We start from the raw sequence: 55,167 nt of genomic DNA, 5'->3' as shown, positions 1-55,167 counted from the left end.
CTGTTTCCACTGGGCGAGTCCACGGACCGCATATCGCCCGTTCGGGGATGGCTGTTTCGGGAGCCACATCTCAGTCTTCTTTACGACGCCCCAACTATCGCGAGAGATGACAGAGACATTCGCAGTGAATCGGACAAGGTCCCACAGGCTGGACGTCGAGGACTGAATGCCGATCTGAGCGAAATGGGTACGGTTCGGGATGCGAAATGTCCGCTCTGTCCCTGTCAACCCTTCGGCGCGAAGGGCGGGTGCGACGTCTTCACGAAGAAGAGCCCGAAGCTGCCCCTGTGATAACCGCGCAGGGGCAGCTTCGGGCTCTCGGAAAGTCGTTCAGCGTGCGTTGTACGCGTCCATCACGCTCTGGGGGATGCGACCGCGCGCGGGCACGTCGTGACCGTTCTTCGCGGCCCACTCACGGACGTCCTTGCTCTCGGTGTTCCGGCTACGAGCCGGCCGAGCGCCCTTCGTCTTCGGCTGCTTGCGTGCAGCTTCGATGAACGGGGCGAGAGCATCGTGAAGCTTGTTGACGTTGTGCGCTGCGAGGTCAATTTCGTAGCTGTCGCCGTCGAACGCGAACTCGATTGTCTTCGCGTCCTGGGTGCCGTCGATGTCGTCCACGGTAATGCTCTGCTTTGCCATGAGCCCAACTCTATTAGACGTGCCCAACATCCACGAATCGGCGTTTATCCCTGCGGCGAAGGATTAGTCGGAGTCGGGCTCGGCGTCATTCCCGGGGACTGCTCCTGCTCCGCATTGTCGCGGAGCGCGGCCTCGGCTTCTGCCTTTGCACGTTCAGCTTCCTCTTTCGCTTCGCGAGCAGCTTCCGCTTCCGCGCGAGCCTGCTCGACTGCATCCGCCGCGGCCTTACGTGCCTCTTCGAGCTCGACGAGCTCCTGAGCGCGGCGTTCGTCCTCAGCCTTCTTCGCGGCCTCTTCCGCCTTCTTGCGCTCCTCCTCGGCTTTCTCAGCCGCGACGACATCGTCGTGCGACTTCGCGAGCGCGGCGAGGGCCTTCTGGAACCCCCTGAACCGGGTGATGGCGTCGGCGCTCTTGTCCCCCAGGTCCTCGATAGCGTCGGCGTACTGCATCTTCACGAGCTGGTCGGCCTCGCCGTACCCGTTGATCGCGTCGGACAGCCCGTACTCTGCGGCGTCAGCGAGGACGGACTCTTTGAGGGACGCCGCAGTGCGCATGGACTGGTCGAGCTTTTCGGAGCGCTCTGTGATGAGGTCGGCGCCCGCTTCGTAGTCCTCAGCGACCGACTTGGACTTCGCGATCGCTGCATCCAACCCTCCCACCGTGGTCGGGTTCGTCCTCGCCGGCGTCCGCGGTGCGGGTGCGGTATCGAAGAGGGAGAGCCGGTTCACGCGCGGGTCACGCTGGTGGATGCCGGCATCCTCACGGATGGTGGTCCGCAGCTTCTTGAGCTTGTCGAGCGCGTCGGTGTCGATGAGGAGCTTCGGGTCGATGGCGGCGATGAACTCACCGATCGCGGCATCCCCATCGAAGGCCTCGCCTGCCAGCTTCTCGTACGCCTTCTGCTCCTCTGTCACGGCGCCGGAGGCTCCGTCGATGGCTCCGTACCGCTCGCCATGTTCGTTGAGGAGCGACTGGTAGCGGAGCGCGTCGAACACCGGGGGTGCAGCGAGAGCGCCAGCGATGACGATGACGGCGGTGACACCGGCGGCGGTCAGGCGGCGGTTGCGGGTGCGGGTCTTCCGGTGCTGTTCCAGCATGTCGGACACGGGCGAGCTCCTTGGGGCAGGTGATGAGCCACCCACCTCGGGGTAGCGCCTCGCCTATGCGCGCCGGTTAGAAGCCGCTGCTGCCGGACTGACCGAGGTCACCGACGGGTGCGGTCCGGGCGCGTTCGATCTCGTCGAGGAGCTGGCCTGCGGCTCCGGCGGAGCCTTCATCCCCCGCCTCGAGGTAGAGCGCCCGGGCGCCCTTTGCGAGACGGGTCGCCTCGGAGTACAGCCCCGCGGTCAGTGCCTCGCTGGCGCGAGCATGGAGCGCTACCGCATCGTTCGCGGCCTGCTCCCCCGGCTCCAGGGCCAGCGTGGGAGTCGGGGTGGGAGTCGCGGCTGCGGAGGGGGCGTCAGCGGTCAGCTTCGTAACGACGCCGACGGTCACCACCCCCAGCGCTCCTGCGAGGACGACGCAGGTGACGCTGAGGGCGATGACCCAAGCCCGGCGGGCGGTGGGGCGCATCAGTTGATCTTCACGTTCGGCGAGTACATCGGGCTGAAGTCGTGGCCGCCGATCTTCTCGCGGTCGGTGTCCGGGTTCACGCACTTGCGGACCTGGTACATCTTCGCCTTGGCGATGGTGAACCCCTTGTGCTGGCTGCCGTTGGTCCACGCAGATCCGGAGATCGGGTTCTGCCAGGTGCCCGGGTATCCCTTGAAGAAGGAGGTTCCCAGTCCCGGGTTCTTCTCGTTCGTCCAGTTGGAGATGATGGTCGAGTTGGAGTCGTTGCCGTTGTTCCACAGGTCACCGTCCAGGCGCAGCGCGCGAGGCACGGTGGTCGAGCCGGTGTAGAGCGAGAAGTCCGACCATGCGTCCTTCGCGACAGTGCCCGGTCCGCAGTTACCACCGGTGGGGTGGTCGATCTGGAAGCCGGTGCTGTTCTTGAGGTACCGCCACGAGAACGCGGTCGGTGCCTTCACGTTTCGCAGCGCCTTGATGGTCGAGCTGATGGCGGACAGCTCGCTGGTGTCGTGGACGGTCTTGCAGAGGTAGCGTGCCTGACCGGAGTATTCGTAGCCCTCCGAGGCGGTGTACTGAGTCCAGTCGCCGCTGGCGTACAGTCCGTTCCAGGCACGCCAGCCGGCGCCGTCATCCATGTGCCAGCGACGCTCGAAGCGGGGGTCCGTGTTCGCTGGGCACTTGTCAGCGATCGACCAGGTGGTCGTCTCCGCGGTGGCGCTCGGCTGAGTGATGGTGGGGGCCGCCGGGGTGGCGATCGGGAAGACGACCTTCGCTGCGGCTGTCAGTGCCGACAGCGTCCACGGGGAGTCCGTGTAGTAGCTGGTGCACCGGGCCTGCGACTGGAACTCATACAGCTTGCCCTGCTCACCGCCGTGGTCGCGGGTGCGGGTTGCCGAAGCAGTGTCCCATGCGGTGAACGTGGACGCGTCGATGGTCGCGTTGAACGTGCCGCGCAGGCGCGTCTGGTACTCAGCGGTCGTACCCGACGGGCAGGCCACGACGCTGGAGGTGCCCCGGACGTTCGGGCTGGACACGGTGGAGGAGACGGCCGGCGCCGCCGGAGCGTCGATGGGGACGACCTTCGCGGCCTCGTCGGACACCAGCCCCGAGGAGGCGGCGATGTCGGTAGCGCACCGTGCCTCGGCCTGCATGTTGAACTCGCGGCCCTGGCCGGCGGCATACGCGCGGCTGCGGGTCGTGTTGAACGCGTCCCACGCGCCGTAGCCGCCGACGGTGGCGGTGAGCTGGCTGCGGGCACGGATGCGGTACTCAGCGCGGGTGCCGGTCTCACAGGTGACGACGGTGGAGGTTCCCGTGATGTCGCCACCCGAGATGCTGAGGACAACCGACGGGGCCGCCGCCGGTGCGGCGATGGGTGCGATGACGTAGTCGGTCGCGGTGGCGGTGACCGGCGAGGTGGCGTACGGGGTCGAGCAGCGCGTCTGCGCCTGGTACTCGTACTTCACACCCGGGTTCGGCTCAGTGAAGTCGCGGGTGCGGACGCTGTCCCATGCGTCCCATCCGCTCCAGGTGCCGTCGACGTCGGTCTTGGTCTTCCGCGAGCGGAACGACCACTCGTTCGACAGCGGCGACGCGCAGGCGATGCCGGCGGTGGCGCGGACGTTGCCACTGCTCATCCCGACGACGAGGTTCGGGGCGTCGGGGGCAGCGATGGGGCTGATGGTGGAGTCTTCGTCGGAGGTGGTGACCGCACCGTCGACTCGGTACGTCGTGCAGCGGGCCTGCACCTGGCCACCCCAGCGGTGACCTTCGGCGACGCTTGAGACGAGCATGGCGCTGGTGGGAACCCAGCTGCCGTAGCTGCCCCATGTTCCGAGGTCGGAGGTCTTGGTGGAGCTCCGGTAGTGGAAGCGGTGCTGCAGGGTCTCACCCGGCTCGCAGGTGGCGCCGGTGGCAGCGGTGCGGAGGCTGGTGCCGGACATGGTGACGTTGGCCGTCAGCGCGCCGGGTGCCGCGATGGGAGTGTCGGTGGTCACCTCGTCGGAGCTGGCGATGTCGGAGGTCGTGGCGAACGTGGCGCACTGGGCGTACACGTTGCCGCCGTACAGCGCTCCGCGAGTGGCGGGGATCGTGGCCGTCCGGGTGGTCCCCCAGCTCTCCCAGGCGCCCCACGCACCTGCGGAGGAGGTCGTCGTGTAGCGGTAGCGGAAGCGGTACTGCGCGGTGGTGCCCGGCTCGCAGGTGATGGCTGTGGAGGTGATGATGATGTTGTCACCCGACGGGCGGATCGCCGCGGTCGGGGCGGTGGGCGTTGCGATCGGCACGAGGGCAGAGTCGGCGGCAGTGGTCGCCGTTGTCGACTCCGCGAACGGGGTGACGCACTTGATGCGCGCGTAGAAGCCGTACCGGACGCCGGCGGCCGCGCTGGTGACCTCGCGGTACGCGGTGGCGCTCCAGTCGTCCCACGCGCTCCACGCGCTGGTGCTGCCACCGGAGGTGTCGCGAGCGCGGAACGAGTACTGCTGGGTGGTCGGCGAAGCGCAAACCTTCGCGACGGTGGCGCGGACGGTCGTGCCCGTCTGCGACATCGTGAGGTCGGGGACGGACGGGTCGGAGATGGGGCTGATGACGACAGCTTCGGCGGAAGCTGCGCCCGGCGAGGAGGTGTGCGCGGTGGAGCACCGAGCTTCCGCGATGGAGCTGACGCGCGTTCCTTCCGTGACGCCGGTGAGGGTGTCCTGGGATGCGGTCCCCCAGCTGGTGAACGCACTCCACGTGCCCGGAACGGTCGACTTGAACGTCGAACGCCACTGGAAACGGTACTGGCGGGTCTCCCCCGGCTGGCAGGTGATGGCCGATGCCGTGGCGACCGCGTCCGAACCGTTCATCGCGATGGTGACGTCAGGGATCGTCGTGACGGGGATAGCGGTAACGGTCGTCGCTTCGGGGGTGGTGATGATGGGCGAGACGGTCAGTGCGTTGGAGCAGCGGATGTCGACAACCGCGCCGTAGCGTGCCCCGCGGGTGATGGGGGTCACCGTCCACGCGCGGCCGGATCCGAACGAGCCGGTGAGGTAGCTGCCCGAGCCGGAGGTCGCGAAGCGGTACCGCATGCGGTAGCTGGCGGTGGTGCCCGGGTCGCAGACGGTGGCTGCGGCGTTGATGCTGACCGTGGTGCTGTCTGCTGTGACCGTGGTGGTCGGAGTCGTCGGGGCGGCGATGCTCGTGAGGAACTCGGCCTCGTCGGAGGTGACCGTCTTCGACTTCTTCGTGCCGACCGCGCAGCGCGCTTCGACCTGGAACCCGTAGCGAGCGCCGGGGACGTGGTCGCTCTTGATGACGGCAGCTCCACTGGTCCACGCGCCGTACGCACCCCAGGTGGCGATGCTGGTAGTCGTGGAGTAGCGCTCACGGAAGCGGTACTCACCGAAGCCCATCTCGCACACGGCGTCGCTGCTGATAATGCGGAGCTCGTCACCGACTTCGGTGACCTCGAGGGTGGTGGGCCCGGCGATGGCAGGCGGGTTGCAGGTGGCGTCGGAGGCTTCGGCGGCGGTGTCGAACGCCTCGGTGGACTGGATCTTCGCTGACGCACCGAAGTACTTGCCGGTGGCACTCTTGACGGTCGCGCACCAGTTCGAGGAACCGATTTCCATGGAGACGAGCGAGACACCTCCGGAGAGCTGAACGTGAACGCCCCACACGTCGGAGTTGAGGTCCGCCATGTTGTCGGAGTAGCCGCCCTTGACGTCGAAGAGGACCGACTGGGCTTCACGGATCTTGGTGAGGTCACCGATGGCCTGAGCATCGTTGACGTTGTCGATCCACATGGGCACAGCGAAGACACTCGCGGCCGCGACGACGACGCCGGCCGCGATACCTCCCATCACAAGGATTGGATGAGCCATTCGCTGGTCCCCTATTCGAAATCGACACCCCACACCCTGCGGCGGAAGTGGTCCTGTTAGGGGCCATGTACGCGGGCAGTGAGGAAGACTCCCCGCCTATGCGTTCAGTTCGCCGCAGGTTGTTCCGAATCGTCACCGGGACCGTCGTCGAGAACTCGGCCTTCGGTGGACTTCTTCACGAGATCCAGAGCCTTCTGCTGCCGGTCGGGGTCCCCCGCTCGGACGTACGCGTCGTAGGCATTGCTGAACAGTTCCTCAGCGGCGAACAGGTCCCCGCCCTTGAGGGCGGCCTGCCCTTCCGCCAGGAGCCGGGCACCTGCCTGCTCGTCCGTCTCATCTGCTGCGGGCGCGCTGGATGTCGGGGTGGGCTTCGCGTTGCTGTCGGCGCCGGCGGTGGCCGAGCCTGCAAGGAACGCGGCGAGGGCGACGATCGCGAGAAGCAGCACAGCGTTCGTCGCGATGAGGGCGGTGAGCTTCTGGCGACGGGTGAGGTGGAGCGCTGGCATGCCCATCACCCTGCGGCATGCCCGCGTCGCAGGGTAGCGATCGCGAGCCCAGTAGGTTGGGAGGATCTGGGCCGTTCCGCCGTCTCACGGTGGGGTCGAAGGGAGATGGTCACGATTTCAAATCGGACCGCGCATGTAGGAGTTACAGAGGCTGAGGCCTCCCTTTGACGTACCCAGAAAACAAGGAGCACACCATGAACGCAACAGCCAAGAACATCGCCATCGCCATCTTCGTCGCTGGCACCATCGCCCTCGCTGGCTGCACGCCGGCGCAGGCCCCGACGGTCGAGCCGAGCAAGCCCGCCGCTGTCGAGACGGCAGCGCCGGTCGAGACCACGAAGCCGGCCGAGCCGGAGTCGGCAACGCCCGCTGGCGCCAAGACCGGCGATGTCGTCGATGACGCGACCGCCAAGGCCATCAACGGCACCTACATCGAGCCGATGCGCAAGGACCTCGCCGTCAAGCTCAGCTCCGGCGAGAATATCCTCGTCAAGGCGGCCGAGCCGCTGCCGGAGGTCGTCAAGGAGTCGATGGTCAAGGACATCAAGAAGTCGGTGCCCAGCATCTCGAACGCGGAGCCCAACGATCTCGCCGTCGCGACCTGGGGCCAGAAGCTGGCCATCGAGGAGTCGACGGGACGCCTCGTCGCGCCGGTCAGCTACATGCAGAGCTGGAACGACGCTACGGGTAGCTATGACAAGGGCTGGTTCGTCGGTGAGCCGGCGAGCGACATCCTGGGTGAGTACCCGTCGAAGGATGCCGCCGTCGCAGCGGTTCAGGAGTGGGTCGCCAAGAGCCCGGCGATGCGCGCGTACATCGTCCTTGCCGACTGACCGGCTGACTGACAGTCCATCAGCTAAGACAGATGGCCCCGGGTTTCCCCGGGGCCATCTGTTTTAGTTGATCCGCGAGCAGCCCATGACCTGACTGAGACCCTGTGTCACGGTGCGGGTTCCCGACCCATTCCGGGCGACCATCGTTGCCTGCGCGCGCACGCTCATCGCAGAGGGCCCGACATGGCTGATGCCACGGTCGAATCCGCTTACCGATCCGACGTTCTTCGAGGCGCGGCCTCCAGATGTAGTGGCCCAGGACAGGCTGAGCGTGTAGCTGTTCGCGTAGGAGGCAGCTGTCCACTTCACGCGACCGTTGAATCCCATGTTGTCGCAGATGCGATTGACCGAACCGCTGACGGAAAAGCTGTACGGGGCGGGGATGGGTCGGACGGAGGTGCGGTCGGTGGAGTACTTGCCGGTGCCGTTGTCGTAGTTGCTGCGGCAGAGGTAGTGAACCTGCACCTCGCCGCTGCTGTCGTAGGCGACGGTCCGGGCGTACTTGCTGCCGGCGCCGGAGTACCACGAGCCGGTGTTGGAGGTGCTGTGCGACCAAGCACCCCAGGAGCCGTAGCCCTGGCGGTCGTTGAAACGCCAGCGGAAGGTCGTGCCCGCCGGGCAGGAGCGGCTGCCGCCGATGTTCGCGTAGATGTCGCCGCCGTTGCGGGTGCCGATGGCGTACGCCGAGGGGACGGCCGTGATGGGCCGGATGGCGTAGCTGCTGTGCTTGACGTTCGTGACCGGTCCGTTGGTCCAGTGGGTGATGCAGCGGGCGTGGAAGGCCATGCGCCAGCGGGCACCCTGGTTGACGGTCTTCTTGCTGTCGAAGTACCGGCGGCCGGCGGCGGAGTTCGCCCACGCGTAGTCGGTCCACCCTTCACCGTTCAGCGTCTCGTGGGTCTGCATCCGGTAGGTCGTTCCGGCAGGGCATCCCGACAGGTCGACGCTTCCCTGGCCGCGGGAGCCGCTGATGACGGACTTCGCGTTGGCCAGCTTCGGGGTGGTCGTGATGGGGCGGGTCGCCGTCGCAGCGCCGGTCGGCGACCACCCGGTCTGGGTGTGCGCGGTGTAGCACTGCACGCGGCCCTGCATGTCGACGCGGTAGCCCTGGTTGATGCCACCCTCCACGCGGTAGCTCGCCTGCCACGCGCCCCAGTTGACTGCGGAGTTCGCGTTGCGGACGAGCAGCCGCTGCTGATAGCGGACGCTGACGCCGGAGACGCAGCTGTTACTGACGGTCGTGTAGCGGGTGCCGCCGGTGATGGTGGCCTTGGCGGTGGGTGCCTTCGGCGCGGTGAGGGCGATGACCCGGGTGGGGGCGTTCGTGGTGCCCCATGGGGAGTTTGCGAGCGGGGTGATGCAGCGGGCGCGTCCCTCAGCGCCGTACTTCGCGCCGGCGTTGGGGTTGGCGACGTCGAAGGTGAGGGCGGTGCGCACGGACGACCAGCCGGTCCACGTGCCGAGGGCGGTGCTGCGGGAGTTGCGGGTGCGGTACTGGACCTCGCGGGTGGTGCCGGCAGCGCAGGTGACGCCTGTCATTGTGGCGCGGAGGTTCGTGCCACTCATCGCGAGCGACAGGCTCGGGGTGGGGGCGGCGATCGCGCGGACGATGGCGGTGGTGTCCTTCCAACCGTCGTTCCCGCCGTTGCGATAGGCGGTGTAGCACTCGGCGCGGAACCCGCCCTGCCACGAGACGCCCTGGCCGACGGCGAGGGAGCCAGCGCGGCTGACGGACGGGTTGGTGCTGTCGGTCCATCCGCGCGATGTCCAGCTACCGGATCCGGTGCGCTCGTGGAACTCGTAGCGCTTCGTGGTCCCGGCGGGGCAGGCGGCGATGGTCGCTGTGGCAGTGCCCTTGTCGTTCGTGAGGGTGCGGCCAAGCCCGGTGATGGCGGGGCGAGTGGTGATGTCGCGGATGACGTTCGCGGATGCGGCCGCCGACCACGCGGTGGTGTTGAACTCGGTCGAGCAGCGGATCCGCCCCTGCACGTCGAGGCGAGCACCCTCGCCGAGTGGGCCGGTGGCGGTCTGACCGCCAGCCCACGGCCCGTAGGCGAGCGCGGTGGAGGTGGTGCGGATGTCGCGGCGCTGGCTCCACTCGGGAGTGGTGCCGGGGGCGCAGGTGTTGCTGACGGTGGTCGTGTAGACCCCACCGGTCTCGGTCGCCGTGACCGTCGGGCGGGCGGGCGGGGCGAGGGGAACGATGATGGTGCGCTCGGCGGAGGTGCCCACCGAGGACTGCCCGTGGGCGGTGATGCAGCGTGCGCGCACCTCGAACCCGTACCGCGCTCCCCACTCGGGCGGGGAGACGGTGAAGGTCTTGTCGGTGGCGAGTGCGCTCCATCCACTCCACGAGCCCGCGGTCTCAGTGGTGGTCGAACGGTAACGGAACCCGTAGCGCGCCGACGTCCCGGGGGCACAGGAGGCAGCTGCGGTGGCGGTCAGGTCGGTGCCGTCAAGGTCGAGCGTGATGGTCGGCGACGGCGCAGCGATGGGGGTCACCAGGGACGCTTCCATCGAGGGGGTCGCGCCCGACTCCTGTGCGCCGCGGGCACACATGGCTTCGGCGCGGAAACCGTACCGGGTGCCCTGGGCGGCTCCGGTGACATCCCGCTTGAGAGCGGTGGACCAGGAGGTGTAGTCACCCCACGATCCGTTTGCGGTGGTGCTCGAGCGGTACTGAATGCGGTACCGCACGGTGCCCCGCGCGCAGACGGCGGCGGTGCTGATGCTTCCCGTGACGGTGGTCCCGGACTGGGATGCGCTCACGCCCGGGATGGAAGGTGCGGGGAGGGCGACGGCGCCGGCGCAGACGATGCCCATGACCTCTCCGGAGGTGTCACCTCGGACGATGCGGCTGGCCTTGCTGGAGGTCCCGAAGAACCGGCCGGATTCGGACTTGACGGTTCCGCACCAGCCGGTGCTCGCCGCGTCGAGGTCGGCGAGCTTCACACCCTTGGAGAGGGTGACCTTCAGGCCCCACTTCCCGTCGGTGTCCAGGCCCGCGAGGGTGTTGTAGTAGGTGCCGTTGACGTCGTACGCGGCGGACTGGGCGGTCTTGATGCGCCCGAGGTCGCCGATGGCCTGCGCGTCCTGTGCGTCAGCGACCCACCCGGGGACGAGAACGAACCCGAAGAGCGCAGCGATACCCGCCGCAGCGATGCCGCCGAGCGTGAGATACGGATTCGCCACGGTGTCCCCTCAATCTGGTGTGTCCTTTGACTCACACCCTGCGGCGACTATGCGGCGGGTAGGGCGATTGCGAGCTGCTTGCGCGCCTCGATGACCAGGCCCTTCATGACCTCTCCCAGGTTCATGAGGTCACGGTCCATGTTCTGTCCGACTGCGACGGAGTTGGAGTCGTCACCGAGGATCACTTCGAGGGTCTCCCCCTTCTTGGCGAGAGTTCCCTGGATGTGCTCGTCGAGGGTGCCGAGGGCGAGGAGGATCTCCGCGTGGACGTCCTTGGTCTGCCCGATGCGGTGCTGACGGTCCATGGCCTGCAGCATGAGCGCGGGCGTCCAGTCGCTCTCGACGAAGATGGCGTTCGAGCCGCGGGTGAGGGTGATGCCGACGCCGGCGGCGGTGATGGAGCAGATGAGGACGGGGATGGTCCCGGCCTGGAAACCGTCCACGAGACGGTCGCGTTCGTTGGCGGAGATACCGCCTGCGATGACACCGGTGGCGACGTTCGCTTTGATGGCGGTCTCGTGTAGGGCAGCGATGACTTCCTTGTGGTGGGCCCAGACGAGCACGGGCTCATCGGGGTTGCCCTTGACCCATTCGGTGACCATCTCAATGGCGACGGGGACCTTCGTCATGCCCGCAGCGCTTCGCAGCTTGCTGGCGTAGCGGAGGTTGTCCTGCTCGAACTCCTCGATTTCCGCTTCGTTCGGCCAGCGTCCTTCCTGCTGGCGGAACGCCTGGAACCACTCGACGATCTCCTCCACGACCTCCCGGTGGGTGCGCCGGTAGTCCTTGAGGTCGACGTCGAGCTCGACGGAGGTGATGTGCTTCTCGGGGAGGAACGGGAGGACGTCCTTCTTCGTCCGCCGCATCCAGACGTGCTGGTTGAGCTTGCGGTGAAGGTCGGGGAGGGCTGCCTTCTTCGGGTGGAACGCTCCGAACCGGTCGCGGCGGCAGTACGTCTCGAGGAAGGGTCCAGCGCCGCCGAAGACGGGGCCGAGGTGGCCGGTGAACTCGAGGATGGGGACGAGCTCGTGGGGGCCAGCGAGAACGGGGGTGCCGGTGATGGCGATGCGGACCGCGTGTGGGGACAGCGCCACCATGTCGAGGACCGACTCGGAACGCTTTGACCCCATCGTCTTCGCGCGGTGCGCTTCGTCGTACGCGACGACGACGTTGGCTTTCGTGTTCATCCAGATCGCGAGGTGGTGGATCAGGTGGGGGCGGGCGGCGAGGGTGGAGTCGGCGATGATGACGACCTTCGCGTCCGTCAGGACCGGTTCCTTCCGGCCCGTCTTGAACGTCGCGATCTCATCCGCGCGGAAGATGCCGGACTTCTCGACCTCGCGCGCCCAGTTCGTCGTGACGACCGGCGGGCAGATGATGAGGAGCGCGTCGGAGCGGAGCGCCGCGGTGGCCGCGAGGCTCTGGAAGGTCTTGCCCACGCCGGGGCTGTCGGCGAGGAGGCGGTGTCCGCCGGCGACGCCGTACGCACCGACGATCTGGTACGGGAACAGGTCCACGCCGAACTTCCCGACGGGACCGCCGAGGTGGGCTTGGATGGCCTTGATGTGGGTGGCGACCGCTCGGGGTTCGAGCGCGTTGGCGAGGGCGGCGACGTGCGGGCCGAGCTCGGGTGAGAGCAGGGGACTGTTGGCGTGAACCTCGATGGAGCGTTCGATCGCTCGGGGGTCCCAGATGATGCCGGGGCGCGGCGAGGCGCCCTTCACGACATCGACGACCGACATCTTGAGGAGCTCGGTCTTCTTGTCCCAGACGCCGGCGTTGTCGATGAGCTTCTGGGTGCCCTCGTACCCGCAGAAGCGGGTGCGGATGAGGACGGTTCGCTCGTTCTTGGCGAGCAGGGTCATCGGGACGTACAGCTCTTCGAGACGCTGGATACCCGCGAGGTCGCCCTCGGTGGGGAGGATGAGCTCGAACCCGGCGGCGGCGAGCACCCGGTCGGGGTTCTGACCGAGGGAGGTGACCTCCCACGCGCTGACGTCAGGGTTCCACCGGCGGCCAGGGAGCCCCTTCGCCCAGGAGACGAGGTCCTGCCCGTTCTGGGCGTGCTTCATTCCGAAGCCGAACCGCATGATGAGTTTCGGCTGCCGGATGGTTCCGACGAGCTCGGCGGTGCCGACGTAGGTCATCAGGGCAGCAGTGGTCACCCTGTGTCTATGCGCGGTGGCCGCCCTGCGGCGTGACGCTAGTTGAGCTTGGCCCGCTTCCCGGCGCGCGCGGCGAACCGGTCGAGGGCTTCGAGGGTGTCGTCGGCTCGGTAGAGCGGTCCGGAGCCGAACCCGTGCTCGGCCTTCTTGCGGAGGACGCCGGCTTCGAGGAGTCGGTTCAGTGCGGGGTGGATGTTCGGGGGTTGGACACCGAGCTCGGCAGCGGCGGCAGAGGAGGTGAGAACGGGTCGGCGGGCGAGGACGTCCAGGAGTCGCCACACGTTGCTGTCGCTGCGCGCGGTGACCTTGCTCTTCCACCCGGCGACGACGTCGTCGATGTCCCGCACGAGGAGGCGGCTGTTGTCGACGGCGCGGATGGATGCTGTCGCGAACGTGCGAACGAGCGGGCTGAGCTCCCCCTGACGGTACGCGTCGAGGGCGCCGTGGTAGTCGTCGAGGTCGGCGAGGATCCCGGCGGAGACGGGGATGACGATGCCTCGGGTGATGCCGGCGTGCCGGAGCTGCGCCTGGGCGATCGCGCGGCCGGTGCGGCCGTTGCCGTCGGAGAACGGGTGGATGCTCTCGAACTGGCCGTGGGTGATCACCACCTGGGTGAAGGAGGGGACGTCTCGGCGGGCGGTGAAGCTGGTGAGGTCGCCCATCAGCTCCTGGATGCGGGAGTGGTGCGGTGCAACGTAGTGCGCCTCCACGGGTGTGCTCCCTCCGATCCACACGGGCTCGTCGCGATACACCCCCGGGGTGTGCTGCGGCTCGCCGGCCATGAGCACCGCGTGGAGCCTGAGGATGGTGTCCGAGCTGAGATCATCCGTATGGCGGAGTGCCTCGGTCATCGCGTTCGTGTTGGAGACGATCCGGGACGCGTTGCTCCCCTCGCGGCCAGCACCGAGCTCGGCGGTGAAGATGGCGCGTGCGCTTGCGGTGAGCCGTTCTACCTGCGAGGAGGAGGCTGACTCTGAGCGAAGGAAGACGGGAGCGAACTGTTCGACGCGCTCCCCCATCTCGGCGTCGAAGCGCGCGAGCTCCTGGGTTGCTTCCGCGGCGGCGGCCGCGGCGTCCGGCTCAACGGTGACGGCGAGGTCAGCGATCGCGGGTGGGACTGCGGCGTAGTAGGTCCCGCGGGGCGCCCGATCGCGGGTGGCCGCCGGGCCGTGGGTGGCGAGGATGGAGGTCCACGGGTGCGGTTCCCACTCGAAGGGTGGAAGCTCAGCGCTTCCAAGGGGGACCTCAGGGTCGCTGTTGCGGTAGGCGGCGTACGTGCCGTCGTCGTGCCGTGGCTGCCGCGTCGAACTCATAACCAGCTACCCCCTTCCTTATGGACTAAGACCGTAGCCCATAATCCGACGTGTGTCGTCCTATGGGCTACGGCCTATGCGGTCAGGTCACTTCGCGCGTGCCGCCCACTTTCCGTTCGCGACGAGGGTCGAGGCGATGCGGGTGAGGTCGTTGGCGTAGGTGGCGTAGCCGTTCCGGTGGATGGTGACGTGCCCGTGCTCGTTCCGGCCGCCGTTCTCGACGGTGGCGAACCGGTACAGGCCCTGCGGGATTTCTCGCGGGGTGGACCGGTCGTTCGGGTCGAAGTCGATGCCCTCGTCCTTGAACGCCTTGATGAGCAGGGCGTTCGCCTCGTTCACGGTGTCGTCGGAGAACTCCCGCTGGCAGAACACGTAGTCCGGTCCGTAGCTGACGCTGACGGGGACGCTGTCCTCGTCGAACTCGGCGGACGAGACGTAGCTCTTGAGGTCGATCATCCCGTCAAACGTCGCGCCGGCGTACGACTTTGCGATCGACTCAACCTGATCCAGCGGCGGGCCGTCCACGTAGTCGATGTGCGTGGATGCGCCGCCTGCGTACTTGTCGCCACGAACGGAGAACTTCTGCGTCCCGAAGTGCTCCTTGAAGTCCTTCCGGATGAGCGCGTTGGTCTCCTTCAGCGGGACGTGCTGGGTCCGGCGAAGCTTACGGATCTGCTGCGCGGCGCGCAGCCGGTCCTCTTCCTGCGCCTCAGCCCACACGTCGTCGGTGAGCTCTCCGAGGTGCGCGATCTGGCTTTCGCGATTTTCCCGCTCGCGCTCGTCGCGCTCGTCGCGTGAGCGCTTGACCTCGGCAGCGAGAGACTCATCGAGCGTGCCTGCCTTCTGCTCGTTCTTCACGTGGGCGAAGAGGTAGTCCAGGGACTCCTGGTGGTACATGAACGGCTCGTCGCCGCGTGCGGCGATGATGGCGCGGACAGCCTCGTCGGCTTCGAGGCCGGCGGCCGTCGTCACGACGGGGAAGACGGGTCCGGGCTCATCTTCGGGGAGCTGACGCGCCTTCCACTCTTCGTGAGTCCGACGCTCGATCTGCTTGCGCTCGATGCCGTCGTAGATCTCCCCCACGGTCTTTTCGGGGATGGTGTCCGCGTCGAGGCCCGCGCGGCGGATGAGGTCGTGGAAGGTGGCCTTCCGCTCCTCCGCGGCGCGCTCTTCGGGAGTGCCGGTGTAGGTGTCGGTCGTTTCAGCGGCGAGGGCGGTGACGGCGTCCTTCTCCTCCTGAGTGACCCCTTCCATCTCGTCCAGTTCGTCGACGATCTGGGCGATGGTGAGGGTCATCTCCGGCTCGGAGTGGACCTGCTCGCCGAACTCGCCGTTGGTGCGGCGGGCTTCCTCGCGGCGGGCGGCGAAGCGTGCGGTGGCGTCGATGAGTGCCATGTCAGGCCTCCTTCGTGGTGAGGGCGGCCTTGGCCTGCTTGCGGAGCTCGGCGGCGAGCTTGGTGGAGTCGATGCCGCTGACCTTCTCGACGCCGGCGGGAGCGGTGCTCTGGTGGAGCTCGAAGTAGTCGCGGCGGCCTTCGATGGCGGTGATGTTCAGGTCGTCGGTGTTGCGGATGTCGCTGGCGGCCTGGTCGATGCTGTCCCAGTCGATGTCCCGGTCCCACGCCTCCTCGTCGTCCAACTCGGTCCCGTCGGCGAGGATGACGGTCTCGGCGCTCAGGTAGTCCGGCCCGCCCTGGTCACCCCAGGTCAGGACGAGGCGAGAGCCTTCCGGGAGGAGGCGGCGGATGGCGGTGATGGCACCGGCCTGGGACTGGGCTGCGAGCTCACGTCGCTCGTCGACGAGGAGGTCGATGCCTGCGCGAGTGGTGGCCGCGGCTTCGTCTGCAGCCTCGGCGGTGGTCTCCTCGGTCCGGGTCCACTCGAAGGTGTCGCCGTCGGCGCCGGTGAGCACCTCGTGGATGCGTCGGTTGTCGTCGGGGTGCCCGAGGTAGCTGATGACGTCGTCGACGTCAGACCAGCGGTCGTAGTCCTCTTCGGTGTCGATCTCCGCACCGTCCGCGTCGAAGGCTCGGCTGACAGTGAGGTAGTCGCCCTGGTCGCTCGGCTCGAAAACGACCCGGTGGGCTCCGGCGGGCATCCCGTGCAGGAGGAAGTCGGCAACCTCCTCGTGGAGGCGCTCCGTGTTCTGCCAGTACGCCTCATTGGCGGTGTTCAGCTCGTCGCGGAAGTTGAGTTCCGCTTCGGGGGCGGTGTGGGCCTGAACGCCGAATCGTCCGGTCGTGGTCTCGCGGTGGGTCTCGCGTGCGGCTTCGGCCGCGGGGTTCATGTCCGTCATGCCAGCCATGTACGAGGCGCGCCCGCAGACTCAGCGGGTCGCGGGAGGGAGTTCCCAGAAGCCCCCGTAGCTGTCGGTTTCGACGAAGTCGGGGTGCTCGGATCCGCGGATGTTGGAGGCCGCGCATTCGATGGTCTCCCAGTCCACCCCGAGGTCTTCGGCATCGGCGGCGCCCACTCGGGTGCCGTCCTCGAAGCGCAGGCCGATGGGGTTCAGCCAGCGGCCGCCCTGGTCGGTCTCCTCGAACAGGACGGTCGTGCCCTGGATGGTGGTCGCGCGGAGGGTGGCCACGAGCTCGGTGGGGCTCTGGTCGTCGATGGACTTCACTGCGGGCGCGGCCGCTTCGGCCTGGCGTTCGACCCACGCGTCGACCTCGCCGTTGTCGTTGGAGTAGACGCCGTCGAGCGCGAGGTCGCGGTACGTCTTCGTGGTGCCCGCGACGATGATGTCCATGTCGGAGTTGTAGTCGCGGTGGCCGGGGTCGGTGATGAGCGCTTCGCGGTGCAGGCGTTCCGCGTTCGTCTCGGCCTTGACGGCGTAGGTGCCGGCGGCGATGCCTGCAGCGTTGACCTCGAGGTTCCACCGGCCGGGACCGTAGCCGACAGTCGTGCTCTTGTAGTCGGGGTGGCCGGGACCTTCAGCCTCACGCTGGACGATGACGGCGTACTCCTGGCCGTCGAGGGTGACGAGTGCACTCGCGCCGGGGCGGAGCTCGGACATGATCTGCCGCGCTTCGAGAAGTGTCGGGGGTCCTGACGGGGCGAGTGTGGCCTCAGGGGCGGTGTGGGTCTGCACTCCGAAACGGCCAGTCGCGCTCTCTCGGTGGTTCTCGCGGGCGGCCTCGGCCGCGGCGTTGATGTCGGTCATGCCTCGCATGTACGAGGCCTCACGCGAAGATGGCCCACCACGCCCGGCGGAAAATGCTCGGCTTCGGTCGACGCGTGGCGGCTTGCCCGCCGTCTTCGGGGTAGCCGTCGAGTCGGAAGGGATTCCACCGGCAGCGCGCCCAGGCGTCGCGGTGCCACTTCTGGTTGCTGACGACCCAGTTGTGCCGACGCTTGCGAATCCAGATGCTCAGGCGGGTGTACTCGCCGGGCGAGCAGCTGAACCCCTGGTCGCAGACCGCACAGCCACCGACACCGTAGTTCCTGTCGAGCGCGCGGTAGATGGCCGCGAGGATGAGACCCCCAACGACGAAGCTGACGGGAACGGCAACGACACCGAGCCAGAACGAACCCCATTCGACAGTCATGGTGCAGCTATGCGCGGGCGCATAGCCCCGGCATGACTGTCTACGTCGATGACGCCTTCATCTCCGCCTCCGTGCGCAACGGCGGCCGCGTGGTGACAAGCCGCTGGTGCCACATGGCCGCGGACACCCGCGAGGAGCTCGACGCGCTGGCCGCCCGCATCGGCCTGCGGCCCAGCTGGATTCAGCACGCGGGCACGTGGAAGGAGCACTATGACGTCACCGAACCTCGCCGTGTTGCCGCGATCGCCGCGGGTGCTCAGGCGATGGGCCGCTCGGAGATGGTCAGGTGGATGGCCGCCCGGGCGGGGATCGAGGACTGACCTTCGCGTCAGGCGTACCGGAGTGCCCGGTTCAGAATCTGACGTCCCCACAGGTAGGTCTTGTCGCGCTGGGTGAGCCGGGCCTCATCGGTGGATTCCTCCCAGTGCGTCTCGATGCCACTCGTGACCTCGTCGATGATTGCCGCCCCTTCCGCTGCGGAGAGGCCATAGTCCTCGGCGCGTTCAGCGAGGAGGACGTGCGAGGAGCGCTTCATCCCGTCTCGCCCGTAGGCGATGGACTGTGACGCGCTCTCCCCCTCTCGGCGCCCTGGCGCCAGGTCGTATGCAGGGGTGAGGGAGAGGTCCGTGCCGTCCCAGAAGGCTGCGTGGTTGCGTGCGTGGTCGTCGCTGTTGCTGATGGCCATGTTGAACGCGACCCGTCGGAACAGTCGCCGGCCGGCGGTGCGGTCACCGCTCTCCCGGAGGACGTCGTACAGGCCGGGGTAGGTGACGTAGTGCCCTGTCATTTCGTGTTCGCGCGCGAGGGTGAGTCCGCTCAGGACGTGTCGCCGCGTTCCGCCGCCGGGGCGGTCGAAGCGTTCGATGAGCAGGACGTCCTTGCCGTCGGCCGTTACGATCTTCCAGTCGGGGACGTCGATTCCGACGCGCCGCGCGAGGGCGAGCATCGCTGCCTCGGTGTTCACGTAGGCGAATAGACGGTCCGATGAGGAGGGGAACTTCGCCAGGTACTCCGTTCCGGACTCGTCGATGACCGTCGCCTTCGGGCGAGCACCACCGATGGACGAGCCGTGCACCAGTGCCGCTTCCAGTGCGGGAGTGAGGGTCTCCCCCGCTTCCAACGCTTCGGCGGCCCGGAGCAGGTCGGCCAGCGGGGCGTCATCCTGTCGCGGGGCGTAGACCCGGCGGTCTGCTTGGAAGTCGAGGGCGCCGAAGCGGTTGGAGCCGGAGCGCAGCATGTACTGGATGATGCTCAGGTCATCGTCCTCGCCCATACCCAGGCGGTGACGGATAACGCCCTGCCCCCACCCATCCGGGGCTCCGTCACGCAGCGCCCCGGCGACATCAAGCCCTGCATCCGGCTCCTGCAGCCCACGCCCCAGTGGGAGCTCCGGGCCCAGTGCGATCGCGTTGTCGCGCTCGAGGTAGCTCTGCGCGTACGCGAACCGGAGGGGTTTGCCGTCGCCTTCGACGTACCCCGCGACGACCGGGGTGGTCTTCCCCGGGAGCCAGGTCCACACGTACGCGCGCTCAGAAGTCATCGTCAACCTCCACGCGCGCGGGGTACACGCGGGAGGGAAGAAGGGCGAGCTTTTCCTCGCCGCGCCGACGCATGCGCGCCATTTCGGCCGCGTCCTCCACGCCGAACGGTGAGGTGCCCGTGAGTCGGAGCATCTCGAGAACGGTGGCGAAGGAGGTCCCGGGTGCTCCCTCTTCGACAGCGCGGACTGTTCGCGGTGACACGTCTGCGCGCGCGGCGAGTTCAGCGACTGTCCACTGGCGTTCGCGCCTGCCGGTTTCGACCAGCTGGCCGGTGACCCGGAGCGCGTCTGCCACCATCGGTGACGTGTTGGCGATGGTCTTCTTCACTGTTCCTCCATAAAGTGCATCTTGTGGGACGCTATGTGCACTTTATGCGCGGTACCAGACTTGGGCAAGACCGCGCATGGAGAGGTCATGAAGCACACGACCAGCCCGCTCGAGTACGCGCCGATGACCCTCGACGAGATCCAGGCACTCCCCGCCGGCACGATCCTTGCGATGACGTGGCCGCACAACGACGAGCCCGAACTGTTCCAGCGGGCAAGCTCCTGGCACTTCGCGGGCGAGAACTGGCTTGTCCTCACTGCCGCGCCGCGCGATTACGAGTACGAGCGCTGGACTGACGCCGCCGTCCACTCTGAGCACGCGCTGTACTCGGTCGTCTACCAGCCGGAGGCGACGTCGTGACCGAGCATGAGCAGACCCCCGAGGGCGCGATCGCGCGCGTCGGCGACCTGGCCGCGGCCGCTGCGGACCTCGCCGCCCAGCCCGGCACCGCTGTCGTCCCCTCCGGTACGGCGCAGGCCGAAGCCGTCAAGGCAGGCATGGTCGAGCAGCGTGCCGCACTCCTTCACCAGAAGCAGGCCGTGGAGGCCGCTGCCGCCGAGGCGAAAGCTCTCGTGGAGGCGAAGGTGAAGGAGATGCAGCGTCAGCTCCAGGATCAGCTCGCACTTCTCGAACCCGCGATGAAGCAGCTCGCCATCCTCAGCGACGGCGTCGACGCACTGAACATCTACCTCGGCCGAGACGAGGAGATCATCCCCCTCGTCGAGGGTGATCGCGCCCCCGAGGGGACCGTTATCACCGTCCGCCAGCTCGTCCTCGCCATGGACGAGGAGAGCCTGTTGATGACGGACCGTGACGGGATGGACTTCCATGACGTCGACAAGTTCGCCGACTGGATCTCTCGCGACCCCTCCCACCTTGACCAGCTCCTCCCTGAGCCCAAGGGGATCACCGCGGTCATCCCCCGCCGGGCCCGGAAGGACTACGGCGACCCGTGGACACAGCAGCAGGCCGACGCAGAAAATGGGCGCACCTTCTGGCTGATCAGGAACGGGCAGAACGCGTGGTTGACCACGACGCAGTTCACCGTCGGAAAGCACACGGTCCCGGAGCCGCGGGAGTTCACCGACCTGTTCATCGAGAAGGGCCGCTTCGGTGAGCCTGATCGCCCGCTCGTTCCCGGCTCCCCCGCCTGGGTGAAGGCTGAGGAGACCAGCGACCGACGCACCCGCCACTACATGAAGGTCGCCCTCCTCCTCCAGGGCCTCCTTGACCGGACCGCCATCCTCCACCCGCACGCGGGTGTCTCCTTCCTTGACCAGTCGCACTACGACCAGGGGCTCGTGAAGGTCATCCTCGACGGTGAGAACGCGCTCACCGACGGCCGGCTGCCGTTCCGCGAGTGGCGTCAGGAGCGCGTGAAAGCCATGCACGCCGGCATGCGCGTCATCGGGGCGTTTGCAACGAAGATGCGCCAGTTCTCCACCCGCGACGCTCCCGCCGACGTCCGCCCTCAGGGGGCAACGCCCGCCAACAACGTGCCCTACAACGTGCGCGCCAGCACCCGCGCGTACATCGACTGGGAGTTCGTTTTCGAGCGTCACGAGGAGATCTGGGACGAGGAGACCTGGACCCGTCGCCTGCCGAAGACGAAGGGCACCGGGTACCTCTCCAACAACGACAAGTGGTGGCTGCCGTTGGACACCATCACCGAGGACGAGATCCGCTACTACATGAACTCGCGGACCAACCGCCACGAGTACATCGACATGATTCCCGTCCTCCAGGTCGCCCTGGCCGTGAAGGTCGCCGAGCGCGAGGCCGAGGCACCCTTCCGCGCAGCACTCGTCGACGCACTCGGGCGCGAGGCCGGACTCGAGGGCACCGACGAGCTCGCCGGCGAACTCATCCACTGGTACAAGACCGCCAACCAGCACCACCGCGCGCTGACCGCTGACGACGCGAAGGCATCCCGCCTCATCCTGACCGAGGCTCGCCGTCGAGCACGGGGTGACTCGAAGGACGCCGACCAGGTCGCGAAGCTTCGCGGCCTGCACCCGGACGCCATGGTCATCGCGCGCCGTTCTGCTGACTTCGTCGTCGCTGTCCCTGAGCGCCGGGAGTACCCGGCGGAGGATGCGACCATCTTCGCTCGACTGCACTTCTACACCCCCGCCGGCAAGCACACCGAGACCCGCGAGTGGGTCGCGATCACCCGCGCGCAGACCGCCCGGTGGACTGTGCTTCACGAGACGGCGACCTGGGCGGGGTGGACGTTCAACCCCGACATGCAGCAGCACTACCGAGATGACGAGCTCACCGCGGTCGTCGACCATGTGCGGAACCTCCACGAGGATGCTTTCCTCATCCGGGTGGAACCGGCCACGAGCCTGCTCAGCGCCTACGGCGCCGTGTTCGCGTGGAACCAGGACGACGGCCTCCGGCGCGGGCGGTTCTACGTCTCTCGCGACAAGGGCGGTGTCGCGGTGAACTTCACCTACCGCACGCTGGTGGAAGAGACGTCCATCCGCAGCGAACCCTACTGGGAGACCAACTGGGGCGGAGAGCCGCACCCGGCGCACGACCTGTGGCGCAACCCCGACATTCTGACGAAGGCGTACGCACAGTGGGCTGACCAGAACGCTCGCGCGAAGCTCGCGAGGGACTCACGCGACCGCGCCATCAAGATCGCCAACCTGCTCGAAAGGGCCTGGGAGGTGCAGGCCGAGGAGCAGGTGAAGGCCCGTTTCGTCGAAGACTTCGGTGACATCTCCTTGTGGGAGGGTCACCGGAAGACGATCAAGCTCCCGACCTACCCGTTCCGGTGGCGGGATGCGGGCGACAAGGCGTTCCGTGAGGCACTCACCGAGCTGTACGTCGCCGAGCCCGACTTCGACGCCACCGGGATGACCGTCGCGGAGATCCTGGACGCCACTCAGACCGGGCACGCCGGGACGGACGAGACGCTGCTGCATCTCATCCCGGTCCCGCGGGAGGGCTGAGCGTCACCGGGCGGGCCACACGTCGATGACGTAGAGCTCCTCACCGTCGTCGAGGAACTCGTTGTGGTCCTCCCGAGCTCGCCTGTTCCATGCCGCCCGCACGGTGTACTCCCCCGGCGCCGGCAGCGTCCTCTCGATGGTGTCGTGGCCACCGCCGATGTTGATGGCGTGGAACTCTGTGCTCTGCAGGAACAGGGTCACCTGGTCGTGGTGTGGCCACTGCGCCTCGTCCAGTGGCGGCTCGGTGTCGTGCACGGTGAACCGGACGCCGATGTCACCGGTGTGGACGCCGGTATGAAGCCACACGCCCAGCGGCGGCCGCGCAGACAACACCGCATCGTGATCACCGAACGCGGGCCAATCGGGTGCGTCCACGTCTGCAAGGAGGATCGTGTGGTGGTCGGTCAGGAGGGGTTCGAACTCACCTGTCATGCCCTCATCATGGCGGCCTCCTCCCCCACCGGGCTCAGTGACGCTGGCGGGTCCTGCTGACAATCGTGTCGCGTTCGTGGGAGGTGAGAACAGTCTCGAACACAGTGTTCGCGCGGAGCCAGTTGCCCTCGTCGTCCTCGGCAGTCAGCATCCTGTGGAGCTGGCGAAGGTCGCCGGAGCGGCAGGTCCGCGCCCACCGGTCGACGGCGGCGTGGTCGCGGCCGCGGTACTTGCTCTCGAGGCGTTGCAGTCCGCGAGCGAGGACATAGACAGGTTCGGTGTTCAGAAGGTCGGCGATCGCCTGGTGCAGGGCAAGGGACATCGTGTCGCTATGGTTCATGACGCCGGGGAGCCTACGTGGCCTGCCCCTCCCCCACCAACCCGGAGGTCAGGCGGACCCGGCGTACGTGCCGCCCTTGAGCCGCCCGCCGATGTACCGGGTGGCTCGGTGCCGGTGAATCTCGATGCGGGAGACGATGCCGGCTGTCATATCGCCCGGCTCGCCGCGGAGCGTGTACTGGGTGGGGATGCCGAGGATGGTGGCCGCTGCGGTGAAGCACCCGTCAGGGGTGCGCTCGTCACCGTCGAAGAGGGAGATCTCCGTCGTGGACGCGCGGGAGATGTCGGCGAGCGTCTGCGTCATGGTCAGCATCCCGTCAGCGTGCGGTTCAGAGCTGCGGCGTCGGCCGGCTCGGCGTTCAGGTCGTACTTGTCGAGGATGTGCTGGTAGGCGGTTGCGTAGTCGCAGTCGTAGGCGGGGTTCCCGGCGTCGGAGGGCATCCAGGTGGCCGGCCCGTGGTCGCTCTTCTTGTTGTTGGCGGGGCCGTCGACGGCGAGAAGGTTCTCGGGGTCATTGGCCAAGGCGACGCGGGTGTCCTCGTCCCAGTTCCATGCACCGCCCTGCCAGGCAGCGCTGAGGCTGACGATGTGGTCGATCTGGACAGCCTGGGACGACTGCGCGCCGAAGGTGAAGCGGATGGTCTTGCCGGTGTAGGGGTCTGCGAGAGTTCCGGTGAGGACCTTGCACCCGTCGGCGGTGGTCACCTGGGTCAGGTCACGGGCGAGGATGTCGTCGCGGGCGCGGCAGCCGTTGCCGTCGGGGTCGGCCCATCCGCCGAACAGGTCGCGGTCGTAGGCGGGGATCTCCTCGGGGGTGGCCTCAGCGGGCTCCTCCGTCATGGTCGGCTCGGGGGTCTCGACCGTCTCGGTGGGCTCCGCGGGCGGGGTGAGGTCGGGAACGTACGTCGGCGACTGCGTCGAGGTGGTCGGCGCGGAGGCCGCGGTCGTGTCGTCCTTCTGCCCGAACAGGACGTTGAAGGCGACGATGACGAGGACGACGGCCACGACGATCGAGGTGAACGAGGTCTTCTTGCTGCTCTTGCGCTTCATGGTTCCTTCATGCGCGGTCCGGGGCCTCGCCTGAACCATCCTCACCGAGTCAGGACGCGGCTGCCGCCAGCTCCTTCGCCTTCTCGGCGTCGGGGTCCTTGGGGAGGGGTTCCTGGGTGGACTTCGCCTTGACGGGGATGCCTTCGCAGGCGAGCTTCATCGAGCACTTCTTCGGCGCGGTGCCTTGAGCCATGAACATGACGCGTCCGCAGGCAGGGCAGGCGACGATGGAGCGGAGGGTGCCGTCGTAGCCACCTCGGGTGAGGTAAGGGAGGATGCCACGGTGCTCCTCGAGGAGAGCCTGCTGCTCATCGGTGAGCTCCACACGCTCGAAGAGGGTCTCGTCAGCGACGACGCCGTTCCAGTTGTCCGTCTTCGCCGTGGTCATCAGGACGAGCGCGATCTGCGCGGCCTGCACGGGCCCGGGGGCGTTGGGGTTATGCCGGATGGTCTTCCGGGTCGGCACCTTCTTCGTCATACCCCCGTCTATGCGCGGTGTGCGCTTAGAACGAGTACCGGAAGGTCCACTCGTCATCGGGGTCTCGCCGGATGCCCGGGAATACCTCCAAGTCAAGGCGGGCGGTGACGTAGGTGTTCACTGCGTCCAGCAGTGCGGTCTCTTCGATCTCGTCCCCTTCGGGGCTCACGAGGGTCACGCGGCGGTTGTCGTCGCTGTCGACGTAGCGGAAGACGAGCTCATCCCACCCGAGGCGGGCGAGTGTCTCGTCGGCGATGGGCTTCACGAGTGCGCGGGAGTCGTCGAACTTCTGCCACGCGGATTGGGTCGCGGCGTCGAACTGCTGAGCCTTGAGGCCCTTGCCCTTGATCACCTCGAGGTCGAACACGAACTGGTCGAAGCCGTTCTTGACGCAGCTCATGTCGTAGAGCCGCTGGTGGTGGTTCCCGTAGCAGGCGAGCGCGTCCGCAGCGTCTTCGTACTCCTCGTTGACGTCCAGCCCATCGACCTCGACGACGTCGACGAACGAGTTGCCCTCTCCGTCGTAGGTCACGCTGACGACAGCCTGCTGCGCGTCGGGCCACTGCTCGCGGACAAGGTCACGGAAGCGCCGTTCGACGATGGGGATGAACGCCTGCAGGTCGGCCTCGGCCTCCGCGTGGGCTGCTTTCCACGCCTGCTCGGCCTCGGCTTCTGCCTGCTCTGCTGCGCTGGGGGTGAGGGCCGTGTCGGGTGCGGAGTGCTCGTGCCGCCCGAACTGTCCGTTGTCGGTGTTCCGGTGGGTTTCGCGAGTCTTGGCTGCGGCGGCGCTGATGTCGGTCATGTCAGTGATGTGCGCGGCGTCAGCGGAGGTTCGCGATCGTCGGGAAGCTCTCGGCCACCTTCGCGACCGTGCCGCCCTTCGCATCGTCGACGTAGACGTCCACGTACCCGCCGGCGACGTTGTTGGAGCCGGTGCCATCCACCTGCCGGTAGCTGGCGGTGACGTTCAAGCTGACCCGGTAGTGCAGCAGGCCGCTCTCACGTCCAACGAACAGTGCTCGGGTGGGGTTGTCCGGGGTGGAGGTGCCGGTGAGGGAGGACAGGCTCGTATCGCGGCGTTCGAAGACCGATGCCTGGGTGAGCACGTCGCCGGTGGCACCGGCGGCCGCGAGGCGCTTCGTTCGAGCTGCCTGCTTCTCGCTCATGTCAGTGGTGGCCCAGACCGTCACGAACGCGAGCGCACGGCTCCGGTACTTCTGTGCCGCAGCGTCGTCAGCGGGGTCGGTGGTGGTGTTTGCGTTGCCGGTGTCGTCGCAGGTGATGAACGGGTCGTTCTCGCAGTCGTCTTCGACGTGGTCGTGCGCGTCACCCTCCTCGTGTGCGTGCTCACCGTCCTGGTCGCCACCTGCTTCGCCTTCGTCCGCTCCCCCGGCCTCTGGGCTTTGGGCAGGGGCGGTCTCGGTGGGCGTGGGAGCCGGCTGGCCAGGTGCCCCGGGTTCGATCGTCACCACCGGTGTGGGGGTGGGTTCCTCTTCGGGCTGCGAGCTTGCGGAGAGGGCGAAGATTCCGGCGATGAGTGCCCCGATGACGCCGATGGCGGCAAGGATGAGCCAGGTGGTGCGTGTCATGGTGGTCCTGTTCAGGCGAAGGTGAGCTTGATGCCCATGTCGGCGAGGACGCGGGCGGGGTCGATTCGCTTGCCGTCCATGATGGTTTCGAGGTGGAGGTGGCAGCCGGTCGAACGTCCAGTGGAGCCGACCGCGCCGATCTGCTGCCCAGCGGGAACGACGTCGCCGAGGGCGACCTGGAACGCGCCGGGCGGCATGTGAGCGTAGCGGGTCATGAGCCCGCCGCCGTGGTCGATGACGATGTGCCATCCCCAGTCGTCACGGTAGTCGGCGTAAACGACCTCGCCTCCGGAGACGGCGTAGATGGGGGTGTCGCAGGCGGTGGCGAAGTCGATTCCGTTGTGCATCGTGTGCGCGAGTGCCGCGCTCTTGTACGTGTAGCCGTACCCAGCTGTTACGGGGTACTTCTCGCTGTCCCCAAGGGGGTGCCCGGCTTCACCAGCGAAGGTGAGAGATCCGTTGCAGAAGTTGATGCCGGACGAGAACTGCTGCACGAGAGCGGCGGCGAGGGTTTCGAATGCCTGGTACCGGTCGGGGTGGGCGGAGACTTCGACCTTCTGGGCGGCTTCGCCCTTGGTCATCGTCTCCCACCCTTCGATGTCGAATAGACCCCGGGGGCTTCCGCCGTTGGGACCTTCGGGGCCACCGAAGAATGCCTTCACCTGGTAGTCGATGTCCATGAGCTCGGCGGTTGTTCCCCACCCTTGGCGCATCTGCCAGAACCCGACGGAGTCATGGTCGCTGCCGACAGCATCGTGGGGGTAGTCGAGGGACTCGGGGACGCCGCTGTTGGCGTAGTTCTTGAAGCTGGACTCGGCCATCGCGGCCATGAGTGCGACCATGATGGCGTCGGTGGTGATGCCGGGGACGGACGCGGCGCTCTTGATGATCTTCTGGATGTTGCCGACCTGGATGTCGCTGAGGTTGTACTTCTTGCCGTCGCTGGTCTTGACGGTCTGCGCGCCAAGTACGGGCGCGTCGGTAGCTGCGGGCGTCGGCGCGTCCGCGGGAGCGATGGTCGGGGTGGCTGTCGGCGCCGGTGCGGGTTCCTCAGCGGAGTCGCGGCCGCTGGTGGTGCACTGGTCGACCTCTCCGAACGCCCATTTGAGGGCGATCATGTACACGCGTTCCGAGTCGGTGGCGTTCAGTCCGTAGTGCTCCAGCGCGGAGACGTAGTGCTTCTTCTCCTTCTCGGCGTCCTTCTTCTCGCTCTCTGTGGCACCTGCTGTCAGGCCCTTGCCGTCGGTGTAGACGCCGCCGACTCCGAGGGTGCGGACGTTTCCGGAATTGAGGGAGTCGGCGAGCTTCTTGGCGTCGATCTCGTCTTCGGGCTGAACGACGGTGAGTGCAAGGTAGACGGGCCATTGGATGCCGTAGCGCTTGGCGATGTTGACGGCACTGTTGACGTCTTCGCGCTCCTGTCCGGATGAGACGGCCGAGTCTGCGGAGCGGGCTGTGTCGCCGTAGTTCCCGGCGGCCTGGAACATGCTCATCCCTGCCACAAGAGCCAGGGGCAGGGTGAAGAGCGCGAGGAGGCAGAAGGCCAGGACGATGGCGATGACTCGGCGGCCGGCGGCGGTCTGCAGGAAGGCGACGGCTGCCCCCCGCGCGGCACCAGCCAGGCCACCTGTGGCGGCGCCCTTAGCTGCGCCCTTCGCGAGCGCGACGGTGGTGCCCTTGGCGCCTTCGGCGGTGGGGGTGGTCAGGGTCTTCTTGACGTTGACGGCACGGCGGAGGTTCTCAGGTGTCATCCCGGACACGGTCGCTCCCCTTTCGGCTCAGTCAGAACGGTGTCTTCTCCCATGCGCGAGGGTCCGCGGGGGTGTCGGTGAGGGCGGGGTCTGGCCGGTCGAAGACCATGTCCATCTCGGCGATGTCGCGATGGGCGCGGTCTTCTTCGAGCCACTCCGCGTAGGCGGCTTCCCGGTCCTCGGCGTTCTCGCCGTCGTGGAAGGCGTGGATGTCGAAGTCGGATCCGTCGCTGGTGTCTGCGAGGTAAGCGGCGAGGTCGACCTCAGGCACGGTGGCGGGGTGCGCCGTGAAGCGTCCCTGGGTGTCCCGGCGTGGCTCGCGTGATGTCGTGGTCATGACGATCATGTGCGCGGCCCGCCGGGACGATGGGTCACGCTGCTTGGAGCTCTGTCTCCAGCTGGTAGATCGCGCCTGCGTAGTCGCGAACGATGGACTCGAACGCGGCGACGACGCTCGGCCCGTACACCGTGGGGTCTCCCCCACCTCGGAGCTGCTCGGCTGCGTCGTGCAGCTGGTCGGGGGCGTCGCCGGGCTCGGCGGAGAGCATCGCTGCACCGAGGGTGGCATAGAGCGCGGCGGCTTCACGGTCTGCTTCGAGTGCCACCAGGAGACTGGCTGCGGTGTAGCCCCACTGGGCGGCCATGATCAGCGGGTAGAGGTCCTGGGCGGCGAGGAAGTTCTCGTGGTTGACGCCGAAGGTCACGTGGTCCCGCAGGTCGATGCTGTCCAGGCGCTCGTCGGGCAGGCCGGCCTGCCATGCCTGGATGGCTTCGAGGTCGTTGGGGTCTTCGGGGTTGATCCCGTAGAGGGCGAACACGTCCACCCATCCGGTCTCGGCGTCGTACAGCCCACTCGAGCTGACCTCGAGGGCGATTCGAAGCGCCCACTCCGCGTCCTGTTCGGGGCGGGGTTCAGCGTTCGGGGTCTCCTGGATGCGGATGCGGAGGGCGATGTCCTCGGGGAGCCAGAACAGCGGGTTCCACAGCGCGTGGGGGAAGACGTCATCGAATCGCTGGCCGCGGTTGTGGATGGGCAGCGGGATGGTGACGGGGTCTGCGACGACGAGGTCGGGATCGATGCCGGTCTCGGTGACGAACGTGTTGAAACGCTCTGCGGCGTCCAGGGCGTCACGGGTGACGAGCAGCTGCTCGCCCTCGTCGGTGAGGAAGTGGCGGCGGGGAAGCTCGGTGGCTACGGCGGTCATGGCGTGTGGGCTCCTAGGCGGTGGGACTGCTGTGCCCGTTACCCTGCGGCCAGTCCCCCTCACCTCGTCCGCCAAGGCCGTGCCAAGCACACTGCCAAGGTGAAAATGCGGGTTCCGACCTGGTCAGTGGCCATTTCTCATCGCGCTGCCAAGATGCCAGGCGCGGGAAAGGTATCCATAAGAGGAAAAAGGGGAGAAAAGAGGCCCCCTCTCACTACTACTTACTATTTTCCTTCCATGTAATACAACTACTACTTGGCAGCCTTGGCAGGGGGCCCCTCTGCCGCATGATTCCGCGGCTCGACACTGCCAAGGAGTGCTTGGCAGCCCTTGGCTTCCCTTGGTTCCGTGTTGGCAGTTTCACTCCGCCTGTGTGATTTCTGCCATTTCGATGCATCACCAGCTCGATGTGGCGCATGGAGGTATTGCCCCACTCCCCCGACCATCGGAGGCTTCATGTTCGCCGTCATCGCCACCGCCCTCGGCGCTTTAGCCGTCGCGGCGGTTTCAGTCGCCCACCACGCTGACCTCCGAACCTACGCCGACGACCCCGCCCTCCCGCGAGTATCGACCGCAACGGTGCTGAGCGCACTCGCGCTGTTCATGGCCGGGATCTTCGCGTTCGTTGATCCCGCAGCGTTCGACATCGCCGCGATCGCGGTGAGCATCGCCGCCATCGGCCCTCTTGCTGCGACCGCCGTCGTCACCATCCGTCTGCTCCGGATCCCCTCGTACGACTCCTGCGCGTCCACTGGCCCGAGCGCCTAGGCGGGCGCCAGGCGGCGGCGCGGCCCCTACATCCTCCCCCAGGCCACTCTGGCTTCGTTCGTTCGCTGATGCCCCCGCTGCGCGTCCGACAGCTCCCATAGCTTGCCACCAGCGCCGCCCACCTACGGCAGCCATTGCGACTTGGTAGGTTGTAACTTTGTAAGTTGTGACTTAGTAGGTTGCAACTTACAACGTTGGCAGTGACAAGGTTGGAACTGTCAACCTTGTCACTTGCTCAGTTGCAAACTTGCAAGGTTGTTAGTTCGTACTTTGACAGTTCAAAACTTGCAACGTTGTCACTGTCAAGGTTGGAACTGATAACGTTGCAACTAAGTAAGTACCAACTGGCAACCTTGGAACTGTGGACGTTGACAGTTACAAGGTTCAAACTGTCAAGGTTGTAAGTCGAGACACGCCGTTGTAGTTCCCGGTGGGGGAGCTGCACAAGGGATTGGATGCACTCATGCACATCGTGGCGATCGTCAACCAGAAGGGCGGCGTGGGTAAGACCACGACCACCATGAACCTCGCTGCTGTCATGGCCAAGCATGCTCGCGTGCTGATGGTCGACGTCGACCCGCAGCAGTCCGCAACCGAGTGGGCCGAGACGGCGGGGGAGAGGCTGCCATTCGACTTCGCCCCGAACATCAACCCTCAGAGTCTCAGCCGGCTCAAAGAACTCGGCGACGAGTACGACTACGTGTTCGTGGACACCCCCGGCAACCTCGAGACGGAGTCCATCCTCAAGGCTGTCCTCGAGGTGACCGACTTCGCTGTGCTGCCGCTGAACCCTGAGCCTCTGGTGACGAAGGCGCTCAAGCGCACCTACGAGCGCTACATCGAGCCCATGGGCATCGAGTACCGAGTGCTCCTCAGCAAGATCGACCGCCGCCGAGCTGGTCAGCTCGAGGACTGGCAGGTCGTCGTGGACACCGGCCTCAAGCTCGCCCGCTTCCAGGACAGCATCCGCCTGTACGCCGCCCACACCGACGCACCCATCGACGGGCGAGTCGTGACGCAGTACCCCGACACTCGACAGAACGCGAACGCCATCTTCGACTACATGATGGTCGCCAACGAGCTCCGTTCCATCCTCAACGGAGAGACCGCACGCGGCGGAAGCTTCAAGCCGCGCCAAGTCTCGCTTGAGCAGGCCGCGAAGGGGGCATGATGGCCCGCGCTGACATCGAATCGCTCCTGGGGAACATCAACACCCCGGACACAGCACCAAAGGCTTCTGAGGTCGCAGAGATTGCCCTGGGCACGGTGACCCCGATGCCGGCCCGCGAGGGGCAGGCGTCGAAGAAGCCGGCGGAGAAGCCGAAGCGGGGGAGTGGGGCTAAGAAGGCGGTGACACCGCAGCGCGCGGCCGCAAAACGCGAAGAGGCCGTGAACACAGACGACGTGCCGCTGTATCTGACCTTCGAGCGGAAGATCGTCCGGCTCCGGGCTGACCAGTACGAAGAGCTCATCGTGAACTCTCGCCGCCTCAACAAGGCGAAAGGGACCGGGGGAGTGCGCATCACCGAGAACACCCTGGCCCGTGTCGCCTTCGACCTGCTGATCAGTCGAATGGACGAGCTTCACGGAGCAACGGAAGAAGAACTGCGCAGATCGCTGGGCCTGCCGGGCTAAGTAGCTGCGCAACTTACTACTTACAAAGTTGCAAGTTACAAAGTAGTCGTCACCTGAGCGTGTCGACGAGCATGGCCCACCCCGCGATGAACAGCACGGGGAAGACGGCGAACAGGCCGATGGTCACCCAGCCGCGGGCTTTCCCGCGGACGCTGTAGCGCAGGGCGAGGATCGCCGGAACCCAACCGAAGAGCCAGAAGAAGCCGGCGCCGAGGTTGATGAACGGGGCGAGCGCCACGAGGTCGACGACGACGGCGTAGAGCAGTACCCACCACCGCGGGCTACCGTCCCTGCCGACGAAGAGGCTCTTGAACTCAGCGTCACTTCGCCGTTGCCGGGCTTCCATGGCGAGGTTGTGACTGTCCCTGTGCATCGACATCGTCTCAATAGCCGTTCAGGAGCGTGTTTATGCTCACCCAGATCGGGATGAGGCACGATGCGATGAGGAACAGCCAGCTGACACCGTCGCGCCACCTCTTCCCAGTTGAACCGTGCGAGCTCAGCCAGATCGTGATGAGGACAATGCCCATCGGCACGGCGAGGAAGAAGTTCGCCAAACCCAGGCCCGGGACGAAAGATCCCAGCAACATGAGTGTGGTGATGACGAGCGGCCACGCACGGCGATCGTTCGACCCCGTCGTAACCCAGTCACCTCGCTCCTCTGAATAGCGGCCAACCATGCTTCCCCCTTGGTACGGTTCCCCCCGTGAGCACCGTTTCGCCAGCATATCGGTGCGCTGTGACACGTCTCGACAGCGGGGGAGAGGTGGCTCCGGGCAGCCTGTCGGCATCCCGGAGCATGACGCCTCACTGGACGTTGCCGTCGAGTTACCCGCGCTACCTCGGCCAGTACCCTGCGGTCATGCAGCGAGGACGAGCTCCCGGTCGAGGATCCCGTCGAGAACGAGCTCTCGAGCTCGACGGTGGTCGCCACGTTTGCTGGGGCCTCGTGGATATGCAACGAAGTCTGGACGGTCGTTTCCGACGAAGATGGCCTTCGCGCCCTTGCGCTTCTTGAAGCGTCGCTCCATCCAGACGACCTCGGCCTGCCACCACGCCCACACAGCGCGCTCGAGTTCGTAGCGCTTGCGACGCTCCTCGAGGTAGCCGTCGACGCCTAGTCGTTTCGCGATGAGATCCCTTGTGCCGGGGGAGTAGCGACGCCAGCCGCCTCGGATCCGTTCGATGAGGCCAGATGCATGGAGTCGGCGGAGCCTGCGTCGCAAGAGGTCTGCGTCGATCCCGGTTTCCTTCATCAGCTCGGCCGTGCTCAGCGTTCCGTCTTCGGGTAGGTGCTGGAAGATCAGACCGCTGGTGCGCCCGAGGGAGTGTGGGGCGGTGAAGACGTCGTGTCTCAGAAGTTCCAGTCGGGTTCCGATTTCGTGGATGAGGTTCTGCTGGAGGGGGAGGGTGGGCTTGTGTTCGGCGCGCATACGCGCTTGTGTCCGGCTTGTGCCTTCTTCCCCTGGGGAAAATCGTTCGGCGAGTGCGTAACGGGCGGCGTGCACACCTTCGGCCTCGGCTACCCGGGTGATCCAGGTGCCGCAGAGGGCGCGCAGGGCGTCGCTGACGGTGGTGCGTCCGTAGCCGGTGTCGGCGGACAGGCGGCGAACGTCGGCTTCGACGATGTGGCGCGAGCTCTGCAGCATGTAGAGGCAGAGGGCATCCAGGACTGCCCGCTGGCTGCGGGTACCGCCGACGCGCGGGTTGCGGGCAGCCCAGAGCCCTGGGACGGCATCCGCGGCGGCCAGGGCCTGCTGGACGACGGTCGTGACGTCTGCGATTCGCTCCCGGTACTCGGGGTCATCCCCAGTCGCGTTCAGGGGGTGGGTAGCGACGAACCGGACGGCGTAGTTCCAGATGTTGCGCAGGACCTTGGCGGTGGATGCCGGTGTGCGCTTCACGCGCTTGTCGCCGACGCGTCGGGTGCGTGCGTGCTCGAGGCCCGCGGCGCCGGTGGCGACAGCCTCGACGATGTCGTCGTACGACCAGCGGGCGTTGGCGGCGGCGATGAGGACGCGGGAGAGGGTGTGGGAGGCGTCTGGCCCCGCGGGGCCGCGCAGAGTGTCCTCCATCGCCATGCTGAGGCGGCGCTTCACGCCCATGATCTTCGGATTGCCGGCGGCGTCGGTGATGGCGCCCTTGGGGAGCTCCGTCTCGGTAGCGGGTAGCTCCGCCCCGAGGTCGATGAGGAGGGCCGTGAGCTGCTTGACGGTGTCTGCGGGGGCCTCGTGCGAGCTGATGAGCCCGAGGTCCCCCTGGGGGTCTGAGAAGCCGCTCTCGCGGTGGGGCGCGTAGGGCGGGCGAACGCATCCGGCTGCGGCGTTCTGGAGGGGCTTCGTGTCGAGGGTGGGGAGGATGCTGTGGGCGTAGTCTGCGAGGTCCCGCACGGCGGCGGCGTCGGCGGGGGCGGACAGGCGCACCCAGACGTGGCGGCCGCCGCTGGGGCCGGAGATGCATGTCAGGTGCGGGATGTTCAGCTCGTCGAGCCAGTACGCCATCCGCAGTGCGTCCCGGGCGGCGTTGCCCTGGGAGGTGTCGAAGTCGAAGCAGAGGTAGCGGAAGAGCTGGTCATCGCCGGCCAGGAGCATCGCCCACGTGGTGGAGGGTGCGGGCCCGTCGAGCGGCACGAGGCGGTGGTAGTCGTTCAAGACCTCGCCCGATGCAGCGCGAGCGGCGACACGGATGGTGTCCCTGGGCGAGAGGCTGCGCGCGATCGCCCACGCTTCATCGCGTGTGTAGGGCGACACGCCAGACGTCCGGCGTGTCGTTTCTTCCAAGCTGGAGTGCATGCGTGTAGACATGACTCATCCACCTCCCCTCGAGGTGCGTATGAAGGCCCCGGCGCCAACCGGGACGTTCGACTGCTGTTTCTCTCGACCTGACCGCCGTGTCGCCAAACTCTTCGGACGGGTCGAGCAATGAGCTCTACGGGCCCCGCACTCGCCAAAGTGCAGGGGCCCGCTCTCGTTTACGGCGACATGCCGCGGCCTCCGTCCATGACGGGCGTGCGACGGCCGCAGAGCGCGACGGTCGAGTTCGAGGTGTGCGTGAGCGCACGGGCAGTGGGGGAGTCGCAGGTCTGCGTCGAGATCACGCCGGCGGGGCTTAGCCACGCACGCCGGGCGTTGAGGGTCTCTTGCGAGGGCGTGGTCCGGGATTCGGACGACGACACGCTCGCGTTGCGCGAGAGAACACTTCTCTCGCGCGTGTCTTCGGCTATGATGAAGACACCTCCCAATCTGGTGAACGGGTGGTAGTACGGACCGGGGTTTGGCGACTAGGTCCGACTCAAATCTGATGTGGGGCCCCGTCTTAGGACGGGGCCCTTACTCATTCAGCTCGCTATCTGCTGGTCGCTGAGCTCCTTCGAGTTCGAGAGGCTGCTCGGCGCCGAGCCGATGGGCACGACAGTGGACGGAAGCAGCGGGCTTTCGCCGATGAGCTCGAGAGCTTCGAGCGCTTCCGTGGAGCGGCCGGGCTTGGGAGCCTGGTCCGGCATGCCCAGTGCGTGGGCCGCCAGAGCGACCATGTACTCGCCGGGCGTCATGTCCAGCATCTGCGCATTGCGCCGGAGGACTTCACCCAACGGTAGGTACGGCTTCGCGATGATTGCGTCGCGTTCACCCTTTGATGGCCTGCCCATGGGCACAAGCATGGAGGGTTTTTCGTTTCTGTCGCGGAAACCCGTTCGGCGTGTCTGGCATTCAGGAACCCAAAACGTTCGTCGCTCCGACGATTACCCCACCAGTAGGGTTGCGCCATGCGCCTGCTGCCCATCCCGGACGCCGACGGCAACCCGACCATGTGGATCAACGCTGACCACCTCGTCAGCGTACAAGCCCTCACCCACGGGGGCGAGAAGGGCATCGTCCTCACCGTTGAGCTGAAGGTTGACGGGATGCCCCTTCACCGAGTGAGACTGGGGGAGTACCTCGAGAAGGCGGACGCCGACGCGGCGTTCGCGCGGTTCCTCGACACCTTGCAGGGTAAGGCGGGGGAGTAGGGGAGTGGCTGGTCAGGCCTTCGACAGCTCTGCCCACTCGGTGCCGGTCCAGTAGAGAGTCCGCTCGTTGACGGCACCCTGCTTCAGGAACTGCGCGTAGACCTTTGCGGCGTCGTCGAGCGCGCGGGTGACCTTCGTGTACTGGAGCACCTGGTCGTCCTCTTCGACTGCGGCGAGGTCGGCGTCCGCGAGGAGGATGAGCGTCCCGGCCTTGACGGCTCGAGCCAGGGTGCGGCGGAGGTCGAACTCGCTGAACAGGGCGTCCGCGAACGATGCGACATCGTGCGGTGTCGATGACGGGTAGTTGCCGCCATAGGTGAGGTCGAAGTCCCAGTGTTCGGCGACGTACGCCTCGAGCTCTTCGCGAGCCTCGCGGCTGGCGGGGGAGACGAAGGTCTCACCTCCGTTGCCGTCCTGGTGGATGTCGGCGATGGCTGTGCGTCCGCGTTTGATGGTGGCGCTGTACGCCTCGCCCTCTCTGCCGTTCATCTTCTTGATGTTCGACACTGAATAGGGGCCGAACTCACCGCGGCTGAGCGTGGCGGTTGTGCGGATGCGGTCGGTGTGCGCGTTCGAGGTGTTCGTCATGGCCTCTTCATGCGCGGTGTGCCGGTCAGATGAGCGTCAGGCTCCTCGAGGTCGGCATGCCGGCAACTCGGAACCCGGCGTCCAGACACGCCTGCCGCCCGTCCTTGACCTTCACCTCTGTGTACGCGGGGTCGGGCACCGGACCTGGGGGACCGAAGAGCGCCCAGGAGTTCCTGGCCCCGGTGGTGAACGCGGAGCCGTAGCGGACCCCCTCGAACATCGCCGCGAAGAAAGCGGCCGCCCAGGCCTGGGGGACGGTGTAGTCGTCCATCGTCGTGAGCGCCCGCACGACGCCGAACTGGGCCGCCGCATCATCTCCCGTGTCTGCGCACCGATAACTCCGCGGCGCCGTGAGCTTCGACACGACGAAACCGTCCGCGATCACGGGCTCCACGATCGAGCCCGCCTCCTCCCGCACCTTCTCCCGGACCGCGGTGTCTTCGCCCTCGGCCACGTAGCAGGTGCCGTCGGGGGAGGGGAGGTCGAACCGGCCAGTCAGGCTCGAGGAGAAGTACCACGCCCCGTACGACGCGCCGTGGGCGCGGTAGACGGCTTCGCCGGCGGGGAGGGTGGATGGGGGGAAGCGTGCGGTGACCGCACCGGCCTTCGGTGGGGCCTGAACTGCCGTCGTCATGCAGCCCAGGCCGCCGCCGTGTTGCGCGCTTCGAGCACGAGATCTTCGATACGTCCGCTGGGGCGCTCGTCGGTAACGCTCAGAGCGCGGGTGTCGGCGAGCTCGTCGATGCGACGCCGGATCTCCCCATCCGGGCGCTTGCGCGGCTTGTTCAGCCACTGCGCCCACATCAGCGGAGCGTCGGGGCCTTTGGCGAGTTCGGCGAGCACGCGGTCCAGACCCGGGACGAGGTGACCATTCTGGACCTGGAAAGCCGGGTAGACACTCAGGTTGTCCGCCGTCGTCAGGCGCAAGACGCGGTGCGCGGCAACTGCCTTCCAGAGCGCCTGCCGGCTGATGCCGAGCTCGCGCTGCAGACTGCCGCTGGTGTAGCAGGGGCCGATGACATCAGGCCATGGGTTCCGCTCCGGCAGCCGAGAGGTGAGCACCCTCGTGATGTCGTCCGCGTTGCTGTCTTCGAGTCCGGGGTATCCCAGAAGGATCTCCCTGAGCCGGTCTGCGACCTCGTCCGCGACCTTGTGGCGGCGGGCGGACACGTCCGCTGGCGCCCCACGGCGGCGGCCACGTTCGGGCTCTTTCACTGCGTGTGCCATGTTCACTCCCAAGTCAACCGCGTCAACCATTCTCGCGCGGTGGGGAGCTGATGTCAACCACGTCAACCTGGAGACTGGCGATGTTCTAGGACTGAGCGGCGGGGGAGTGGTGCACCACCCGGCGCCGCGTACATCGAGGATATGAGTGTGACGACCGATGCGGAACGTGACCGCAACCGACGCCAGAACGGCCAGTTCGGCGCTGGCTCCAACACCGAGCCCGAGGTCGCCCTCGCGCCCGCCGAGCGGCCGAAGTCGGCAGCGCGGATCCGGAAGGAAGAGCGCCTTCGCGAGCGCGCCGGCGACGGCCCGTACGCGGACCTGCTGTTCAGCATCGAGGGTGAGCCTGTCACCGTCCCCACCCGCGTGAACGGCAAGGACGTCGTCGGTGCCTCGCCACTGTCCATCGGCATGATGGGCCCGCTCGACGGACGCCGGACAGTCGCCTACGCCGACGGCACGACCCAGTACGTCGACGAGAAGAGCATCGAGCGCGACCTCCCGCCGCTCCCGCAGCCCGGCCAGCCGGTGACGATCGTGGACGTCAAGGCGATGGACCTGCGCCCCGGCGACATCATCGTCACCATCGCCGATGACGGGCCCAGCTACCGGCAGGTGCACACCGCCGGCGAGTACATCAACATGGAACGCAACCGCCGCGAGGTCGCCCTGTGCTTCACCGACGCGCCCGAGCAACAGGTCACGTACATGAACGTCGATGTGGAGATCGTCGAGCGGCCCAGCTGAACGCCCGAGAGACAGTAGACACGCATGAGCAACCTTCCCGACCGAGGCAAGACCACCTCGAAGTCGAACACGAAGTCCTTCGCGCCCAAGGTGAACTCAGCGCCTGAGGTCGGCCTCGAGCCGACCGGCGCGTCGGCCACGGTCGAGCTCTACGAGTCTTCCGACGGCAGTGTCTCGTTGCCGATGCGCGTCGAGGACGACACCGTGTGGGCGACCCAGGCACAGATGGCGGAACTGTTCGGCACGTCGCGACGCAACGTGGGGCTCCACCTGGACAACGCCTACCGGGAACAGGAGCTCGACGAGTCAACTAGGAAGGATTTCTTCCAGGTTCGGCAGGAGGGGGCGCGCGAGGTGAAGCGTGCCGTCGCGCACTACGACCTCGACGCCATCATCTCCGTCGGCTATCGGGTCCACTCACCTGAGGGCGTGCGCTTCCGACGTTGGGCCACCGGTGTCCTTCGCCAGCGGATCCTCGACGAGAACGCCGCCCGCCTCCGCCACATGGACCAGGTCACCGAGCTCCTCGCCACCTCGAGCGACGAGCAACTCGCCAGCATCGGGCGCATCATGCAGCGCTACAACGGGGACCTGGACCGCCTGGCCGACTACGACCGTGGCGAGCTCGAAACGCCCACGGAGGCACCGGCGAGCACTCGGATCGCCATCGACGACGTCGAGCGCATCGTCGCCGAGCTCCGCGACCGGTACCCCGGAGATGAGCGTCTCGGCATCGCGAAGGACGACTCGATTCACGGTGTCCTCGGCCAGATCGACCAGACGTTCGCCGGCGAAGCCCTGTACCCGACCGCGCAGGAGAAGGCCGCCAACCTGCTTTACATGGTCGTCAAGGACCACCCCTTCGGCGACGGCAACAAGCGCACCGGTGCCGCCCTGTTCGCCTACTTCCTCGACCGGAACGGCATCGAGGTCGAGAAGGCGATCCCAGGGAACATGCTGACCGCACTGACGCTCATCGCCGCCGCCAGCGACCCGACGAAGAAGGACGAGACCGTCGCCCTCATCCGGAGCCTGCTCAGCGCGGACTGAAGCCCGCAGCTGCGCGACATGGCCCACCAGCGGAACACCGGCGACTACGGTGCCTATTACCCGGGGCTCAGCGGTGATTGCACTGCGGAATGCCCTCGCGAGTGGTGACACCGCTGCAGAAAGCCCAGATCGAGGTTCGGCGTGCCGGGCGATCGCGCTCAACCCCCTCTCGAACGTTCGCCGATAATGAATCTTATGTCAACTCGACCATCCATTATTGCATCGGATGAAACCCTGTTCCCCATCACTCAGTAGGCGCAACGGTACAGCACTCCCCAGATTGAGCGGCATGATTCCGCGCTGATTGGGGCGCTCCCCAGATCGCTCGTGCCACACACGCACTCCCGGCGGAGGTGCGACCTGGCCTTTACCCGCTTTCAACGAGGATGGTTGCGCGGATGTTTCATCTGATGCAAGATACCGTCATCTGACGAAAGGGGTCGCCGTGCCAATCGACATCATGGAGTACGCGAGGAGGACGCCGGGGATCACGCTCCTCCACCCTGAGGAGCAGATGTTCGACGAGATGCTGCTCGGCTGGCGACGGCAGCAACTCGCGCGGAATCTGTCGATCAACACGATCGACGGGCGGGAGAAGGCTGTGCGGCGATTCATGAAATCGACGAACACCTATCCCTGGTTGTGGACTCTTGAACAGGTTGACGAGTTCTTTGGCGACCGCCGGGAAATCCACGGAAATCAGCGCACGACGGTACGGAGTTACCAGGATGCGCTGAAGCTTTTTACGGACTACATCTGCTCCCCCGCGTACGCCTGGGCGGAGCGCTGTACCGATTTGTTCGGAACCCATCCTGTTCGGGTTATTCATCAATGGAATATGGCGAGGCACATCCAGGAGGCAGAGCACGGAGGGCGGCGCCGACCGTTTCGGCATGCGGAGCTGCAACTGTTCTTCGACCGCGCGGACGATGAGGCGGACATCATCGCCCGGCGCGGCAGAAAGGGCTGGGCGGCCGCGTTCAGGGACAGCACCCTATTCAAGCTTGCGTACTGTTTTGGGCTACGAAGGAACGAGATTCGTCATCTGGAAACATTCGACTTCAGTCGCAATCCGCATGCTCCGGAGTTCGGAAAGTACGGTCACCTCAATGTTCGATTCGGAAAAGCTATGAGAGGTTCGGACTACAAACAACGAAATGTGTTGGCCGTCTTTCCATGGGGATCAGACATCCTCGCCGAGTGGATCGAACGCGGACTACCCCTGTTCGGTCCGCAGACCGCCCTCTTTCCTACAGAGCGAAACACTCTCGTCTCAGAGTCCGCCCTGAATGATCGATTCCGGACATACCGCGACGACCTGGGTCTGGGCACCGAACTCAAGTTCCACTCGTTCCGTCATTCATATATCACGCACCTCATTGAGGCGGGATTTGATCCCCTCTTCGTGCAACAACAGGTCGGTCATGAGTACGCTTCCACCACCGCTCTGTACACCGGGGTATCGAGCAACTACAGGATCAAGACGCTTCGGGATGCTCTTGACGGCACGATCGGCCAAGCTCTCAAGCTCGGAGTGGAGAACTGAAATGCGCCGGAAAGCTGATTACACCTGGAATTTGGCAGAGCTCATGGCTCGGAACTCCATGCACAACTCAACCGACCTGGCCCCACACCTGGTCAACCGAGGCATCGACCTCTCCCCCGCGCAGATATGGCGGCTTGTCACTCAGCGGCCAGAACGTCTCTCCCTTCCGCTTCTGGCGGCGCTCTGCGACATCTTCAACTGCAGTCCAGCCGAGCTCATATCCGTGCACTCTGAGGACGCGTCCACCATTAGGAAGGCAGTGAACGAGGTAGCGAACCTGCGCTCGACCCCCGGGAAGGCTCGTCCTCGACGAGCGCGAGTACTTCGGGATGATGTTGAGTAGCGAATCTCGTCGGCCAAAAGGTCGGCCGCGAGCGTCCGGCGATGCCGTGTGCGCCCGATGCGGGGAACGTGGCTCTGACTCAACAACCAAATATTCGTTCCCTGAAGGGATCATTTGTGGACGCTGCTACGAGAAGGCCGTTCACACCCATGGGCCGTGCGCCACCTGTGGTTCAGACCGTCTACTCCCCGGCCTGAATGAGTATCGTGAGCCGATTTGCGTGACATGCGCGGGACTAGATCGCGACTTCCGTTGCACCCGGTGCGCGACCGAAGGTGCAATCTTCCGCAAGGGTCTTTGCGAGAGATGCGCTCTAAGCGACGACCTCAATGCCCTCCTCGGGCACCCGTCACACAGCAGCCGCACTGATCTAGCTCACCTCAGAGACTATCTTCTTCGGGTGGAGCGCCCCGCCAGCACGCTCACCTGGCTCCGCTCAGCAAAGGTCAAAGCTCTTCTCCGTTGGCTCGCCGAAAACCCCGAGCCAGTGACACACGCGGCACTCGATGCACTCCCCCAGTCTCCCGCTGTGCGGCACTTGCGGTCGCTCCTCACCGGGACAGGCGTACTGGGACACCGAGATGAGTCGCTGACCCGTTTCGAAGTCTGGGTTCGGGCGAAAGTTGCGCTGTTCGCCGGCGAACATCGACGGGCCATCGAACGGTATGCCATCTGGTACCACCTGCGCCGAGTCAGGCAACTGAGTAGCCTCGGTCAGGACACGCATCCGGCGGTGCACAACGCGAAGCAACAAGTCACAGCTGCAGTCAACTTTCTCGTATGGCTCCAGGAAAGGCACGTGCCGCTGGCGCACTGCGAGCAGACGGATGTCGACACTTGGCTCACTGAGGGAAATACGAGTCGATATACCGTTCGCGGCTTTCTGGAGTTCACGAGAGAGGCGCGGATAGCCCCTCCGCTTTTTGTACCAACACGACATGCACGCGCACGGACGAGGCGGATCACAAGTGAAGAGAGACTCGCTCGGATTCGGTATTACCTCACCGACGAGTCGCTCACCTTGTCGGCCCGGTCTGTCGCACTCCTTCTGCTGCTGTACGGGCAGCCGCTCAGCCGTGTCGCGGCCATGAGGTTGGATGCGATTCGTGACAGTCCTGAGGAGGGCATGTCGATCACGTTCAGTGACGATCCCGTCCCTGTGCCGCCTCCGTTCGACGACGTTCTGCGTCGACACATCGTGTCGCGGGCGCGCACACGCACAGTGTCTGTGAGCGCCAACCCCTTCCTGTTCCCGGGCTTACGTGCCAGCAGCCATATCTCCCGTGAGCAACTCAAAGCAGAACTCAACATGGCGGGGGTGGATGTACTGGCTGCGAAGAACACCTCGCTCGACGAACTGGTTGCTGCGATGCCGGCTCCGGTCGTCGCGGACGCGCTTGGCTATAGCTACGGTGCGCTGAGCAAACACGAAGAGTATGGCGGGCTGCGCTATCGGCGCTACGTGCACGGAATGCACCCCGGGGATGGCGCTGACGAGTCTTGAAGAGGTCGTGCGCGCGACAGCCTCGACATCAACGAGAGCGTAGGTCTGGCGGATCGGCCGGGAGCAGATCTGCCAGTTCTGCCTGTAGAACTTGAGCGAGTGCAAGAAGAGCACGGAGGCGGGGGTTCATCGGCTCGCCAGGCTTGGAGAGGCCTCGCTCATACTTTTGGTACGTCCAGCGGGACAGCCCAGCCCCGTAAGCTACGTCCTCCTGGCTCAGCCCGCGCGCGATCCGGGCTGCGTGCAGATTCAGCCCGAGTTGGCGGCCATACGCGGCCCACTGCTCCGACGCCTCTGATCCACCCTGCTGCACACTTCAAGGCTCCTCACATGCCTAACTTGTGTGGCCTAACTGGTGTGGCATAATCGTCAAGCCATACGAAACAATCTGTCCTCGCTGCGGCGCCGGTGCGCCCTCGAACTGCACGTGTGATGCCGTAGACGACAGTCGGGTCGAGTCGTCGAGCGGCTCCGTGTCAGAGTCGGCCCTGATTGTTGAGATGTTGTGACCGTCGACACGCGACCAATATGGTGGCGAGCTATCGAGGGAAACCCGCCCACTGAATGGGACCTCGCCTTCGAAGGCCTGACCGGCGACGAGCTGGCGGACGAGTGGGGTCTTGCCGCCGCAGTTCTCATCGCACGTGTGCGCCGCAAGACCGGTCAGGGACCCACCTTCGCCGAGCTCTTCGAAGCCCTACTGCCCGAGACCAGTTACATCCACCCGAGGTGGCCCAGTGGCGTCACCCGGTCCGCTCGAGCTCAGACGATGCGGCTCTTCCGACTTCATGTCGCGATCGAGTGGAAGCGTCGAGGGTGGATCAACTTCGACACCAACGTGTCCCGAAGCTTGCGAGTCGGGCGCGCGTTCCGCCAGCAGTCACGTCAGCGCCAGGCTGATCGTCGGGACCGTGCCAAGAAACAATCGAGCGGGCTGCGCGGAGGCGACCCCTCATGAAGGTGCAGGGTACCGCGGCCGCGATCGACCTCCCTGATCGCCGCGTTGCGGTGTGCGGAGACTGGCACGGTCAATGTGGCTGGGCCCGGCTGGTACTCAGGGGCCTCTCGCGGATCGCGCCGGACGTGTCCACCGTGATCCATGTCGGCGACTGGTCGATGAACCTCAGCAAGAGTGACGAGATCTGCGCCGCGTTCGGGATCGAGCGTGTTCTGGTGGTTCCGGGCAACCACGACTATCCCGCCCTATCGAATGTGCTGAATACGCACCCCGGTGTGGCCGTTCGTGTGAGTCGAAGCTCCTGGCTATTGCCCAGGCCCTTCAGGATGAGCGTGGGCGGTCGGACCGTGCTCGCCCTCTCTGGTGCCACCTCGGTCGACCGGTACTGGCGGCTCCCGAATGAGTGGTCGTCGGACGAGACCATCAGGGATGAGGATGTGGCCGCGGCTATCAGCGGGGGGCCTGCGGACATCATGGTCACCCACGAATCCCCGTCCGACACCCCGGTCCGCGCAGTCCGTCACATCCTCCGCACGAACCCTCTCGGTTTCCCCCGCGAGTCAATCGTCGAGTCGGCCGCGTCGCGCGTGCGTGTCCGTCAGGTGTGGGATGCCGTCAACCCGAAGCTCGCGTTCCACGGGCATATGCACGCCACCGGTGGGGGCACCACCCCGGATGGCCGTCGGCTGATCAGCCTGGGCTGCAACGGGCAGGAAGGCAATGTCGCGATCGTGGACTTGCGTGATCTGTCCACCGAGGTGCCGTCGCTGCGTGAGCTCCGCGCTCACGAGGCAGAGACGGAGAAGTAGCGGTGGGTGCGGGCACGGAGAGCGAACCAGTCGATGACCGGCACCGACCCGTCGTCGCAATCGAGCTGGAAGGTCTGCTCGCCGTCGACAAGGACCCCCCACCGCGCTTCGCGGCGATGAAGTATCCCCGCGAGGCCGAGACGCCCGATGACGCCGCCGGGGAGACGGAGTGCAGTGAGGGTGATGAGCCCGGTCGGGGGGACCGGTGGGGGTGGCTGTCCCATGACGGCCGATCGTGGGTGCTCAGCCTTCTCGCTCGCGGTATCGAGGTTGTCTGGTGGTCACGGTGGCACGACTCTGGGTACGAGTACTTCGGTCACGCCCCGGGCCTGCCGCGGATGCCTTCCGCGCGACATCCCGACAAGTCCGGCGACCCGTCGCCTAGCGAGTTCGTGGAGTCACCGCTCCATATGCGGGCCAAGGGACGCCCGTTGCTGATCGTCACCAACCTCCGGCTACAGAAGGTCGAGGAGGACTACATCCGCTCGCGCCGTCCCGCAGACCGGGCGATCACTGCGCTGAGGACGATCACACGGTCCGACGGACACGCCCTCACCACGATGGCGGAGATGGATGGGTGGCTCGCGCTCGCACGCACTGCCCCGGGCCAGGAGGCTCTGCGACGTCACCGGCGGAGGATGCGCGCGCGGCCTCCCCGCGACGCGCCACGGACCGTGCCGATCGGAGGACGGCTTCCCCCGAGGGCTGAGGTCGACTTACTAAACGAACGGTTCCCGATTGTGGACGCGTGGGTCACGCAACTCATCGGCGGGATCCGAGGTGTACTCCAGGAGCGAGGCTACGACCTGGCTGACCTCGGCTCCGTCAAGGAGATCGTGGGACTGATCGAGGCCGTGATCAAGCAAGCCGATAGTGCCCGCAAGACTGACCCGAACAGGAAGACAGACGCATGAACGAATCGAACCGCCCCATCATCGCCTTCGACTTCGACGGCGTGATCCGCATCCCAAACGCGAGACCCGGCATGGAGTACCGCGACAACATCCTCACCGCCGAGATCGCGATCAGTGAAGACGCGTTCCCGACCGAGCACCACATGCCACCCCTCTGGGACGAGCACGGCCTCTGGCGCGAAAGGCATTCCTTCTCAGGCGCCGCCGTCGACTGGATCCGCAGCCTCCTGGCGCGCGACGTCGAAGTCGTCTGGGCGACCACCTGGGTCCAGTACGTCAACCAGCACTTCAGCCGCCCTCTCGGTCTTCCATCCCTGCCCGTCGCTGTTGTCAACGACGGCATCCACGACGAGGACGCGATCATCTGGAAGGCGAGGCAGCTGGCCGAGTACCGACCAGGCCACCCGCTGCTCTGGATCGACGACGAGATCCAACCCACCTGGGCAGGCGCGTTCCACTTCGCCCGACGAAAGGGTGGAAGCGACGCCACCCGCTATCACCGCGTCACCGACCGCGAGAGAGGGTTCACCTCCGCCGATGCGGACGCGTGCGAGCAGTGGGTGGCTCGACGGTTGTGATCAGCCACCTCCTCGAGGCGCACATCGGTATTTCGGGGTGATCGCGTCGAGCCACCACGACGACGCACATCAAGCTGGCAGTGAATGCCCCCACTCCAGGATCGAACCCGAACCCGCGTCACGAATCGCAGCAATACCTGCAAGCCGCCTTGCAGAGAAGCATGCATTGGATATCCCTGCCGTGAAGGGGAATGAGCTGGTCTGAAGAACCCTCGCGGACGCGGCACTCGGTGGCCGGTGCCGGTGCCGGTGCCGGTGGGCAAGTGTCGGGGAGCTCGCGGACGAGGCAGGTGTCCCGTCGCGAACCGGTTATCTCGCTCTCGAGAAACTCATCCAGGTCGGCGCCGTTGACACGCGGTCACCGGGGATCTCCACGACGAACCCGGGAAGCTCCTCACCATCCTCGCGGCGCATCTGGAGTCGACGGCCCGAAGCCGACCGAGCCGCGCGAATCTGCCTCAGGTCATCGCCTGATCGAATAAGAACAGTGCTAGAAACAGGCCGGCGACAATCATGGCACTGCTCAAAAGAGGCAGCCAGGCGAGATCGATCTGTTTGCGCCAAGCCACCACGACGCCGACGGCCGTAACGACGAAACTGCCGACCGTGAAGGCGAAGAACAGCATGCCGGCTCGGTCAGCCCCTGCCCAATCACAGTCGGGCGAACAAGCGTTACCGGCGAAGATGGTGTGCCACACCCAGATCCCCGTTGTGACGACGGCTGTTACGACCTGCAGCACTGCGACGGCAGCGACTGCCCCTCCAGCTGTTCGCCCTGATTTCGCCACACGGACAGTATTCCGCGTCATGGTCAGTTGAAGTTGTCGGTTACGTACATGTACCAGTTGAAGACGTCCTGGGTCTTGCCGGTGTACGAGTTGTGAGCCGTGTCACTCCACGCCCCCGTGTACGGGCTGCGACATGCCCAGTCGCCAACGTTGCAATAGGCGCGGACACGAGGAAAGTACCCCGACGTCGTGCTCGACAGGTTGTCGTAGTTCCAGCCGTAGAACCGGTAACCGTTGTTGATTGCGGTCGTCCTGGCATCGGTCCGCTTAAGGAAGCCATTCGATGCCGATACGCCTTTCGCGTTCCACTTTTGGTTCTGATTCGTTGAGGGATCGCCGTAGACAGCTGCTGCGTCGATGAAGGCCGCCGTGCTAGTCCCTGCGAGATTCCAAAGAGTTCTAGTGACAACATCGGCGCCGCCTGAGTGGCCAGCCAGAAGAATCTTCGGCACCCTCGGGCAGGCGATGATCGACTTGATCTCATCCGACAGAAGCCGCACGCCCTCATTGACCTGCGCTTCGTAAAAGTTGTCCGACCCTGACGACGCAGTCCATGCCAGGCTCTCCGTCCAAACCGGGAAACCCGCGCCGAAGTCCGACCGCATCTTGGTGACCAGCGGTACGAGCTGATCTCCGTGACCCCCGCTGAGCCAGACTCTGCCGTCGCGAAGATTGCTGCCTTTCGACGCATCAACTCCTCGGGCTGTGATCAAGACCGCGTAAGCGGAGCACTTACTAGTTGCGACCTCGGCGTTCGCTGGCGGCCCAACGACGAGGGCGGCGATCAAGCCGAGGAAGGCCGCGATGGTCGTGAGGAGGCGGCGTCGTGACCCGCCTGCGATGTGATTACTACTTCCCCGAACGTCACTTCGTCGCATCAACGGCACCCTTGTCGTCAGTTTTTTGAGGTCTTCGAATCGGCTTTGAGCGCGCCCCATGCTCGCCGTTGCTCAAGCTAGCGGGAGTTGATCCCGCTATCAAGGATTAAATCCTCCAGGTGGATGAAAAGATCGGCGCTGTCGTTTGGAACTCCCCTCCGTCAGGTATCACGGCTGCCGAAATCGATCAATTCCGGCGCGGCCCCGAGAGTGAGTGGTGGGCTCCACCAGTGGGTCTGTCTTCGACTACGGCGCGCAACTTGTTCCGGGGAATTGGTCGCCGTCAAAGCCAACGAAGCGCGTGAGCGTCTCGTCAACTCCTCCACGGCGCTTAAGGCGAGGCTGACACACCGCGCATGCTCTGGGGCTGACGCCCGCTGACTTCACTCGGAGCCGGGCATGGGGTGAAGCGTTCGACTCGAGAGCGACTTCCTCGCTGTGCGGAGCCGGCTGCCGAGAGCAGAGGTTCCGAACATCACGGTTGCACCACCTCCCACGATAAGGAAGCTTGTCGAGACGCCCACTAGCATCGCGGCGGATTCGAGCTCCGCCGTGGAGAGCTCCGCAGAAGAATCACGGAACACCAGTGACAGAACGAACAAGAGGATTCCCAACCCCACCATCGAGAATCCGATGATCTTCGCTGCCGTTTTAGACCGACGCGGGCCCACGTAGGTGTCCCGCCAAGAAACGAAATCGGTATCCATAGGTGCGTCTTTCAAGCGCAGGGAAGGCTTGCCGTCAGTCAGGAATGTCCATCTGGCGGCCATGCCGCGCCGCACAACCGATGGATGTATCAGAACGGTTCCGTTTGTGTAGCTCACCTCTAGAAGCGTCTCGTCGGCGCTCGCGACCCGATGTTCCAACTGGCTTACGATCGGTACGTTCAGCTCGACCCGAGCGTCCCGGCCGTTGAATACGTTCGTAGGGATATCCCGTCTGCCGTTCGCCCAGACGTCCACCGTCACCTCGTACGGGTCCTTTACGACGGTTCCGTTGATGACGTACTGCAAATGGTCGCCGCCGCGCCCTATTTCAGGCTTGGTCAAGCTTTCGCTCGTCGCCCAAACCCACAACTCGAAGTCGCCGCGGGCGCCCCTGCGACGTTCCACCATGATTGTCGCCACGATGCCCAGCGCGAAGAACACGAGGCCCTGAATCCACGGGTAGGCCGCCGCCCAGAAATCGAACTCGGTGCCCTGTGCGTCCATAGCGAGAAACTATCAGGCACCCCCAGTTCTCCGTGGCGGCGGGCTCCTAGGTGGATTCTGCATCCCAAATCCGATGGTTTTCGGCAGGGGCAAGCGACTGTGTCGGCGGTGACACCGGACGCGAACCCGGAGGAGTATGTGGGGCGTGAGTGCCAAAGCTCCCGGCGCGGCCGACTGACTCGGCCTCTTACGTCTGCCCGCACGTTCTCGATCGCACCCGCCCAATACTCCTCGTCATCCGAGAGTGTGACGGCGACTGGATCGCCGCGTGCGGCGGCGAAGACCAGGAACAGTCGACCGCGTCCTGGTTTGTCGTTGGCTGGGACCAAGTATTCGAACGGGATCCCGCAGTCGGAGGTATAGAAGGTCTAGAGCGCGGTGAAGCAGGGCAGTCCGAATTGACCGCCCGTGGGTGATCAGCCGCCCTTCATGAAGCGGCTGATGAATGACGCGGTTACAGTCTGCATCGACGAGGTGGAGCTCACATGAGAAGTTGTCGCCGACCGACCACTTCGTCCGCGCGGCTGTGGCCTCCTCAGCATGAAGGACGGTTATCTGATTGTCGACTGCAATGATCCGCTACGCGCCAGACGCTGTGAGGTTCGTTGGCTCAGCGCTTTGGCGATTCGTTCGGACATCTGGGCTTCGTGCCACAAGACCACACAGACGGTTCACTTTCATCGAGCGGGCCCTGAAACGGGTGCCGTTGCTCCGCCTCATCTACTTCGATGTCCGGCTCGATCTATAGATCACCGAGTCCCGTCCCCGGGACGGCGACCTGCCCAATCGATGCCGTACGACCAGAACGATCGATCGTGGGTCACCGGAGGAGCGCCGCGCCCCCGACTCGAGAGCCTGTGGAGAGACGCAGCATCTCGTGGTTCACCGCGCTAGCGTCGCCAGGAATGATGGCGGACGACGGATTCGATGACGGGCAGCAACCCCGATGTTCTCACTGCGGCACGCTGATGCGAGATGCGGCTGGCGGCTACGAGTGCTTGGGGTGCGGCCTCGTCGTTCTTCGTACTGCGACTCATCCGACATCCTGGTGATCGCACCCATTAGTCATCATGCTGCCGAAAAGGGTTGAGGATCCCGGTCAGGTCGGGATACACCCCTCCCGGCGGCAGGATCGGGTGAGAGCGTCGAGATGTAGGCGCGATGAACTCGCATCGTCGCGGCGCGTAGCGAGGTGGCGGGTGTGAGCTCGATCTCCCCGAACCAGCAGCGATAGAAAACGGCGCTGCCTGACAGCCGGATCTCCACATGCCCATAAGGTTCACCGTCAGGCGTCCCAAGCTCCCACCAACCCGGGCGATCCTCCCATGTAGCGAGTAGGGGGTGCCACGACGCCATAGCTCCGAGTTTCACACATTTGTTCTTTAAGCCGAGTGGCTGATCGAAAGTGCTCTGCTAGGCCTGCTGAGCCCGAACAAGTACTCGAGCAACCTACTAATCCACGCAGAAGCGCCGCAGCCGCGTCGAAAGCGGCCGCGCGATCCGTTCCTCGGCAAGTGCTGAAAGCTCAGCGTGGATAAGCTCGCCAGCATGGCAGATGATGTGCTCGCGGAATTCGAGCCGTTCCCAGACCCCGCGCTCCAGGAAGTAGCGGACGCGCTTCTCGAGCTCGACCCAACGGGTGCTCGATGGGCAGCTATCGTGCGACACACATACGACATGATCTACAACGGTCAGGAGACGGGCCGATTCCGGTGGGATCAGCTCATGAAGACTGAGAAGACCCACTTCGGCACGCTCTTCGAAATAAACGCGCAGCGCGAGTTCGAGTTCGATGGCGGCGATGCCACCGACTTCCGAATCGCGGGGCACCAAGTTGATGCCAAGTGGAGTCAATCGATGGGCGGGTGGATGTTACCGCCCGAAGTATTTGGCGAGCTTGCTCTCGTCGCGACAGGTGACGACGCAGAGTCGCGATGGTCGCTTGGGCTCGTCAGAGTGCGACAGGAGTATCGGCGCGAGGGGGGAAATCGCGACAAGAAAAGTCAGCTCAATGCCGCCGGCAGGAGCGCCGTCCGCTGGTTGTGGCGCGAGGCGCCACTGCGCCCGAACGTACTCTTGCAGCTGCCACGCCCGACCATCGACCACATCTTTGGCCACCGCGCCGGAACTCAACGCACCAACCGACTTTTCCGGGCCGCAGAGGGGATGATTGTGCACCGTAACGCCGTCGCCACAGTCAGCCGTCAGCTCGACCACCAGAAGCGCGTGCGCTACAACGGAGGTGCCCGTTCAGCGTTGAAGGGCGAGGGAATCATCATTCTGAGCGGCGCCTTCTACCCGCATCTGGCGGAATGGCTCGGCGTTCCCATTCCTCAGCGCGACGAGTACGTTTCGGTTCGAATTGTCCCAACCGAGAACGGCGACGGCGTGCCAATCGGCGCCGGCCGTTGGCGCAGAGCACAACCTGGGGAGGCGTCGACAGTACCCGCTCCGAGACTTCCGAAGGTCGGTTCTCGAGACGAGTGACTACGCGACGACGGAAAGTGCACGCCGCTTCGTTGCTTCTGCACCGATCGCGCGCTTGATCGCGCTGCCAACACCTTGCGCCACGGGCGGCGGGAACGCATTGCCGATCTGCCGGTAGACGGCGGTCTTCCGCCCGGAGAACTTCCACGACTCATCGAAGCCCTGAACACGAGCGACCATCTCGTTCGTCAATCGGGGAATATGACGGATTGGGTGATCCGCGGATGGCGCCTCATCGGCGACGCCCTTGCCATCGACGCCAAGCGCGAGCCACGCAGCCTTCGCACGAGTAGGCCCGAGATCAGCGCCACCGTGCTTCTTCGAACCGCCGACGATCGTCGGAGCGATCGCGTTCGCGCGCTTGGCCCACGCAGTCGCCCCCGCCCAGCCGTTGACACTCATGAGTGGCAGTAGAGTTTCGCCGACCACTCGCGGTGTACCGACGGCCCCGGGCCACTCGAACTGCTTGAACTTCGCTCCTTTGATGGCCACGAGGATGAAACGCGGACGTAGCTGCGGGACACCAAACTCCGAACTCAAGAGAAGTTGCCAGTCCGTCTGATAGCCGAGCTTTTCCAGCTCGCCCCGGATCGAGTCACGGTAAGTCTGGAATCGAGCGGACGCCAGTCCCTTCACGTTCTCAAGCATGACCGCAGCAGGTTTCGCCTCACGGACGAGCCTGATCGCCTCGGGGAATAGATCACGTTCGTCCTCGGCACCAAGCTGCTTACCCGCGACGCTGAACGGGGGGCACGGCACGCCTCCCGCAAGTAGATCCACACCGCGGTAGTCGCGCCCGTTGACCTCGCGTACGTCCCCCTCGTGTACGCGCCACTCAGGCCGATTCAGCCGCAATGTTGCTGCGGCATCGCGGTCGATCTCCACCGCCAGCTCGTGCCCGAACCCTGCCTGCTCCAGGCCATACGACTGCCCGCCGGCCCCCGCGCAGATCTCGAGGACGCTGAGGTCAGAGGAGGCCATATTGAGGTCCTTTCGGTTGCCGTACTGCCACCACAATGCCAGGGGCGTCTGACACTGTACCTTCCGCGTTAGTTGACCTGGACGAGCTGCCCCGGCGAGCCTCCGCGAGGCCGACGTTCGGCTACGGAAAGGACGGCTTCAGTTGCCAGCCCTAGGCCGTGTTGATCAAGGGGTTCGGGGACTTCTCGGCGGATGTTGAACGGTGACGCGTCGCTAGGTGCTGCGAGTATGGGCGAATGGTCCTGCCCGAACCGATTGACCTCGAAACGTGGACGCGCCGCGAGACGTTCGAGTACTACCGCGAGAAGGTGCCCTGCACCTACGCCATCACCGTCGAGATCGACGTGACCCAGCTCCTCGCTGCGCTGCGACGCACAGGGCGCAAGACCTACCTCGCGCAGGTCTGGGCGATAGCGAACGCTGTGAATCGTCGCCGTGAGTTCCGGATGGCGCTCACCGAGGATGGCGCGCCCGCGACGTGGCCCGTATTGCATCCAGCGTTCACCGTGTTCAACGCGGAACGCGAAACGTTCGCCGTGGTCTGGTCGCAGTACGACGGGGACTTCGTCGCTTTCCACGAGCGCACTGCCGAGGTGGTCGCGGATGCGGCATCCGCGACCACAATGTTCCCGCAGGGCGAGCTACCGCCCGACGTATTCGACGTCTCGAGCGTGCCGTGGACGCACTTCACCGGGTTCTCGCTTCAGATCGACGGTGGCCCCCGGCATCTGCTGCCCATCTTTACGATCGGCCGGCACCTCGAACGCGGCGGGCGCACGTTCATGCCGCTGGCCGTCCAGGCGCACCACGCCTCGGCCGACGGGTTCCATACGGCGCGGCTCGTCGACGACATCCGGGAACTGATGGCGATGCCGGAATGGGTGGAGCGCTCAGCCCTTAGGCCGTACCGATCAAGTCAGTCTTGATCCAGATCAGCGTGGAAGCGAGGCTGATCGCGGCCGGGTAGTTGCGAGCGGTCTTGTCTGAGCGCGGCGCGATGCCGCGCCATTGCTTGAGCCGGTTGAAGCAGCGCTCGACGACGTTCCGGCCGCGTTAGCGGGTCTTTTGCTGGTCGCCGAAGTCGATCGGCCGGCCCTGCTTCTTGCGACGGTGCGCGATCTGATCGTGCCGCTCAGGAATCGTCGCGGCGATCCCGCGGTCCTGGAGCCATGCGCAGTTCGCCTTCGACGGGTATCCCTTGTCGGCGAGCACCCGGTCGGGACGGGTGCGGGGTCTGCCCTTCCCGGCGCGGGGCACGCCGATGTCCTCGAGCACAGCGGTCGTCATCGTCGTGTCGTTGACATTCCCGCCGGTGACCATCATCCCCAGAGGTCTACCGCGGCCGTCGCAGACCAGATGCAGCTTGGTCGTCAGCCCGCCACGGGAGCGGCCGATGCCGTGATCAGGCGGCTCGAGCCACGGATTCTTGTGATTCGGCAAGGCCCCCTGTGTCCCGCTTCAGGGTCGCACCGTGCTGATGCACGCGCGCGATGGTCGAGCCGATGGAGACAACCCAGTCGATCTTCCCCGCAGCGTCGGCCTGCTTCTGCACCTCGGCAAGCAGCTTCTCCCAGGTGCCGTCCTCGGCCCACCGATTGAACCGCTTGTAGATCGAGTTCCACTTCCCGAACCGCTCCGGCACGTCCCGCCACGGCACCCCGGTGCGGTACTTCCACGCCATCCTTTCGACAGCGAGTCGATGATCTGTCCACGGCCGCGACCGCCCGGTCACCGTCGGCATCAACGCTCCTATAACCGACCACACCTCATCAGAGATTTCCTGCCGCGTCACCGTTCAAGACTCACCCAGCCAGTGGCGGAAGCACTTGATCACCACGGCCTAGGGGGACGTGTTCCCAAACGCGCACCACTATCCACCCAGCGGTGACCAGCGCGGCCGTGGCCGCTGCATCGCGCTCGACGGTGCGCGCAAGCTTGGGCAGCCAGTAATCTGCGTTCTTCGTCGGCCGCGACCCGTGCTCGGCGCAGGAGTGCCAGAAGCACCCGGCGACGAAGACGGCTAGCCGTTTGGCAGTTAACACAATGTCCGGTCGAACGCGCGCCCCTTCAAGGTCGAGGCAGAGGTCTTTCCGGAACCGGACCCCACGAGCGTGGAGCGCAGAACGCAGTGGGATCTCGGGTTTCGTGTCCGCGCGCCGAATAGCTGCCATGTTCCGACTGCGGCCCGGCGTCGTCGGGTCGACTCCAACACCGTCGGAGCAAGATAGGCCGTCCTTTGTCACTAGCTGACTACCGAGACGCCCACCGGCTTCAAGAAATCCCCCACCAACCACTCGTAAACCGCCTTGCAGAGTCGGCGATAACGTTCGGGATCAAGCTTCTGCCCGCCAGCAGTATCACCGTGTGCAATAGGATTTCGGATCGCAGATAGGTCATTGAGGCTGTCGCGCAGCGTGACGGTCAGGAAGACTCCAAACCGAGCCGCGTGATCGTCTCCGAAACGAGCCATGAGCTTCGCGAACGACTCTGCGTTCAGGTTCGGGGTTGTCCGGTAGAAGGACTTCGCGAACTCAAGCGCTGGGCCGGATGACTTTTCTTCCAGATACCGAAGGACACACTCATGCACCAGCCGCTCGAGGAACCCCGCACAGCGTAGGCAGAGGTAGCGGCGCAGATCGTCCTGAATACGGGTCTGGTCGATCGGGATGTAACCGATCGCGCTGTGATAACGCTCAAACTCAGCCTCCAGGCGAGACCACAGCTCGTACGCCTCTTTGTGAGCGATCGGTGTCGATTGCGTCGCGCTCATGGTGGCTTCAACCGATGAGTGCTTCGACCGCCGCGCGGAGCCGCCCAACGACACTGTCTCGGTGGGAGGT

Annotated in this window: 59 protein-coding genes and 2 pseudogenes (1 of these 61 only partly in view); 20 read left to right on the top strand and 41 right to left on the bottom strand. The window is 65.7% G+C overall.

What is annotated here, in order from left to right:
* The 6 genes and pseudogenes from BLR68_RS18300 to BLR68_RS14975 all read right to left on the bottom strand — a co-directional run.
* Nucleotides 1-243: pseudogene (locus BLR68_RS18300) on the bottom strand (DUF4304 domain-containing protein) (its annotated part extends 147 nt beyond the left edge of the window); the annotation flags it as partial.
* 87 nt (nt 244-330) lie between these two features.
* Nucleotides 331-639 carry a histone-like nucleoid-structuring protein Lsr2 gene (locus tag BLR68_RS14995; RefSeq protein WP_018185870.1) on the bottom strand — a complete coding sequence of 103 codons (309 nt, stop codon included), beginning with the start codon at nt 637-639 and terminating at the stop codon, nt 331-333.
* A gap of 44 nt (nt 640-683) precedes the next feature.
* Nucleotides 684-1,745: a hypothetical protein gene (locus BLR68_RS14990; RefSeq protein ID WP_018185869.1), complete on the bottom strand. Its 1,062-nt coding sequence runs from the start codon at nt 1,743-1,745 to the stop codon at nt 684-686.
* Nucleotides 1,746-1,812: 67 nt separating this feature from the next.
* A complete protein-coding gene (locus tag BLR68_RS14985) occupies nt 1,813-2,211 on the bottom strand; it encodes a hypothetical protein (RefSeq protein WP_018185868.1) in 399 nt (132 codons plus the stop codon).
* Nucleotides 2,211-6,059: a hypothetical protein gene (locus BLR68_RS14980; RefSeq protein WP_020411040.1), complete on the bottom strand. Its 3,849-nt coding sequence runs from the start codon at nt 6,057-6,059 to the stop codon at nt 2,211-2,213. The genes BLR68_RS14985 and BLR68_RS14980 overlap by 1 nt, the downstream gene beginning before the upstream one ends.
* Nucleotides 6,060-6,184: 125 nt before the next feature.
* Nucleotides 6,185-6,586: a hypothetical protein gene (locus BLR68_RS14975; RefSeq protein ID WP_143015786.1), complete on the bottom strand. Its 402-nt coding sequence runs from the start codon at nt 6,584-6,586 to the stop codon at nt 6,185-6,187.
* A gap of 194 nt (nt 6,587-6,780) precedes the next feature.
* Between BLR68_RS14975 and BLR68_RS14970 the strand changes: the two genes are divergently transcribed.
* The gene (locus BLR68_RS14970) at nt 6,781-7,419 is read left to right on the top strand and encodes a hypothetical protein (protein ID WP_018185866.1); all 639 of its coding nucleotides are present in this window, start codon (nt 6,781-6,783) and stop codon (nt 7,417-7,419) included.
* Nucleotides 7,420-7,482: 63 nt separating this feature from the next.
* On the opposite strand, the gene BLR68_RS14965 is transcribed toward BLR68_RS14970, so the two are convergent.
* The 7 genes from BLR68_RS14965 to BLR68_RS14935 form a co-directional block, all read right to left on the bottom strand.
* Complete coding sequence (locus BLR68_RS14965; protein WP_020411039.1) at nt 7,483-10,611, bottom strand: hypothetical protein; 3,129 nt, start codon at nt 10,609-10,611, stop codon at nt 7,483-7,485.
* Nucleotides 10,612-10,658: 47 nt separating this feature from the next.
* Entirely contained in the window at nt 10,659-12,776 is a 2,118-nt protein-coding gene (locus BLR68_RS14960; RefSeq protein WP_143015785.1) for a DEAD/DEAH box helicase, read from the bottom strand.
* A gap of 38 nt (nt 12,777-12,814) precedes the next feature.
* On the bottom strand, nt 12,815-14,089 hold the full coding sequence (locus BLR68_RS14955) for a Fic family protein (RefSeq protein WP_018185864.1): 1,275 nt from the start codon (nt 14,087-14,089) through the stop codon (nt 12,815-12,817).
* 87 nt (nt 14,090-14,176) lie between these two features.
* Complete coding sequence (locus BLR68_RS14950) at nt 14,177-15,484, bottom strand: LPD29 domain-containing protein (RefSeq protein ID WP_018185863.1); 1,308 nt, start codon at nt 15,482-15,484, stop codon at nt 14,177-14,179.
* A 1-nt stretch (nt 15,485) separates the two neighbouring features.
* The gene (locus BLR68_RS14945; RefSeq protein ID WP_040570475.1) at nt 15,486-16,385 is read right to left on the bottom strand and encodes a hypothetical protein; all 900 of its coding nucleotides are present in this window, start codon (nt 16,383-16,385) and stop codon (nt 15,486-15,488) included.
* Between the two features lie 30 nt (nt 16,386-16,415).
* On the bottom strand, nt 16,416-17,252 hold the full coding sequence (locus BLR68_RS14940; RefSeq protein WP_018185861.1) for a hypothetical protein: 837 nt from the start codon (nt 17,250-17,252) through the stop codon (nt 16,416-16,418).
* A gap of 19 nt (nt 17,253-17,271) precedes the next feature.
* Entirely contained in the window at nt 17,272-17,637 is a 366-nt protein-coding gene (locus BLR68_RS14935) for a hypothetical protein (protein WP_018185860.1), read from the bottom strand.
* Nucleotides 17,638-17,669: 32 nt separating this feature from the next.
* Between BLR68_RS14935 and BLR68_RS14930 the strand changes: the two genes are divergently transcribed.
* Nucleotides 17,670-17,957 (top strand): DUF4031 domain-containing protein, encoded by a 288-nt coding sequence (locus tag BLR68_RS14930; RefSeq protein WP_018185859.1) that lies wholly within the window; start codon nt 17,670-17,672, stop codon nt 17,955-17,957.
* 8 nt (nt 17,958-17,965) lie between these two features.
* On the opposite strand, the gene BLR68_RS14925 is transcribed toward BLR68_RS14930, so the two are convergent.
* On the bottom strand, nt 17,966-19,177 hold the full coding sequence (locus tag BLR68_RS14925) for a type II toxin-antitoxin system HipA family toxin (protein ID WP_018185858.1): 1,212 nt from the start codon (nt 19,175-19,177) through the stop codon (nt 17,966-17,968).
* A complete protein-coding gene (locus tag BLR68_RS14920; RefSeq protein WP_018185857.1) occupies nt 19,167-19,505 on the bottom strand; it encodes a helix-turn-helix domain-containing protein in 339 nt (112 codons plus the stop codon). The genes BLR68_RS14925 and BLR68_RS14920 overlap by 11 nt, the downstream gene beginning before the upstream one ends.
* Before the next feature lie 87 nt (nt 19,506-19,592).
* Here BLR68_RS14920 and BLR68_RS14915 point away from each other — a divergent pair, with 87 nt between their 5' ends.
* The gene (locus tag BLR68_RS14915; protein WP_018185856.1) at nt 19,593-19,865 is read left to right on the top strand and encodes a hypothetical protein; all 273 of its coding nucleotides are present in this window, start codon (nt 19,593-19,595) and stop codon (nt 19,863-19,865) included.
* Nucleotides 19,862-22,465 (top strand): hypothetical protein, encoded by a 2,604-nt coding sequence (locus tag BLR68_RS14910; protein ID WP_018185855.1) that lies wholly within the window; start codon nt 19,862-19,864, stop codon nt 22,463-22,465. Before BLR68_RS14915 ends, BLR68_RS14910 begins: the two co-directional genes overlap by 4 nt.
* Before the next feature lie 3 nt (nt 22,466-22,468).
* Here the strand turns inward: BLR68_RS14910 and BLR68_RS14905 are convergent, their stop codons facing one another.
* Genes BLR68_RS14905 through BLR68_RS14860 form a run of 10 tightly spaced genes read right to left on the bottom strand, consistent with a single transcriptional unit; the run spans nt 22,469 to nt 29,309 of the window.
* Complete coding sequence (locus tag BLR68_RS14905; RefSeq protein WP_018185854.1) at nt 22,469-22,897, bottom strand: hypothetical protein; 429 nt, start codon at nt 22,895-22,897, stop codon at nt 22,469-22,471.
* A gap of 34 nt (nt 22,898-22,931) precedes the next feature.
* Nucleotides 22,932-23,237, bottom strand: a complete 306-nt coding sequence (locus BLR68_RS14900; protein ID WP_018185853.1) for a hypothetical protein — start codon at nt 23,235-23,237, stop codon at nt 22,932-22,934.
* A gap of 48 nt (nt 23,238-23,285) precedes the next feature.
* Complete coding sequence (locus tag BLR68_RS14895) at nt 23,286-23,549, bottom strand: hypothetical protein (RefSeq protein WP_018185852.1); 264 nt, start codon at nt 23,547-23,549, stop codon at nt 23,286-23,288.
* Complete coding sequence (locus tag BLR68_RS14890) at nt 23,543-24,286, bottom strand: HNH endonuclease family protein (protein WP_018185851.1); 744 nt, start codon at nt 24,284-24,286, stop codon at nt 23,543-23,545. The genes BLR68_RS14895 and BLR68_RS14890 overlap by 7 nt, the downstream gene beginning before the upstream one ends.
* A 49-nt stretch (nt 24,287-24,335) precedes the next feature.
* Nucleotides 24,336-24,764, bottom strand: coding sequence for a hypothetical protein (locus BLR68_RS14885; RefSeq protein ID WP_018185850.1), 429 nt, complete (start codon nt 24,762-24,764; stop codon nt 24,336-24,338).
* A gap of 25 nt (nt 24,765-24,789) precedes the next feature.
* On the bottom strand, nt 24,790-25,566 hold the full coding sequence (locus tag BLR68_RS14880) for a hypothetical protein (RefSeq protein WP_018185849.1): 777 nt from the start codon (nt 25,564-25,566) through the stop codon (nt 24,790-24,792).
* Between the two features lie 19 nt (nt 25,567-25,585).
* A complete protein-coding gene (locus BLR68_RS14875) occupies nt 25,586-26,353 on the bottom strand; it encodes a hypothetical protein (RefSeq protein ID WP_018185848.1) in 768 nt (255 codons plus the stop codon).
* Nucleotides 26,354-26,364: 11 nt separating this feature from the next.
* Nucleotides 26,365-28,104: a M23 family metallopeptidase gene (locus tag BLR68_RS14870; RefSeq protein ID WP_018185847.1), complete on the bottom strand. Its 1,740-nt coding sequence runs from the start codon at nt 28,102-28,104 to the stop codon at nt 26,365-26,367.
* A 31-nt stretch (nt 28,105-28,135) separates the two neighbouring features.
* Nucleotides 28,136-28,441 carry a hypothetical protein gene (locus BLR68_RS14865; protein ID WP_143015784.1) on the bottom strand — a complete coding sequence of 102 codons (306 nt, stop codon included), beginning with the start codon at nt 28,439-28,441 and terminating at the stop codon, nt 28,136-28,138.
* Nucleotides 28,442-28,475: 34 nt separating this feature from the next.
* Complete coding sequence (locus tag BLR68_RS14860) at nt 28,476-29,309, bottom strand: hypothetical protein (protein ID WP_018185845.1); 834 nt, start codon at nt 29,307-29,309, stop codon at nt 28,476-28,478.
* A gap of 456 nt (nt 29,310-29,765) precedes the next feature.
* On the opposite strand from BLR68_RS14860, the gene BLR68_RS14855 reads away from it, so the two are divergent.
* The 4 genes from BLR68_RS14855 to BLR68_RS14845 all read left to right on the top strand — a co-directional run bounded on the left by BLR68_RS14855 (nt 29,766) and on the right by BLR68_RS14845 (nt 31,712).
* Nucleotides 29,766-30,077, top strand: a complete 312-nt coding sequence (locus tag BLR68_RS14855) for a hypothetical protein (protein ID WP_018185844.1) — start codon at nt 29,766-29,768, stop codon at nt 30,075-30,077.
* 102 nt (nt 30,078-30,179) lie between these two features.
* Nucleotides 30,180-30,281, top strand: a complete 102-nt coding sequence (locus BLR68_RS18295) for a pentapeptide repeat-containing protein (protein WP_143015783.1) — start codon at nt 30,180-30,182, stop codon at nt 30,279-30,281.
* A gap of 259 nt (nt 30,282-30,540) precedes the next feature.
* Complete coding sequence (locus BLR68_RS14850) at nt 30,541-31,248, top strand: ParA family protein (RefSeq protein ID WP_018185843.1); 708 nt, start codon at nt 30,541-30,543, stop codon at nt 31,246-31,248.
* Complete coding sequence (locus BLR68_RS14845) at nt 31,248-31,712, top strand: hypothetical protein (protein ID WP_018185842.1); 465 nt, start codon at nt 31,248-31,250, stop codon at nt 31,710-31,712. The genes BLR68_RS14850 and BLR68_RS14845 overlap by 1 nt, the downstream gene beginning before the upstream one ends.
* A gap of 49 nt (nt 31,713-31,761) precedes the next feature.
* On the opposite strand, the gene BLR68_RS14840 is transcribed toward BLR68_RS14845, so the two are convergent.
* The 4 genes from BLR68_RS14840 to BLR68_RS14820 all read right to left on the bottom strand — a co-directional run bounded on the left by BLR68_RS14840 (nt 31,762) and on the right by BLR68_RS14820 (nt 35,271).
* Complete coding sequence (locus BLR68_RS14840) at nt 31,762-32,085, bottom strand: hypothetical protein (protein ID WP_143015782.1); 324 nt, start codon at nt 32,083-32,085, stop codon at nt 31,762-31,764.
* A 10-nt stretch (nt 32,086-32,095) separates the two neighbouring features.
* Complete coding sequence (locus BLR68_RS14835; RefSeq protein ID WP_143015781.1) at nt 32,096-32,392, bottom strand: hypothetical protein; 297 nt, start codon at nt 32,390-32,392, stop codon at nt 32,096-32,098.
* A 180-nt stretch (nt 32,393-32,572) separates the two neighbouring features.
* Complete coding sequence (locus tag BLR68_RS14830; RefSeq protein WP_018185839.1) at nt 32,573-34,462, bottom strand: winged helix-turn-helix transcriptional regulator; 1,890 nt, start codon at nt 34,460-34,462, stop codon at nt 32,573-32,575.
* Between the two features lie 587 nt (nt 34,463-35,049).
* A complete protein-coding gene (locus tag BLR68_RS14820) occupies nt 35,050-35,271 on the bottom strand; it encodes a hypothetical protein (RefSeq protein WP_143015780.1) in 222 nt (73 codons plus the stop codon).
* A 204-nt stretch (nt 35,272-35,475) separates the two neighbouring features.
* On the opposite strand from BLR68_RS14820, the gene BLR68_RS14815 reads away from it, so the two are divergent.
* Nucleotides 35,476-35,718, top strand: coding sequence for a hypothetical protein (locus BLR68_RS14815; protein WP_018185836.1), 243 nt, complete (start codon nt 35,476-35,478; stop codon nt 35,716-35,718).
* A gap of 12 nt (nt 35,719-35,730) precedes the next feature.
* Here BLR68_RS14815 and BLR68_RS14810 read toward each other — a convergent pair whose 3' ends face one another.
* From BLR68_RS14810 to BLR68_RS14800, 3 genes are read right to left on the bottom strand one after another with little or no spacing between them, the layout of a single operon-like run.
* On the bottom strand, nt 35,731-36,306 hold the full coding sequence (locus tag BLR68_RS14810; protein ID WP_018185835.1) for a hypothetical protein: 576 nt from the start codon (nt 36,304-36,306) through the stop codon (nt 35,731-35,733).
* Nucleotides 36,307-36,331: 25 nt separating this feature from the next.
* Nucleotides 36,332-36,940 (bottom strand): RES domain-containing protein, encoded by a 609-nt coding sequence (locus BLR68_RS14805; protein ID WP_018185834.1) that lies wholly within the window; start codon nt 36,938-36,940, stop codon nt 36,332-36,334.
* Nucleotides 36,937-37,533, bottom strand: coding sequence for a hypothetical protein (locus tag BLR68_RS14800; RefSeq protein ID WP_143015779.1), 597 nt, complete (start codon nt 37,531-37,533; stop codon nt 36,937-36,939). Before BLR68_RS14800 ends, BLR68_RS14805 begins: the two co-directional genes overlap by 4 nt.
* 147 nt (nt 37,534-37,680) lie before the next feature.
* Here BLR68_RS14800 and BLR68_RS14795 point away from each other — a divergent pair, with 147 nt between their 5' ends.
* The 5 genes from BLR68_RS14795 (at nt 37,681) to BLR68_RS17750 (ending at nt 42,723) form a co-directional block, all read left to right on the top strand.
* The gene (locus BLR68_RS14795) at nt 37,681-38,280 is read left to right on the top strand and encodes a hypothetical protein (RefSeq protein WP_018185832.1); all 600 of its coding nucleotides are present in this window, start codon (nt 37,681-37,683) and stop codon (nt 38,278-38,280) included.
* Between the two features lie 24 nt (nt 38,281-38,304).
* Complete coding sequence (gene rhuM / locus BLR68_RS14790) at nt 38,305-39,330, top strand: virulence RhuM family protein/type II toxin-antitoxin system death-on-curing family toxin (RefSeq protein ID WP_018185831.1); 1,026 nt, start codon at nt 38,305-38,307, stop codon at nt 39,328-39,330.
* A 445-nt stretch (nt 39,331-39,775) separates the two neighbouring features.
* Nucleotides 39,776-40,876, top strand: a complete 1,101-nt coding sequence (locus BLR68_RS14785) for a tyrosine-type recombinase/integrase (protein WP_018186393.1) — start codon at nt 39,776-39,778, stop codon at nt 40,874-40,876.
* Entirely contained in the window at nt 40,824-41,219 is a 396-nt protein-coding gene (locus BLR68_RS14780; protein WP_371129968.1) for a helix-turn-helix domain-containing protein, read from the top strand. Before BLR68_RS14785 ends, BLR68_RS14780 begins: the two co-directional genes overlap by 53 nt.
* Before the next feature lie 400 nt (nt 41,220-41,619).
* Nucleotides 41,620-42,723: a recombinase XerD gene (locus BLR68_RS17750; protein ID WP_143015710.1), complete on the top strand. Its 1,104-nt coding sequence runs from the start codon at nt 41,620-41,622 to the stop codon at nt 42,721-42,723.
* Between the two features lie 28 nt (nt 42,724-42,751).
* Here BLR68_RS17750 and BLR68_RS14765 read toward each other — a convergent pair whose 3' ends face one another.
* Nucleotides 42,752-43,036, bottom strand: coding sequence for a helix-turn-helix transcriptional regulator (locus BLR68_RS14765; RefSeq protein WP_081626436.1), 285 nt, complete (start codon nt 43,034-43,036; stop codon nt 42,752-42,754).
* A 192-nt stretch (nt 43,037-43,228) separates the two neighbouring features.
* On the opposite strand from BLR68_RS14765, the gene BLR68_RS14760 reads away from it, so the two are divergent.
* Both BLR68_RS14760 and BLR68_RS14755 read left to right on the top strand, forming a co-directional pair.
* The gene (locus BLR68_RS14760) at nt 43,229-43,681 is read left to right on the top strand and encodes a hypothetical protein (RefSeq protein WP_018186390.1); all 453 of its coding nucleotides are present in this window, start codon (nt 43,229-43,231) and stop codon (nt 43,679-43,681) included.
* Nucleotides 43,678-44,490, top strand: a complete 813-nt coding sequence (locus BLR68_RS14755) for a metallophosphoesterase family protein (RefSeq protein ID WP_018186389.1) — start codon at nt 43,678-43,680, stop codon at nt 44,488-44,490. The genes BLR68_RS14760 and BLR68_RS14755 overlap by 4 nt, the downstream gene beginning before the upstream one ends.
* Here BLR68_RS14755 and BLR68_RS17745 read toward each other — a convergent pair.
* Complete coding sequence (locus BLR68_RS17745; protein WP_026302823.1) at nt 44,466-44,714, bottom strand: hypothetical protein; 249 nt, start codon at nt 44,712-44,714, stop codon at nt 44,466-44,468. The genes BLR68_RS14755 and BLR68_RS17745 overlap by 25 nt on opposite strands.
* A gap of 207 nt (nt 44,715-44,921) precedes the next feature.
* Between BLR68_RS17745 and BLR68_RS17740 the strand changes: the two genes are divergently transcribed.
* Together BLR68_RS17740 and BLR68_RS14745 are read left to right on the top strand one after the other, a co-directional pair.
* Nucleotides 44,922-45,404: a hypothetical protein gene (locus tag BLR68_RS17740; protein WP_143015709.1), complete on the top strand. Its 483-nt coding sequence runs from the start codon at nt 44,922-44,924 to the stop codon at nt 45,402-45,404.
* On the top strand, nt 45,401-45,982 hold the full coding sequence (locus BLR68_RS14745; protein ID WP_018186387.1) for an HAD domain-containing protein: 582 nt from the start codon (nt 45,401-45,403) through the stop codon (nt 45,980-45,982). Before BLR68_RS17740 ends, BLR68_RS14745 begins: the two co-directional genes overlap by 4 nt.
* 458 nt (nt 45,983-46,440) lie before the next feature.
* On the opposite strand, the gene BLR68_RS14740 is transcribed toward BLR68_RS14745, so the two are convergent.
* The 3 genes from BLR68_RS14740 to BLR68_RS14730 form a co-directional block, all read right to left on the bottom strand.
* A complete protein-coding gene (locus BLR68_RS14740) occupies nt 46,441-46,680 on the bottom strand; it encodes a hypothetical protein (protein WP_256335276.1) in 240 nt (79 codons plus the stop codon).
* Between the two features lie 113 nt (nt 46,681-46,793).
* Complete coding sequence (locus BLR68_RS14735) at nt 46,794-47,708, bottom strand: cutinase family protein (RefSeq protein WP_081626435.1); 915 nt, start codon at nt 47,706-47,708, stop codon at nt 46,794-46,796.
* Between the two features lie 323 nt (nt 47,709-48,031).
* On the bottom strand, nt 48,032-48,859 hold the full coding sequence (locus BLR68_RS14730) for a ubiquitin family protein (RefSeq protein ID WP_018186385.1): 828 nt from the start codon (nt 48,857-48,859) through the stop codon (nt 48,032-48,034).
* A gap of 1,548 nt (nt 48,860-50,407) precedes the next feature.
* Between BLR68_RS14730 and BLR68_RS14725 the strand changes: the two genes are divergently transcribed.
* The gene (locus tag BLR68_RS14725) at nt 50,408-51,346 is read left to right on the top strand and encodes a NaeI family type II restriction endonuclease (protein WP_051082774.1); all 939 of its coding nucleotides are present in this window, start codon (nt 50,408-50,410) and stop codon (nt 51,344-51,346) included.
* Here BLR68_RS14725 and BLR68_RS14720 read toward each other — a convergent pair whose 3' ends face one another.
* Nucleotides 51,347-52,327 carry a DNA cytosine methyltransferase gene (locus BLR68_RS14720; protein ID WP_018186383.1) on the bottom strand — a complete coding sequence of 327 codons (981 nt, stop codon included), beginning with the start codon at nt 52,325-52,327 and terminating at the stop codon, nt 51,347-51,349.
* 236 nt (nt 52,328-52,563) lie between these two features.
* Between BLR68_RS14720 and BLR68_RS14715 the strand changes: the two genes are divergently transcribed.
* On the top strand, nt 52,564-53,253 hold the full coding sequence (locus BLR68_RS14715) for a CatA-like O-acetyltransferase (RefSeq protein ID WP_018186382.1): 690 nt from the start codon (nt 52,564-52,566) through the stop codon (nt 53,251-53,253).
* Here the strand turns inward: BLR68_RS14715 and BLR68_RS14710 are convergent.
* The 3 genes and pseudogenes from BLR68_RS14710 to BLR68_RS14700 form a co-directional block, all read right to left on the bottom strand.
* Nucleotides 53,225-54,119: pseudogene (locus tag BLR68_RS14710) on the bottom strand (IS5 family transposase). The gene BLR68_RS14715 and the pseudogene BLR68_RS14710 sit on opposite strands and share 29 nt — an antisense overlap.
* A gap of 10 nt (nt 54,120-54,129) precedes the next feature.
* Nucleotides 54,130-54,570: a very short patch repair endonuclease gene (locus tag BLR68_RS14705; RefSeq protein WP_256335275.1), complete on the bottom strand. Its 441-nt coding sequence runs from the start codon at nt 54,568-54,570 to the stop codon at nt 54,130-54,132.
* On the bottom strand, nt 54,570-55,167 hold a 598-nt coding region (locus BLR68_RS14700), incomplete at its 5' end, for a hypothetical protein (protein WP_218123338.1). The genes BLR68_RS14700 and BLR68_RS14705, both read right to left, overlap by 1 nt.

Source organism: Microbacterium sp. 77mftsu3.1 (assembly GCF_900100525.1).
Taxonomy (GTDB): domain Bacteria; phylum Actinomycetota; class Actinomycetes; order Actinomycetales; family Microbacteriaceae; genus Microbacterium; species Microbacterium aquilitoris.
The sequence above is the reverse complement of the archived record's forward strand: the minus strand, read 5'-3'. Positions and strand labels throughout refer to the sequence as shown.

Coding starts and splice junctions, on each gene's coding strand:
- BLR68_RS14840 (WP_143015782.1), bottom strand. CDS start 32,085: ATGCACAGGGACAGTCACAACCTCGCCATGGAAGCCCGGCAACGGCGA.
- BLR68_RS14895 (WP_018185852.1), bottom strand. CDS start 23,549: ATGCTGACCATGACGCAGACGCTCGCCGACATCTCCCGCGCGTCCACG.
- BLR68_RS14835 (WP_143015781.1), bottom strand. CDS start 32,392: ATGGTTGGCCGCTATTCAGAGGAGCGAGGTGACTGGGTTACGACGGGG.
- BLR68_RS14805 (WP_018185834.1), bottom strand. CDS start 36,940: ATGACGACGGCAGTTCAGGCCCCACCGAAGGCCGGTGCGGTCACCGCA.
- BLR68_RS14780 (WP_371129968.1), top strand. CDS start 40,824: ATGCTCTTGACGGCACGATCGGCCAAGCTCTCAAGCTCGGAGTGGAGA.
- BLR68_RS14845 (WP_018185842.1), top strand. CDS start 31,248: ATGGCCCGCGCTGACATCGAATCGCTCCTGGGGAACATCAACACCCCG.
- BLR68_RS14975 (WP_143015786.1), bottom strand. CDS start 6,586: ATGCCAGCGCTCCACCTCACCCGTCGCCAGAAGCTCACCGCCCTCATC.
- BLR68_RS14725 (WP_051082774.1), top strand. CDS start 50,408: ATGGCAGATGATGTGCTCGCGGAATTCGAGCCGTTCCCAGACCCCGCG.
- BLR68_RS14980 (WP_020411040.1), bottom strand. CDS start 6,059: ATGGGAGGTATCGCGGCCGGCGTCGTCGTCGCGGCCGCGAGTGTCTTC.
- BLR68_RS14945 (WP_040570475.1), bottom strand. CDS start 16,385: ATGACGGACATGAACCCCGCGGCCGAAGCCGCACGCGAGACCCACCGC.
- BLR68_RS14720 (WP_018186383.1), bottom strand. CDS start 52,327: ATGGCCTCCTCTGACCTCAGCGTCCTCGAGATCTGCGCGGGGGCCGGC.
- BLR68_RS14735 (WP_081626435.1), bottom strand. CDS start 47,708: ATGGGGCGCGCTCAAAGCCGATTCGAAGACCTCAAAAAACTGACGACA.
- BLR68_RS14915 (WP_018185856.1), top strand. CDS start 19,593: ATGAAGCACACGACCAGCCCGCTCGAGTACGCGCCGATGACCCTCGAC.
- BLR68_RS14890 (WP_018185851.1), bottom strand. CDS start 24,286: ATGAAGCGCAAGAGCAGCAAGAAGACCTCGTTCACCTCGATCGTCGTG.
- BLR68_RS14885 (WP_018185850.1), bottom strand. CDS start 24,764: ATGACGAAGAAGGTGCCGACCCGGAAGACCATCCGGCATAACCCCAAC.
- BLR68_RS14860 (WP_018185845.1), bottom strand. CDS start 29,309: ATGACCGCCGTAGCCACCGAGCTTCCCCGCCGCCACTTCCTCACCGAC.
- BLR68_RS14810 (WP_018185835.1), bottom strand. CDS start 36,306: ATGACGAACACCTCGAACGCGCACACCGACCGCATCCGCACAACCGCC.
- BLR68_RS14995 (WP_018185870.1), bottom strand. CDS start 639: ATGGCAAAGCAGAGCATTACCGTGGACGACATCGACGGCACCCAGGAC.
- BLR68_RS14935 (WP_018185860.1), bottom strand. CDS start 17,637: ATGACTGTCGAATGGGGTTCGTTCTGGCTCGGTGTCGTTGCCGTTCCC.
- BLR68_RS14755 (WP_018186389.1), top strand. CDS start 43,678: ATGAAGGTGCAGGGTACCGCGGCCGCGATCGACCTCCCTGATCGCCGC.
- BLR68_RS14900 (WP_018185853.1), bottom strand. CDS start 23,237: ATGAACCATAGCGACACGATGTCCCTTGCCCTGCACCAGGCGATCGCC.
- BLR68_RS14855 (WP_018185844.1), top strand. CDS start 29,766: ATGTTCGCCGTCATCGCCACCGCCCTCGGCGCTTTAGCCGTCGCGGCG.
- BLR68_RS14880 (WP_018185849.1), bottom strand. CDS start 25,566: ATGACCGACATCAGCGCCGCCGCAGCCAAGACTCGCGAAACCCACCGG.
- BLR68_RS14745 (WP_018186387.1), top strand. CDS start 45,401: ATGAACGAATCGAACCGCCCCATCATCGCCTTCGACTTCGACGGCGTG.
- BLR68_RS14850 (WP_018185843.1), top strand. CDS start 30,541: ATGCACATCGTGGCGATCGTCAACCAGAAGGGCGGCGTGGGTAAGACC.
- BLR68_RS14820 (WP_143015780.1), bottom strand. CDS start 35,271: ATGCTGGACATGACGCCCGGCGAGTACATGGTCGCTCTGGCGGCCCAC.
- BLR68_RS14800 (WP_143015779.1), bottom strand. CDS start 37,533: ATGGCACACGCAGTGAAAGAGCCCGAACGTGGCCGCCGCCGTGGGGCG.
- BLR68_RS14925 (WP_018185858.1), bottom strand. CDS start 19,177: ATGACTTCTGAGCGCGCGTACGTGTGGACCTGGCTCCCGGGGAAGACC.
- BLR68_RS14730 (WP_018186385.1), bottom strand. CDS start 48,859: ATGGACGCACAGGGCACCGAGTTCGATTTCTGGGCGGCGGCCTACCCG.
- BLR68_RS14865 (WP_143015784.1), bottom strand. CDS start 28,441: ATGACCACGACATCACGCGAGCCACGCCGGGACACCCAGGGACGCTTC.
- BLR68_RS17745 (WP_026302823.1), bottom strand. CDS start 44,714: ATGGGACAGCCACCCCCACCGGTCCCCCCGACCGGGCTCATCACCCTC.
- BLR68_RS14955 (WP_018185864.1), bottom strand. CDS start 14,089: ATGAGTTCGACGCGGCAGCCACGGCACGACGACGGCACGTACGCCGCC.
- BLR68_RS14815 (WP_018185836.1), top strand. CDS start 35,476: ATGCGCCTGCTGCCCATCCCGGACGCCGACGGCAACCCGACCATGTGG.
- BLR68_RS14950 (WP_018185863.1), bottom strand. CDS start 15,484: ATGGCACTCATCGACGCCACCGCACGCTTCGCCGCCCGCCGCGAGGAA.
- BLR68_RS14870 (WP_018185847.1), bottom strand. CDS start 28,104: ATGACACCTGAGAACCTCCGCCGTGCCGTCAACGTCAAGAAGACCCTG.
- BLR68_RS14875 (WP_018185848.1), bottom strand. CDS start 26,353: ATGACACGCACCACCTGGCTCATCCTTGCCGCCATCGGCGTCATCGGG.
- BLR68_RS14970 (WP_018185866.1), top strand. CDS start 6,781: ATGAACGCAACAGCCAAGAACATCGCCATCGCCATCTTCGTCGCTGGC.
- BLR68_RS14905 (WP_018185854.1), bottom strand. CDS start 22,897: ATGACAGGTGAGTTCGAACCCCTCCTGACCGACCACCACACGATCCTC.
- BLR68_RS14930 (WP_018185859.1), top strand. CDS start 17,670: ATGACTGTCTACGTCGATGACGCCTTCATCTCCGCCTCCGTGCGCAAC.
- rhuM (WP_018185831.1), top strand. CDS start 38,305: ATGAGCAACCTTCCCGACCGAGGCAAGACCACCTCGAAGTCGAACACG.
- BLR68_RS14715 (WP_018186382.1), top strand. CDS start 52,564: ATGGTCCTGCCCGAACCGATTGACCTCGAAACGTGGACGCGCCGCGAG.
- BLR68_RS14940 (WP_018185861.1), bottom strand. CDS start 17,252: ATGACCGACATCAACGCCGCGGCCGAGGCCGCCCGCGAGAACCACCGA.
- BLR68_RS14985 (WP_018185868.1), bottom strand. CDS start 2,211: ATGCGCCCCACCGCCCGCCGGGCTTGGGTCATCGCCCTCAGCGTCACC.